Annotated in this window: 55 protein-coding genes and 1 pseudogene (2 of these 56 cut by a window edge); 20 read left to right on the top strand and 36 right to left on the bottom strand. The window is 70.5% G+C overall.

Annotated elements, in window-relative coordinates; translation table 11 throughout:
- Together ACQ0O7_RS05900 and ACQ0O7_RS05895 are read right to left on the bottom strand one after the other, a co-directional pair.
- Positions 1-48, bottom strand: partial view of a hypothetical protein gene (locus ACQ0O7_RS05900; protein WP_430780722.1) — the 5' portion only. It extends 570 nt beyond the left edge of the window; the window shows 48 of its 618 coding nt (coding positions 1-48); its start codon is at positions 46-48; its stop codon lies beyond the left edge, outside the window.
- A gap of 71 nt (positions 49-119) precedes the next feature.
- Positions 120-1,007 (bottom strand): DMT family transporter, encoded by an 888-nt coding sequence (locus ACQ0O7_RS05895; RefSeq protein ID WP_430780721.1) that lies wholly within the window; start codon positions 1,005-1,007, stop codon positions 120-122.
- A gap of 140 nt (positions 1,008-1,147) precedes the next feature.
- Here ACQ0O7_RS05895 and ACQ0O7_RS05890 point away from each other — a divergent pair, with 140 nt between their 5' ends.
- Together ACQ0O7_RS05890 and ACQ0O7_RS05885 are read left to right on the top strand one after the other, a co-directional pair.
- On the top strand, positions 1,148-1,846 hold the full coding sequence (locus ACQ0O7_RS05890; RefSeq protein ID WP_430780720.1) for an HAD family hydrolase: 699 nt from the start codon (positions 1,148-1,150) through the stop codon (positions 1,844-1,846).
- 431 nt (positions 1,847-2,277) lie between these two features.
- Entirely contained in the window at positions 2,278-2,775 is a 498-nt protein-coding gene (locus ACQ0O7_RS05885) for a hypothetical protein (RefSeq protein WP_430780719.1), read from the top strand.
- 147 nt (positions 2,776-2,922) lie between these two features.
- Here the strand turns inward: ACQ0O7_RS05885 and ACQ0O7_RS05880 are convergent, their stop codons facing one another.
- Positions 2,923-3,915: a PhzF family phenazine biosynthesis protein gene (locus ACQ0O7_RS05880; protein WP_430780718.1), complete on the bottom strand. Its 993-nt coding sequence runs from the start codon at positions 3,913-3,915 to the stop codon at positions 2,923-2,925.
- A 27-nt stretch (positions 3,916-3,942) separates the two neighbouring features.
- Here ACQ0O7_RS05880 and ACQ0O7_RS05875 point away from each other — a divergent pair, with 27 nt between their 5' ends.
- Genes ACQ0O7_RS05875 through ACQ0O7_RS05865 form a run of 3 tightly spaced genes read left to right on the top strand, consistent with a single transcriptional unit; the run spans position 3,943 to position 6,905 of the window.
- Positions 3,943-5,211, top strand: a complete 1,269-nt coding sequence (locus ACQ0O7_RS05875; RefSeq protein ID WP_430780717.1) for a magnesium transporter MgtE N-terminal domain-containing protein — start codon at positions 3,943-3,945, stop codon at positions 5,209-5,211.
- The gene (locus ACQ0O7_RS05870; RefSeq protein WP_430780716.1) at positions 5,208-5,732 is read left to right on the top strand and encodes a DUF1003 domain-containing protein; all 525 of its coding nucleotides are present in this window, start codon (positions 5,208-5,210) and stop codon (positions 5,730-5,732) included. Before ACQ0O7_RS05875 ends, ACQ0O7_RS05870 begins: the two co-directional genes overlap by 4 nt.
- 21 nt (positions 5,733-5,753) lie before the next feature.
- Positions 5,754-6,905 (top strand): Mrp/NBP35 family ATP-binding protein, encoded by a 1,152-nt coding sequence (locus tag ACQ0O7_RS05865; RefSeq protein ID WP_430780715.1) that lies wholly within the window; start codon positions 5,754-5,756, stop codon positions 6,903-6,905.
- A gap of 45 nt (positions 6,906-6,950) precedes the next feature.
- On the opposite strand, the gene ACQ0O7_RS05860 is transcribed toward ACQ0O7_RS05865, so the two are convergent.
- A complete protein-coding gene (locus tag ACQ0O7_RS05860) occupies positions 6,951-7,370 on the bottom strand; it encodes a preprotein translocase subunit TatB (protein WP_430780714.1) in 420 nt (139 codons plus the stop codon).
- Between the two features lie 69 nt (positions 7,371-7,439).
- Positions 7,440-8,696: a S1C family serine protease gene (locus ACQ0O7_RS05855; protein ID WP_430780713.1), complete on the bottom strand. Its 1,257-nt coding sequence runs from the start codon at positions 8,694-8,696 to the stop codon at positions 7,440-7,442.
- A gap of 157 nt (positions 8,697-8,853) precedes the next feature.
- Between ACQ0O7_RS05855 and ACQ0O7_RS05850 the strand changes: the two genes are divergently transcribed.
- On the top strand, positions 8,854-9,558 hold the full coding sequence (locus tag ACQ0O7_RS05850) for an O-methyltransferase (RefSeq protein ID WP_430780712.1): 705 nt from the start codon (positions 8,854-8,856) through the stop codon (positions 9,556-9,558).
- Here ACQ0O7_RS05850 and ACQ0O7_RS05845 read toward each other — a convergent pair.
- Together ACQ0O7_RS05845 and ACQ0O7_RS05840 are read right to left on the bottom strand one after the other, a co-directional pair.
- The gene (locus tag ACQ0O7_RS05845; RefSeq protein WP_430780711.1) at positions 9,523-10,932 is read right to left on the bottom strand and encodes a leucyl aminopeptidase family protein; all 1,410 of its coding nucleotides are present in this window, start codon (positions 10,930-10,932) and stop codon (positions 9,523-9,525) included. The two genes, ACQ0O7_RS05850 and ACQ0O7_RS05845, sit on opposite strands and share 36 nt — an antisense overlap.
- 77 nt (positions 10,933-11,009) lie before the next feature.
- Entirely contained in the window at positions 11,010-11,177 is a 168-nt protein-coding gene (locus ACQ0O7_RS05840) for a DUF3117 domain-containing protein (RefSeq protein ID WP_014447667.1), read from the bottom strand.
- 274 nt (positions 11,178-11,451) lie between these two features.
- Here ACQ0O7_RS05840 and ACQ0O7_RS05835 point away from each other — a divergent pair, with 274 nt between their 5' ends.
- Together ACQ0O7_RS05835 and ACQ0O7_RS05830 are read left to right on the top strand one after the other, a co-directional pair.
- Positions 11,452-12,252 (top strand): PaaX family transcriptional regulator, encoded by an 801-nt coding sequence (locus tag ACQ0O7_RS05835; RefSeq protein WP_430780710.1) that lies wholly within the window; start codon positions 11,452-11,454, stop codon positions 12,250-12,252.
- Complete coding sequence (locus ACQ0O7_RS05830) at positions 12,249-13,082, top strand: enoyl-CoA hydratase-related protein (RefSeq protein WP_430780709.1); 834 nt, start codon at positions 12,249-12,251, stop codon at positions 13,080-13,082. Before ACQ0O7_RS05835 ends, ACQ0O7_RS05830 begins: the two co-directional genes overlap by 4 nt.
- 3 nt (positions 13,083-13,085) lie before the next feature.
- Here the strand turns inward: ACQ0O7_RS05830 and ACQ0O7_RS05825 are convergent, their stop codons facing one another.
- Genes ACQ0O7_RS05825 through ndhC form a run of 5 tightly spaced genes read right to left on the bottom strand, consistent with a single transcriptional unit; the run spans position 13,086 to position 15,585 of the window.
- Positions 13,086-13,604 (bottom strand): hypothetical protein, encoded by a 519-nt coding sequence (locus ACQ0O7_RS05825; RefSeq protein ID WP_430780708.1) that lies wholly within the window; start codon positions 13,602-13,604, stop codon positions 13,086-13,088.
- A 4-nt stretch (positions 13,605-13,608) separates the two neighbouring features.
- A complete protein-coding gene (locus ACQ0O7_RS05820) occupies positions 13,609-14,175 on the bottom strand; it encodes a DNA-3-methyladenine glycosylase I (RefSeq protein ID WP_430780707.1) in 567 nt (188 codons plus the stop codon).
- A gap of 21 nt (positions 14,176-14,196) precedes the next feature.
- Positions 14,197-14,700 (bottom strand): SRPBCC family protein, encoded by a 504-nt coding sequence (locus ACQ0O7_RS05815; protein WP_430780706.1) that lies wholly within the window; start codon positions 14,698-14,700, stop codon positions 14,197-14,199.
- Positions 14,697-15,155: a DivIVA domain-containing protein gene (locus ACQ0O7_RS05810; RefSeq protein ID WP_430780705.1), complete on the bottom strand. Its 459-nt coding sequence runs from the start codon at positions 15,153-15,155 to the stop codon at positions 14,697-14,699. Before ACQ0O7_RS05810 ends, ACQ0O7_RS05815 begins: the two co-directional genes overlap by 4 nt.
- 52 nt (positions 15,156-15,207) lie before the next feature.
- The gene (gene ndhC / locus ACQ0O7_RS05805; RefSeq protein WP_430780704.1) at positions 15,208-15,585 is read right to left on the bottom strand and encodes an NADH-quinone oxidoreductase subunit A; all 378 of its coding nucleotides are present in this window, start codon (positions 15,583-15,585) and stop codon (positions 15,208-15,210) included.
- Positions 15,586-15,747: 162 nt separating this feature from the next.
- Between ndhC and ACQ0O7_RS05800 the strand changes: the two genes are divergently transcribed.
- Positions 15,748-17,601, top strand: a complete 1,854-nt coding sequence (locus ACQ0O7_RS05800; RefSeq protein WP_430780703.1) for a 2-oxoacid:acceptor oxidoreductase subunit alpha — start codon at positions 15,748-15,750, stop codon at positions 17,599-17,601.
- On the top strand, positions 17,594-18,604 hold the full coding sequence (locus ACQ0O7_RS05795) for a 2-oxoacid:ferredoxin oxidoreductase subunit beta (protein WP_430780702.1): 1,011 nt from the start codon (positions 17,594-17,596) through the stop codon (positions 18,602-18,604). The genes ACQ0O7_RS05800 and ACQ0O7_RS05795 overlap by 8 nt, the downstream gene beginning before the upstream one ends.
- A gap of 390 nt (positions 18,605-18,994) precedes the next feature.
- Here the strand turns inward: ACQ0O7_RS05795 and ACQ0O7_RS05790 are convergent, their stop codons facing one another.
- The gene (locus tag ACQ0O7_RS05790) at positions 18,995-19,495 is read right to left on the bottom strand and encodes a phospholipase A2 (protein WP_430780701.1); all 501 of its coding nucleotides are present in this window, start codon (positions 19,493-19,495) and stop codon (positions 18,995-18,997) included.
- A gap of 95 nt (positions 19,496-19,590) precedes the next feature.
- Between ACQ0O7_RS05790 and ACQ0O7_RS05785 the strand changes: the two genes are divergently transcribed.
- Positions 19,591-20,607, top strand: coding sequence for a potassium channel family protein (locus ACQ0O7_RS05785; protein ID WP_430780700.1), 1,017 nt, complete (start codon positions 19,591-19,593; stop codon positions 20,605-20,607).
- Positions 20,608-21,232: 625 nt separating this feature from the next.
- Here ACQ0O7_RS05785 and ACQ0O7_RS05780 read toward each other — a convergent pair.
- The 3 genes from ACQ0O7_RS05780 to ACQ0O7_RS05770 all read right to left on the bottom strand — a co-directional run bounded on the left by ACQ0O7_RS05780 (position 21,233) and on the right by ACQ0O7_RS05770 (position 25,759).
- Complete coding sequence (locus ACQ0O7_RS05780) at positions 21,233-23,893, bottom strand: ATP-binding protein (RefSeq protein ID WP_430780699.1); 2,661 nt, start codon at positions 23,891-23,893, stop codon at positions 21,233-21,235.
- A gap of 785 nt (positions 23,894-24,678) precedes the next feature.
- Positions 24,679-24,909, bottom strand: coding sequence for an FmdB family zinc ribbon protein (locus ACQ0O7_RS05775; protein ID WP_430780698.1), 231 nt, complete (start codon positions 24,907-24,909; stop codon positions 24,679-24,681).
- A gap of 163 nt (positions 24,910-25,072) precedes the next feature.
- Complete coding sequence (locus ACQ0O7_RS05770; protein ID WP_430780697.1) at positions 25,073-25,759, bottom strand: hypothetical protein; 687 nt, start codon at positions 25,757-25,759, stop codon at positions 25,073-25,075.
- Between the two features lie 514 nt (positions 25,760-26,273).
- On the opposite strand from ACQ0O7_RS05770, the pseudogene ACQ0O7_RS05765 reads away from it, so the two are divergent.
- Together ACQ0O7_RS05765 and ACQ0O7_RS05760 are read left to right on the top strand one after the other, a co-directional pair.
- Positions 26,274-27,236: pseudogene (locus ACQ0O7_RS05765) on the top strand (lytic transglycosylase domain-containing protein); the annotation flags it as partial.
- 119 nt (positions 27,237-27,355) lie between these two features.
- The gene (locus ACQ0O7_RS05760; protein ID WP_430780696.1) at positions 27,356-28,372 is read left to right on the top strand and encodes a GNAT family N-acetyltransferase; all 1,017 of its coding nucleotides are present in this window, start codon (positions 27,356-27,358) and stop codon (positions 28,370-28,372) included.
- Positions 28,373-28,565: 193 nt separating this feature from the next.
- Here the strand turns inward: ACQ0O7_RS05760 and hemB are convergent, their stop codons facing one another.
- From hemB to ACQ0O7_RS05720, 8 genes are all read right to left on the bottom strand, one after another.
- Positions 28,566-29,552, bottom strand: coding sequence for a porphobilinogen synthase (gene hemB / locus ACQ0O7_RS05755; RefSeq protein ID WP_430780695.1), 987 nt, complete (start codon positions 29,550-29,552; stop codon positions 28,566-28,568).
- Positions 29,553-29,602: 50 nt separating this feature from the next.
- Positions 29,603-31,189 (bottom strand): uroporphyrinogen-III synthase, encoded by a 1,587-nt coding sequence (locus ACQ0O7_RS05750; protein WP_430780694.1) that lies wholly within the window; start codon positions 31,187-31,189, stop codon positions 29,603-29,605.
- Positions 31,186-32,115 carry a hydroxymethylbilane synthase gene (gene hemC / locus ACQ0O7_RS05745; protein ID WP_430780693.1) on the bottom strand — a complete coding sequence of 310 codons (930 nt, stop codon included), beginning with the start codon at positions 32,113-32,115 and terminating at the stop codon, positions 31,186-31,188. Before hemC ends, ACQ0O7_RS05750 begins: the two co-directional genes overlap by 4 nt.
- Positions 32,112-33,407: a glutamyl-tRNA reductase gene (locus ACQ0O7_RS05740; RefSeq protein WP_430780692.1), complete on the bottom strand. Its 1,296-nt coding sequence runs from the start codon at positions 33,405-33,407 to the stop codon at positions 32,112-32,114. The genes hemC and ACQ0O7_RS05740 overlap by 4 nt, the downstream gene beginning before the upstream one ends.
- Positions 33,404-34,135, bottom strand: a complete 732-nt coding sequence (locus ACQ0O7_RS05735) for a redox-sensing transcriptional repressor Rex (RefSeq protein ID WP_430780691.1) — start codon at positions 34,133-34,135, stop codon at positions 33,404-33,406. Before ACQ0O7_RS05735 ends, ACQ0O7_RS05740 begins: the two co-directional genes overlap by 4 nt.
- Positions 34,136-34,367: 232 nt before the next feature.
- The gene (locus ACQ0O7_RS05730; protein WP_430780690.1) at positions 34,368-35,009 is read right to left on the bottom strand and encodes an HAD family hydrolase; all 642 of its coding nucleotides are present in this window, start codon (positions 35,007-35,009) and stop codon (positions 34,368-34,370) included.
- Positions 35,010-35,018: 9 nt separating this feature from the next.
- Entirely contained in the window at positions 35,019-35,264 is a 246-nt protein-coding gene (locus tag ACQ0O7_RS05725) for a glutaredoxin family protein (protein ID WP_430780689.1), read from the bottom strand.
- On the bottom strand, positions 35,261-36,697 hold the full coding sequence (locus ACQ0O7_RS05720) for an AMP-binding protein (protein ID WP_430780688.1): 1,437 nt from the start codon (positions 36,695-36,697) through the stop codon (positions 35,261-35,263). Before ACQ0O7_RS05720 ends, ACQ0O7_RS05725 begins: the two co-directional genes overlap by 4 nt.
- A 395-nt stretch (positions 36,698-37,092) precedes the next feature.
- Between ACQ0O7_RS05720 and ACQ0O7_RS05715 the strand changes: the two genes are divergently transcribed.
- On the top strand, positions 37,093-38,046 hold the full coding sequence (locus ACQ0O7_RS05715; protein ID WP_430780687.1) for an ECF subfamily RNA polymerase sigma factor, BldN family: 954 nt from the start codon (positions 37,093-37,095) through the stop codon (positions 38,044-38,046).
- Positions 38,047-38,221: 175 nt separating this feature from the next.
- Positions 38,222-39,388: a DUF5667 domain-containing protein gene (locus tag ACQ0O7_RS05710; protein ID WP_430780686.1), complete on the top strand. Its 1,167-nt coding sequence runs from the start codon at positions 38,222-38,224 to the stop codon at positions 39,386-39,388.
- Between the two features lie 120 nt (positions 39,389-39,508).
- On the opposite strand, the gene ACQ0O7_RS05705 is transcribed toward ACQ0O7_RS05710, so the two are convergent.
- The 5 genes from ACQ0O7_RS05705 to ACQ0O7_RS05685 all read right to left on the bottom strand — a co-directional run bounded on the left by ACQ0O7_RS05705 (position 39,509) and on the right by ACQ0O7_RS05685 (position 43,174).
- The gene (locus tag ACQ0O7_RS05705) at positions 39,509-40,501 is read right to left on the bottom strand and encodes a lysophospholipid acyltransferase family protein (RefSeq protein WP_430780685.1); all 993 of its coding nucleotides are present in this window, start codon (positions 40,499-40,501) and stop codon (positions 39,509-39,511) included.
- Complete coding sequence (locus ACQ0O7_RS05700; RefSeq protein ID WP_430780684.1) at positions 40,498-41,544, bottom strand: NAD-dependent epimerase/dehydratase family protein; 1,047 nt, start codon at positions 41,542-41,544, stop codon at positions 40,498-40,500. The genes ACQ0O7_RS05705 and ACQ0O7_RS05700 overlap by 4 nt, the downstream gene beginning before the upstream one ends.
- A gap of 38 nt (positions 41,545-41,582) precedes the next feature.
- Complete coding sequence (locus tag ACQ0O7_RS05695) at positions 41,583-41,684, bottom strand: 30S ribosomal protein bS22 (RefSeq protein WP_007465623.1); 102 nt, start codon at positions 41,682-41,684, stop codon at positions 41,583-41,585.
- A gap of 174 nt (positions 41,685-41,858) precedes the next feature.
- Positions 41,859-42,071 (bottom strand): helix-turn-helix domain-containing protein, encoded by a 213-nt coding sequence (locus ACQ0O7_RS05690; protein ID WP_092552121.1) that lies wholly within the window; start codon positions 42,069-42,071, stop codon positions 41,859-41,861.
- Between the two features lie 182 nt (positions 42,072-42,253).
- Complete coding sequence (locus tag ACQ0O7_RS05685; RefSeq protein WP_430780683.1) at positions 42,254-43,174, bottom strand: proline dehydrogenase family protein; 921 nt, start codon at positions 43,172-43,174, stop codon at positions 42,254-42,256.
- Positions 43,175-43,258: 84 nt separating this feature from the next.
- Between ACQ0O7_RS05685 and ACQ0O7_RS05680 the strand changes: the two genes are divergently transcribed.
- Positions 43,259-43,798, top strand: a complete 540-nt coding sequence (locus ACQ0O7_RS05680) for a CGNR zinc finger domain-containing protein (RefSeq protein ID WP_430780682.1) — start codon at positions 43,259-43,261, stop codon at positions 43,796-43,798.
- Here the strand turns inward: ACQ0O7_RS05680 and ACQ0O7_RS05675 are convergent.
- Entirely contained in the window at positions 43,785-44,594 is an 810-nt protein-coding gene (locus ACQ0O7_RS05675) for a sugar phosphate isomerase/epimerase family protein (RefSeq protein WP_430780681.1), read from the bottom strand. The genes ACQ0O7_RS05680 and ACQ0O7_RS05675 overlap by 14 nt on opposite strands.
- An 85-nt stretch (positions 44,595-44,679) precedes the next feature.
- On the opposite strand from ACQ0O7_RS05675, the gene ACQ0O7_RS05670 reads away from it, so the two are divergent.
- On the top strand, positions 44,680-45,489 hold the full coding sequence (locus tag ACQ0O7_RS05670; RefSeq protein ID WP_430780680.1) for a hypothetical protein: 810 nt from the start codon (positions 44,680-44,682) through the stop codon (positions 45,487-45,489).
- A 1,546-nt stretch (positions 45,490-47,035) separates the two neighbouring features.
- On the opposite strand, the gene ACQ0O7_RS05665 is transcribed toward ACQ0O7_RS05670, so the two are convergent.
- Positions 47,036-48,286 (bottom strand): alpha-amylase family glycosyl hydrolase, encoded by a 1,251-nt coding sequence (locus tag ACQ0O7_RS05665; RefSeq protein ID WP_430780679.1) that lies wholly within the window; start codon positions 48,284-48,286, stop codon positions 47,036-47,038.
- A gap of 76 nt (positions 48,287-48,362) precedes the next feature.
- On the opposite strand from ACQ0O7_RS05665, the gene ACQ0O7_RS05660 reads away from it, so the two are divergent.
- On the top strand, positions 48,363-48,983 hold the full coding sequence (locus ACQ0O7_RS05660) for a TetR/AcrR family transcriptional regulator (protein WP_430780678.1): 621 nt from the start codon (positions 48,363-48,365) through the stop codon (positions 48,981-48,983).
- Between the two features lie 96 nt (positions 48,984-49,079).
- Here ACQ0O7_RS05660 and ACQ0O7_RS05655 read toward each other — a convergent pair whose 3' ends face one another.
- Together ACQ0O7_RS05655 and ACQ0O7_RS05650 are read right to left on the bottom strand one after the other, a co-directional pair.
- Positions 49,080-49,763: a response regulator transcription factor gene (locus tag ACQ0O7_RS05655; RefSeq protein WP_045740134.1), complete on the bottom strand. Its 684-nt coding sequence runs from the start codon at positions 49,761-49,763 to the stop codon at positions 49,080-49,082.
- Positions 49,764-49,792: 29 nt separating this feature from the next.
- Positions 49,793-51,073: a sensor histidine kinase gene (locus ACQ0O7_RS05650; protein ID WP_430780677.1), complete on the bottom strand. Its 1,281-nt coding sequence runs from the start codon at positions 51,071-51,073 to the stop codon at positions 49,793-49,795.
- 181 nt (positions 51,074-51,254) lie between these two features.
- Between ACQ0O7_RS05650 and phoU the strand changes: the two genes are divergently transcribed.
- Positions 51,255-51,917, top strand: coding sequence for a phosphate signaling complex protein PhoU (phoU, locus tag ACQ0O7_RS05645; protein WP_430780676.1), 663 nt, complete (start codon positions 51,255-51,257; stop codon positions 51,915-51,917).
- 131 nt (positions 51,918-52,048) lie between these two features.
- Here phoU and ACQ0O7_RS05640 read toward each other — a convergent pair whose 3' ends face one another.
- Entirely contained in the window at positions 52,049-52,807 is a 759-nt protein-coding gene (locus tag ACQ0O7_RS05640; RefSeq protein WP_430780675.1) for a phosphoglyceromutase, read from the bottom strand.
- Between the two features lie 129 nt (positions 52,808-52,936).
- Here ACQ0O7_RS05640 and ACQ0O7_RS05635 point away from each other — a divergent pair, with 129 nt between their 5' ends.
- Positions 52,937-54,172, top strand: a complete 1,236-nt coding sequence (locus tag ACQ0O7_RS05635; RefSeq protein WP_430780674.1) for an MDR family MFS transporter — start codon at positions 52,937-52,939, stop codon at positions 54,170-54,172.
- A 554-nt stretch (positions 54,173-54,726) separates the two neighbouring features.
- On the opposite strand, the gene ACQ0O7_RS05630 is transcribed toward ACQ0O7_RS05635, so the two are convergent.
- Complete coding sequence (locus ACQ0O7_RS05630) at positions 54,727-55,209, bottom strand: YbjN domain-containing protein (protein WP_430780988.1); 483 nt, start codon at positions 55,207-55,209, stop codon at positions 54,727-54,729.
- Positions 55,203-55,497, bottom strand: the 3' end of a protein-coding gene (mshA, locus tag ACQ0O7_RS05625; protein ID WP_430780673.1) for a D-inositol-3-phosphate glycosyltransferase. 1,004 nt of this gene lie beyond the right edge of the window; the window shows 295 of its 1,299 coding nt (coding positions 1,005-1,299); its start codon lies beyond the right edge, outside the window — the gene reads right to left on this strand; its stop codon occupies positions 55,203-55,205. The genes ACQ0O7_RS05630 and mshA overlap by 7 nt, the downstream gene beginning before the upstream one ends.

Here is a 55,497-nt window from a genome sequence, read left to right as displayed (position 1 = left end):
CACGAGCGCTCCGGCGAGCAGCAGGCGGAGCATTCGATCGCGATACATGGCATCCCCCTTCAATACCCCGGTACGGCCGCCAGTCCAAACAACGCCATCACCGGGTGCTCCGGGGCGGATCAGCGCCGATTTACCTGGAAAGAGGCCCGGTGCAGGATCACCACGGCGACTCCGGCGACCAGCAGAAGCAGGCCGGGCAGCGTGCTCGCCCGCGGCACCTGATCCAGCCACCACCAGGCGAGCAGGGCGGCGCCCGGCACCTCCAGCAGGATCAGCACGCTGACCGTGGTCGCCGAGGTGTGCTGCAGCGCGTAGTTGAACATCGAGTGCCCGAGCAGTTGGGCGCCGGCCACGATCGCCAGGATCGCCGCCCAGGTCCGTCCGTCGTACCCACTCAGATCCACACCGAAGATCAGGCAGACGGCGAGCAGGACCACCGCGCAGGTGCCGTAGCAGATCCAGGTGTACGTGGTGGTGCTCAACTCGGTCCGGGCCCGCTCGCCGAGCGCGGTGTAGACGGCCGCGAAGACCGCCCCGAGCAGTGCCAGCACATCGGCGAGGACGGCCTGGGCCGAGACGCCGAGATCCGCACCGGTGGCCCAGGCCGCGCCGGCCACCGCCAGCCCGATGCCGATCCACCCGGCGGTCGACGGCCGCCGGCCCTGCGCCGCCGCGATCAGGCCCTGCCACACCGGCTGGGTGGCGACCAGCGCGGCGGCGGTGGCCACCGAACCGAGTTGCACGCTCGGCATCCAGGTGGCGAAATGTGCGGCCAGCGCCAATCCGGCCAGCACCGAGAAGACTCCGGCCATCCCGCGAGCGGCGTGGCGCACCTCGGCCCGCCGGGGCCCGACGGCAAACGGGGTGAGGGCGGTCGCGGCGATCGCATTACGCCAGAACGCGATGGCCAGAGCCGGTGCGGCCGCGAAGGCGATCAACGGGCCGGACGAGCTGACGGCGAGGACCGCGACGGCCAGCGCGACGACGGTAGGTGCTGGTGAGCGCATATTCATCCCCGGCCGTCGCTTCTTGCGTAGTCGTGCGCCACAGTTTGCGACCCTCTATTGGCGGACAGTGATGGAATCGCTACAGTCACCGACGGCTCACTGTCCGTTTCCATCCCTCGATGCCTCGGAAGCCGAATCACATGTCTTCGTACCGTGCGGTCGTGTTTGACTTTTTTGGCACTTTGACCCGGTCTGTCCAGCGCGGCCCACAGCACGCGGACATCGCCAGGGCCCTCGGCGCCGATCCGGACGCCGTCACCGGCGTCCTCAACCGCACCTTCCGGGCCCGCGCCCGCGGCAGCTACGGCTCGGCCGAGGCCACCCTCCGCTGGGTCATCGAACAGGCCGGCGGCCGCCCCCACCCCGGCGCCATCCGCGCAGCCATGCCGGCCCGCGTCGACGCCCTCCGCGCCGACACCAGGCTGCGACCGGAAGCAATCAGCGCCCTCACCGCCATCCGAAGCCGGGGCGTGCGCACCGCCGTGATCAGCGACTGCACCCACGAACTCCCCGCCTTCCTGCCCAGCCTCCCGGTGGCACCCCTGCTGGACGCCCAGATCTTCTCGGTCGAGCTGGGCATCTGCAAACCCGACCCGGAGATCTACCTGGCCGCCTGCGACCGGCTCGGAGTGGCCCCCGCCGACTGCCTGTACGTCGGCGACGGCGGCAGCCACGAACTCACCGGAGCCGCGGCCGTCGGCATGACCCCCGTGCGGCTGACCGCTCCTGATCTCGCCAATCACCTGGTCTTCGACGCCGACACCAACTTCGCCGGCCGCACCGTCCGATCCCTGACCGAGGTGCTGACCCTCCTCGACCCGATTCCCGCCATGGTCTGACCGCGGTCCGGTCACGGTTTACTGCCCTTTTTTCGGTACGCCGCAAGGGCCGGACAAGAGCAACCAGTGGCCCCCGGACCGCCACGCGAGGCAGGCGCCGGCCCCGGACCGCAACGCGACCGCCGGGCGGATGCGCCACTCACCGGCTACTCCTGTCGCCGCTGATCGTGCTCCCGTCGGCGCCCGCGTTGCCGATTCGCCCGCGATGTCGATTCGCCTGCTTTGTCGGTTTCGATCAGCACCCGCCTCGCCGCCCTCCGGCCAGGTGCCCACGTCGCTTTCCGGCGGCGCCCACCTCAGTGCCATCCGGTCGGCGGCCGGGTCGTTGCTTTCATCAGCGCCCGGGTCGTTGTCCACAGGTGTTCGCGGGGTTGTCCACAGGGCGTACGACGTCGTCCGCTGGGGCACTCGGGGCGTGGAAGGATGGACCGGTGAGCAACGGAGTGCTGGAAGAGGCGATCAAAAAGGCGGCCATCGCCTGGATCTCGGTGGCCGACGGCCCGGCCTACGCGCTCTGGTGCATGCCGGCCGATTCCTCGCTGGTGGTCGTCAGCGGCCCGGGCGAGCAGTTCGCTCCCGGCCTGGCCGAGGCGGACCGGGCTACGGTCCGGCTGCGCGGTGATCACGGCGGCTTGATCGTGCTGGCCGAGGCCACCGTCACCCGCTTGACCCCAGGCAGCGACGAGTGGAACGAGATCGCCCCACAACTCGCCGGCAAACGACTCAACGCCACCGGCAGTGCCACCGATGTGGTCGCCAGATGGTCGGCCGACGGCTGCGCGGTGGTCCGCCTCACCCCAGCCGCCGAGTCCGCCATCGGCGCCGCCGACATCCCCGCCGAGTCCCACGCCGAACCACCGCGCGACTCCCCAGCCCGGGCCGAGACCCCACGCCCGTTCCGCCTCCACCACGTCCGCAAGCCAGGCTGACACCCACACGCGCACGGCCAGGCGCGCACGGCAAGCAGGCACGCGTTGGGCCGGGGTCGGGCGGCGCGGGCGGACCTGGACGAGGGAGGCCGCTCGGGCTGCGGAGGTCTCCTGGGCCGGGTTCGCGGGCGGGCTGGGTCGGGGCGGTCAGCCGATGAAGGGCGGGACCGCTATGCGGCCCTCGGCTACCGGCCAGACGTGGCCGGTGACCGTGGCGGACTGGGCGATGCCCGCGGAAGCTGTGACTGTGCAGTGGAGGCGGGACGGGCGCTTCATCTCGATGCCCTGGTGGATGCGGTAGGAGAACGTTCCGTCTGCCGGGAGCCAACCGGCCGATATCAGCCACACGCCTAAGCCCAGAGCCGCCGAGCCGGTGGCCGGATCCTCCGGAACGGAGCTTCCGGCCACGAAGACGCGCGCGTGGGCCTCGCCGGACGTTCCGGGATCGGTTGACGAGATGGGAGACACAGGCGAGGACGAGGACGGCGGCACAACCGAGGACGGCGGCACAACCGAGGACGGGGTCAGGGTCGGGGTCACGGGCAGGGACGGGGTCCAGGCGAAGACGGCCAGGTCGGTCAGGTTCAGGGACAGGAGGGCCTGGTGGTTCAGGTGGATTCTGGGGAGGGCGGTACGCCGTACCGGAAGATAGGTCCAATCCAGGCCGCAACCCGCCGGGCGGGGGACCGCCTCGCCGTCGCCCGCGTAGTCCTCGGCCGTCAGGCCGGTTGCGGCGAGCAGGGGCTCCGGGGGGACCGGAGCGCCCAGGCTGGGCGCCGCGCCGGTCAATGTGGCCGCGCCCGACTCGGTGACGGTCAGCGGCAGCAAACCCGCGCCGCACTCCTGGATCACCTGGCCGGCCGGGATGATGCCGCGGCGCATGGCGGTCACCGCCGCGCCGACGCTGGGGTGGCCGGCGAACGGGAGTTCCGTCTCGGGGGTGAAGATCCGGATGTGGTGGGTGGCGTCCGGTGTGGTGGGCGGGAGCAGGAAAACCGTCTCGGACAGGTTGAACTCGCGGGCCAGCGCCTGCATCTGGGCGGTGGCCAGGGCCTCGGCGCCGAACACGACCGCCAGAGGATTGCCGGCGAACGGCCGATCCGTGAACACGTCGACGATCTCGTACGCCAAGGTGGACATGCCCGGACCCTAACCTAGTCTGAGGTCGTGACCATGGGGACGAGGGTTTATCTGGCTCGCCTCGCGGGTCTTCCGGTGTTCGACCCGATCGGCGACCGCGTCGGGCGGGTGCGTGACGCGGTGATCCGGCTGCGCACCACGAACCGGCCGCCGCAGATCGTCGGGCTGGTCGGTGAGATGGCCCTGCGGCGCCGGATCTTCCTGCCGATCGGGCGGGTCACCAGCATGGACGCCGAGTCCGTGATGCTCGGGACGGGGTCGCTGAACCTGCGGCGGTTCGAGAAACGCCCGAACGAGCTGCTGGTGCTGGAGGATCTGCTGGACCGCCGGGTGACGGTGGTGCCGGAGCAGGACGACGGGCCGGATCATGCCGGCACGGTGGTGGACATCGGCATGGAGCTGAACCGCAACACCGAGTGGATCATCACGCGGGTGGCGGTCCGGGAGCACACCGGCCGGCTGGCCCGCCGGGGACATGTCTTTCAGGCGGAGTACGACCGGGTTCGTGGGCTGGTCGGGCCGACCGACGCGCAGGGCACCGCGAACACGATCGCGCTGCTGGACCAGATGCGCCCGGCCGACGTGGCCAACTCGCTGCAGGACATGCCGGACGCCCGCCGCAACGAGGTGGCCGCGGCGATGGACAACCGGCGGCTGGCCGACGTGCTGGAGGAGCTGCCCGAACACGACCAGGTGGACATCCTGGTCGCGCTGGACCGGGAACGCGCCGCCGACGTGCTGGAACGGATGGATCCGGACGACGCCGCCGACCTGCTCGCCGAACTGCCGCAGACCGAACAGGCGGTGCTGCTGGACCTGATGGAACCGGAGGAGGCGGCGCCGGTGCGGCAGCTGATGAGCTACCGGCCGGGCACCGCGGGCAGTGTGATGACCTCGGAACCGGTGATCCTCACCCCGGACGCCACGGTGGCGGAGGCGCTGGCCCGGATCCGGAACCCGGAACTGTCGTCGGTGATCGCCGCCCAGGTCTTCGTGGCACGTGCGCCGAGTGCCACACCGACGGGTAGATACCTGGGCATGGTGCATTTTCAGCGGCTGCTGCGGGAGCCGCCGGCCTCGATCGTGGGTGGCCTGGTGGACAGCGGCATCGACCCGTTGCGGACCGAGACCGGACTGTTGGAGATCACCCGGCGGATGGCGACGTACGACCTGGTGGCGATGCCCGTGGTGGACTCGACGAACCGGCTGCTGGGCGCGGTGACCGTGGACGACGTGCTGGACCACTCGCTGCCGCGGGACTGGCGTGACCGGGACACCCACGAGGAAGCCTCATGAGCGAGAATCGACGCGACCGGCTGGACCAGCCGATCCAGCCGGGCCGGGTGAAGCTGCCCAAGTTCGATCCGGAGGCGTTCGGCCGCTGGTCGGAGGGGATCGCCCGGTACATGGGCACGGCGAAGTTCATCGTCTACATGACGGTGGTGATCACCGGCTGGTTCCTGTGGAACAGCCTGGCGCCGGAGCGGATCCAGTTCGACCCGTACCCGTTCATGTTCCTCACCCTGGCCCTCTCCCTGCAGGCGTCGTACGCCGCGCCGCTGATCCTGCTGGCCCAGAACCGGCAGGCCGACCGGGACCGCCTGATCATGGAGGAGGACCGGCGGCGGGCGGCGATGCAGAAGGCCGACACCGAGTTCCTGGCCCGGGAGATCGCCTCCCTGCGGATCTCCCTGGGTGAGGTCGCGACCAGGGATTTCCTCCGTTCGGAGCTGACCCGGCTGGCCGACGAACTGGACGAGGCGGCCCACCGGCGGGAGAAGCGCCTGCGGATGGAGCGCGACGAGGAGCACACCTGACCGCGACGTAGAGTGGGCTGCATGTCCGCTCCTGCCTCCACGCTCGAGGACGCCATCCAGGCCGCTCTGGCGACCGTGGACGACCCCGAGATCCGCCGCCCGATCACCGACCTCGGCATGGTCTCGGGCTTCACCGTGAGCGACGACCTGGTCAAGGTCGATCTGCTGCTCACCGTCGCCGGCTGCCCGCTGCGGGACAAGCTGAACAGCGACATCACCGACGCCCTGACGAAGATCCCCGGCATCGACCGGGTGGAGATCAACTTCGGGGTGATGAACGAGGAACAGCGCAAGGCCCTGCAGACCACCCTGCGCGGCGGCGGCGAGTCCGCCGAGCCGGTCATCCCGTTCGCCCAGCCCGGCTCCCGGACCAGGGTGTACGCGGTGGCCAGCGGCAAGGGAGGCGTCGGCAAGTCCAGTGTCACGGTCAACCTGGCCGCGGCGCTGGCCAAGCGGGGCCTGTCGGTCGGTGTGATCGACGCGGACATCTACGGCCACTCGGTGCCGCGGATGCTCGGTGTCGAGTCCCGGCCCACCCGCGTCGAGGAAATGATCATGCCGCCGCAGTCGCACGGCGTGAAGGTGATCTCGATCGGCATGTTCACCGCCGGGAACGCCGCGGTGGTCTGGCGCGGCCCGATGCTGCACCGGGCGCTCCAGCAGTTCCTGGCCGACGTCTACTGGGGTGACCTGGACGTGCTGCTGCTCGATCTGCCGCCGGGCACCGGTGACGTGGCCATCTCGCTGGCCCAGCTGCTGCCGAACGCGGAGATCCTGGTCGTCACCACCCCGCAGATGGCCGCCGCCGAGGTGGCCGAGCGGGCCGGCGCGATCGCGCTGCAGACCCACCAGCGCCTGGTCGGTGTGGTGGAGAACATGTCCTGGCTGGAGCTGCCGGACGGCTCCCGGATGGAGGTCTTCGGCGCCGGCGGCGGCGAGACGGTCGCCGACTCGCTCTCCACCACCATCGGTGCGCGGGTGCCGCTGCTGGGTCAGATCCCGCTGGACACCCGGGTGCGGGAGGCCGGTGACGGGGGCACCCCGATCGTGCTGGCCGAGCCGGACGCCCCGGCCGCGAAGGCGCTGGACGGTGTCGCCGACAAGCTGGCGATCCGCCGCGAGTCCCTGGTCGGCAAGCCGCTCGGCCTGATGGTCAACGCCAAACGGGGCTGAACCAGGCGACCGACGCGATTCGCCGCCGGGCGAAGCGGAGCAGTCCTACGTCGCGTCCAGGTCGTAACGCTGCGCCGGTCGGGTGGCCTCCACGGGGGCCGTCTCGACCGGCGTCGCGCCTTTGCGGATGTCGACGGCGGAGGCCACGTCGTTCAGCTCGGTCTTGACCCCGTTGAGGTCCTGCTTCACGTCGTCGAAGAGGGTCTGGATCGGCTTCCGGATGGCCTGCTCGTCCTCTTCGCTGAGCAGGTGCTTGCGAATGAACGCCTTCGGGTGCAGGTCTTCGAGCTGGATGTCGGTGCCGAGCTCACGGCTCAGGTCGGCGGTCGCGCCCTGGGCCATGTTGCGCAGGCCACGCAGCATGCGCAGGCCGTCACCGATCACCTTGGGCAGCCGCTCCCCGAAGATCAGCAGCGCGAGCATGAGCAGCGCGCCGATCTCCCACCAGTTCAGATTCTCGAACACGTCCGGCCTCCCAGCCTGTCCCGCGCCCAGACTACGCACGCATGCTGTGCGCGGACACCCCGGCAGCTGTCAGTTGTTGTCCGCGGCGAGCGTCACCGAGGCCGAGGCGGTCTTGGTGCCGCGACGGTACTCGACGGCCACCGTCGAACCCGGCGCGTACTTGCGGACCAGGGCGATCAGGTCGGTCCCGTCCTCCAGCGGACGACCGTCGATCTTGGTGAGCACATCACCGGCGCGGAGACCGGCGGTGGCCGCGGGGCCGGCCGGCTCGACCTTGCGCAGCCGGGCGCCGGAGGCGGTGCCGCCGGTGGTCACCTCGGCGCCGATCACCGTCCGGCGGGCCTTGCCGGTGTCGATGATGTCCTCGGCCACCCGCTTGGCCTGGTTGATCGGGATGGCGAAGGCGAGGCCGATGTTGCCGGCCTCGGTGTCGCTGTTGCCGACCGAGCGGATCACCGAGTTGACCCCGATGACCTGGCCACTCGCGCTGACCAGCGGCCCGCCGGAGTTGCCCTGGTTGACCGCGGCGTCGGTCTGGATGGCCGCGTAGTAGCGGGTGGTGCTGCCGGACTCGCCGGCCTGGATGGTCCGGTCCACGGCGCTGACGATGCCGTAGGTGACGGTGTTGACCAGGGCGAGGGGTGAACCGAAGGCGAGCACCGGGTCACCGACGGCGATCTCGTCGGAGTTGCCCAGCGCGACCGGGGTCAGGCCGTCCTTTGCGACTTTGATCACTGCCACGTCGGACTCCGGGTCGCGGCCGACGAGTTTCGCGGAGGCGGTGGAACCGTCCGAGAACGAGACCGACAGGGTGTCGTCGGCGCTCTCCACCACGTGGTCGTTGGTGATCACGTAGCCGTCCGTGGAGACCACGAAACCGGAGCCGATCGCGCCGCTGACGCGCACCGTGACGACGCTCGGCAGCACCCGCTCGGCCACCCCGGCCAAGGAGTCGGGGTCACGCTGCGTGCTCTCCGGGACGTTCTGCCCGGACGCGCCGAGCTGGGTGCCGCCGCCCTCGACATAACCGCCGCGGACCGCGAAGACGAAGCCGAGAGTGCCGCCGACGGAGCCCGCGAGCAGGGCCGTGACCAGCGCGATCGCCAGGATCGAGAACTGGCCGCGACGGGGCTGGTCGGGGTCCGGCGCGGGGTCCAGCGGGACGCCGCCGGTGGACGGAGGGGGCGGGAGCACCACGGCTGACGCAGCGTAGGGATCACGCCACGGGTCGGACTGCGCTTCCGACCACCAGTGCGACTCCGGCTGATACGGCTCGCCGGGGGCATGGGTGCTCGGTGGCCGGCGCCAATTCCAGCCGTCGGTCACGTCGGTGCCTCCTCCACTCGCCCGGCTCCGCGCATCCAGGATGACACGGATTCACCGGTTCACACCTTGCCACGGGTCCGCTCCCGCGCCGAACGGACTGTTTATCCATCGACGGCACGGTGCATCACCGGAGAACATCGCTCTACTCTCTTATCCGATGTGCGCGTTTTCCGGCGCGCGCCATCGTCACTGCTGTACGGAGGTCGTCATCATCGGTCCCGCTCGTTCATTCGGTCAGCCGGCGGCTCAGTCAATACCGTTCGCCGAGACCTATGCCACCGAGGACCCGGTTCTGCAGACCGCGCGTGCCCTGGCGCACGAGCTCGGCCTGCCCAGCGTCTCCCCCGGGGCCGGCTCCGTGCTGCGCCTGCTGGCCGCCGCGGGCAGCGCCAAGGCCGTGGTCGAGATCGGCACCGGCACCGGCGTGAGTGGCATCTGGCTGCTCGGCGGGATGCGCCCGGACGGGGTCCTCACCACCATCGACGTCGAGCGCGAGCACCAGCGGATCGCGCGGCGGATCTTCCAGGAGGCCGGGTACGCCCCCGGCCGCACCCGGATCATCAGCGGCCGGGCGCTGGACGTGCTCCCCCGGCTGTCCGACGGCGCGTACGACCTGATCTTCGTGGACGCCGACACCGCCGAGTTCGCCGCCTGCACCGAGGCCGCCCTGCGCCTGCTCCGGCCGGGCGGGGTGCTGATCGTGAACGGGGCGCACGCGGGCGGCCGGATCAACGACCCGTCCGCCCGTGACGTGGACACCCTGACCGTCCGGGAGACGGTGAAGGCGATCCGGGAGTCCGAGGAGTGGATCCCCGCGGTGATCCCCTCAGGCGCCGGCCTGCTGACCGCCGTCAAGCGCTGACAGCCAGCGCAGCAGCGTCCGGGCGCCCCAGCCGGTGGCGCCCTTGGTCAGCTCCGCGTCGTCCGCCTCGGCCCAGCTCGGGGCGGACATGTCGAAGTGCGCCCACCGGGTGTCGCCGAAGAAGTCGCGCAGGAACAGCGCGGCCATCACCACCCCCGGGCCGGGTGACGCGTTGACCCGGTCGGCGATGTCGCTGCGCATCAGCTCGGTGTAGTCGTCGGACAGCGGCAGCCGCCAGATCTGCTCGCCGGCCGCCGTGCCGGCCGCGGTCAGCGCGGTGGCCAGGTCGTCGTCCGGGGTGAGCAGTGCGGCGGTGCGCTTGCCGAGGGCCACCGCGTTGGCTCCGGTCAGGGTGGCCACGGTGACCGTCAGATCGGGGCGGACGTGCTCCGCCGAATACCCCAGAGCGTCCGCCAGGACCAGCCGGCCCTCCGCGTCGGAGTTGGTGTTCTCGCTGGTCGAGCCGTCGTAGTGGGTGATCACGTCACCGGGCCGGAAGGCGGCGGCCCCGACCGCGTTCTCGGCGAGCGGCAGGAGGGCCGTCACGCGTACCGGCAGGTTCAGATCGGCGGCGGCCAGGGTCGCGGCGGCGACCGCCGCCGCCCCACCCATGTCCTTCTTCATCAGTTTCATGCTGTCCCGCGGCTTGATCGAGATGCCGCCGGTGTCGAAGGTGATGCCCTTGCCGACCAGTGCCACGTGGGTGGTCGCGCCGTCCGGCCGCCAGGAGACCTCGACGAAACGCGGCGGGGTCACCGAGCCACCGCCGACGGCCCGCAGGCCACCGAAGCGCTCCAACTCGTCACCCGCGCGCACGGTCACGGTCAGGCCGGGCCGGCTCGCCGCCTCCGCGACGACCTGGGCGGCGAACCACTCCGGGTTCTTCACCGAGGACGGCGTGTTGGTCAGGTCCCGGGCCAGCCACACGGCACGGGCGGTGATCTCGGCGCGGGTGAGGCTGTCGGCGTACCGCGAAAGGTCGTCGGCCCGCAGACGGACCTCGCCGGAGCGGACCGGTTTCGCCGCGTCCCGGTATCGGTAACCGCCCAGCCAGAGGCCCTCGGCCAGGCCACGCAGCGCGGCCGGGTCCAGCCCCGCCGGGATCAGGACATGCAGGGTCTCGTCGTCGGCCACCTCGCGGATCGCGGCGGCGCCCGCCGCCCGCCAGTCCGCCTCGGCGCCGTCGCCGACACCGGCCAGCAGGACCCGGGACGGCTGCCGCAGCGGCCGGGGCAGCACGGTGACCCGGCCGGCACCGGTGTCCGGCGCCAGGGCCTCGACCTCGGCGCCGACCTCGCCCGGCACCGGCGAACCGGCCGGGACGAGCCAGGTGGACGTCTCGTCGGGGACGTCCGTCAATCGGATGGTGAACACGGGAGGATGACCTTTCCGTAAGACGTGGAAAGCCCGCCGGTACGGGCGGTACCGTACCGGCGGGCTCGCGTGAAACGTCAGCCGGCGATCGACTTCAACGCGTCACCCAGCGCGTTGGCCTCGTCCGGAGTCATCTCAACGACGAGACGGCCACCACCCTCCAGCGGGACGCGCATGACGATGCCACGACCCTCCTTGGTGACCTCCAGCGGACCATCGCCCGTCCGCGGCTTCATCGCCGCCATCTTGTCTCCCCTCAGACCTACGTCAGGGTCGGTGGGTTGCCCCACAGCCACTTGCTCCTGGAATGCCAGCAGCCACGTCACGTGCTCAGCCCCACGCGACGCGGTGCTCGTTTCCGACCGGCGGCCCGCTCAGGCCGTTTCACGCTTCCGCGCGCCGCGACCCACCGTGCCGATCAAACATTTTCCCTGATGAACACCGGCGAACCCAAACCCAGCCCGGGCGGATGTGACAGCGTCTAGCATATCGCCTTTCCTGCTGTCACAATGTGCGGTCATGCAGGCGCGGTCCGCACTCTTCGACCTGTACGGTGACTATCTGCGCGCCCGTGGTTCCCGCGCCCCCGTCTCCGCCCTGGTCAGACTGCTTGCTCCGCTCGACATCGCGGCGCCGGCGGTCCGCACCGCAGTGTCGCGAATGGTGCGACAGGGATGGCTGCATCCGCTACGTCTCGCCACCGGACCGGGCTACGTTCTCACCCCGAAAGCCGCGCGACGACTCGACGAAGCGGCCGCCAGGGTGTACCGGACCGGTCGCGGCGGATGGGACGGCCGCTTCGACATGATCCTCCTGCACCAGCCGGTCGCACGGCCGGACGCGGCCCGCCTCACCTATCTGGGCTACGGATCGCTGAGCGAACAGGTGTGGGTGGCGCCCCGGGCGTCCGACGAGACGGAGGCCGCGCTGACCGAGGCGGGCGTGGGGTACGAGCGGTTCAGCGCCGCGCACACGGCCGGTTCGGTGGGGGCGAACGGGATAGTGGCCCGCGCCTGGGATCTGGGGCGAATCGGACGGTCGTACGAGGAGTTCGTCGAATCACTACAACCCGTCGTCAAGGCGGTCACTCCACGTAGTACCGATGAGGAGGCGTACGCGGCGAGGTTCCGTCTGGTCCATGCGTGGCGCTCGATCGTCTTTCCCGACCCGCAACTGCCGTCCGCGCTGCTGCCCCCGGGCTGGCCCGGGGTGAAGGCCGCCGCCTTCTTCGACAAGCACGCGGCCCGGCTGCGGACACCGGCCGACCGGCATGTGGACAGGACACTTCGTGGAGCACGTGTGGGACCCTCGGAGACATGACCGCCATCCGACCGCCCCACCCTCCGCCCAAAAACGGACTGAAGGCTGACTCGCTGCTCGTCGACCGTACTGACGCGGTCGTCACCCTGACCCTGAACCGGCCCGAGGCGATGAACAGTTTCACCGTCGACCTCAAGGAGGCGCTGCGGGACACCCTCGCCTCGCTGGAGAGCGACCGGTCCTGCCGGGCCATCGTGCTGACCGGCGCGGGCGGCGCCTTCTCCGGCGGTCAGGACCTGCGCGAGCACGCCACCCTGCTCCAGGCCGGGGGCACCGATCTCAACACCGTGCAGGTGCACTACAACCCGATCGCGCAGCGGCTGGCGAACATGCCGAAGCCGGTGATCGCGGCGGTGCGCGGGATGGCCGCCGGGGCGGGCGCCTCACTGGCCCTGCTCGCCGACTTCCGGATCGGTGGCCCGAAGACCAGCTTCCTGATGGCGTTCGCCAACGTGGGCCTGGCCGGGGACAGCGGCATCTCCTGGTCGCTGCCGCGGATCGTCGGCCACGCCAAGGCGGTCGAGCTGCTGCTGCTCGCCAAGCCGGTGAAAGCCGACGAGGCGAGCCGGATCGGCATGCTCACCGAGCTGCTGGAGGACGACGAGCAGGTGCTGCCGCGAGCCCAGGAGCTGGCCGCGCGGCTGGCCGCCGGGCCGACCGTGGCCTACGGCGCGATCAAGCGGGAGCTGTCCATCGCCACCGCCGGCACCCTCTCCGACGCCCTGGCGGCCGAGGCGCAGGCCCAGTCGATCTGCGGCGCGACCGCGGACCATCAGGCCGCGGTCACCGCCTTCGTGAACAAGCAGAAGCCCGAATACCAGGGCCGCTGAGGACTACTCGTCCTCGTCCTCCTCCTCGGGGTCCTGGTTCTTCTCGACCCCGAGGACGAAGGCCTGCATGGCCAGCTCGTCACCGGACGGCCAGACATACGTCGGCAGCTCGGCCGGGCCCAGCTCCAGCACGTGCGACCAGAACTGGCGCACCGCCTCCGCCGGATTCACCGCCTCGATCGGCATCGCCACACTGACCAGCCACGCCTTCTTGTCGGCCGCGCCGCCCAGGGCGGTGGCGAACCGCTGGAACGTCGCCTCGTCGGCCGGCCCGGCACTCAGGCCGGCCGCCGCGACCGGCTCGTCGAAGGCCCGCCGCAGGTACCACAGAGCCAGCTCGCCGCCGTCTGCCTTCTCCACCCGGGCCAGGGCCACCACGTGCTCGTCGGCGACCAGCAGGACCTCGTCACCGACCGCCGCGGCCGCTGCTGAGGGGGCGGCGGGCACCGTCACCGCGTCGTGCTGGAACAACCGCTCGGTCGCCCACTGCCCTTCCGGAATGATCACCACGAACTGAGCCATGGTGTCATCTCATCACGGGCACCCAGCAGTCCGTGAGGTGGTCGTCCACCATGCCGGTGGCCTGCATCAACGCGTACGCGGTGGTCGGGCCGACGAACTTCAGGCCACGCTTCTTCAGCGCCTTGGCCATGGCCGTGGACTCCGGGGTGACCGCCGGGACGTCGGCGAGAGCGCGCGGCCGGTCCCGGCGCGGCGGCGCGAACGACCAGAGCAGCCCGGTCAGATCCAGCCCGGCCGCCACCCGGGCGTTGTGCAGAGCCGCGTCGATCTTCATCCGGTTCCGGACGATCCCCGGATCGGCCATCAGCCGGGTCGCGTCGGCCTCGGTGAACGCGGCGACCCGCGCGATCGAGAACCCGGCGAACGCCGCCCGGAACGCCTGCCGCTTACGCAGGATTGTGATCCACGACAGCCCGGACTGGAAGGCCTCCAGGGTGAGCCGCTCGAACAGCGCGTCGTCGCCGCGGACCGTCCGGCCCCACTCCTCGTCGTGGTAGGCCACGTAGTCCGGCGTGCTGCCGCCCCACGGACAGCGGGCCCGGCCGTCAGCACCGACCACGGCGTCACTCACGGCAGCCGGCCTGCTCGGTGCTCACGGCAGCCGGCCCTGCTCGACCAGGCGGGCGAAACGCTTCAGGGCACCGGTGAAGCCCAGCTTCGAACCCGGCCAGAGCACCGGCCAGGCCACCTTGCCGACCGCGCCGGCCGGCAGGTGGAACCACTCGTGCAACACCACCTGGGTGCGATCGCCGGACATCGCGGTGCACCGCATCGCGCCCGGTCCCCGCAGCACCTTGCCGCAGTGCACGACCCGGACCTCGTACGGCGCGTTGACCTTGACCACCTGCAACTCGTCGCGCAGCACCGCCGGGCCGAGCGCGGTGACCGCCTCGACCAGGCTGCCCTCGCCGCCGTCGCCGTCGACCACCCGGACCCGGGTGAACGGAATCCAGTCGGACTGCCGCTCCCAGTTCATGAACGCCGCGAAGACCTGGGGTGCCGGCGCGTTGACGATCACCGTGGCGGTGAACTCGCCGGAGCCGGGACTGGCCGGGTCGCCCAGTCCCGCTGGGCCGGCCTCCGAATCGTTGCTCATCGCTTCTCCACCGGTTCCGGACCGGCCTCCATCGGGATCACCGGCGCGTCCGGGCCCGGCGGGACCGGCGGCTCCGCCGGCGGTGCCACGGCCGGGGCGAGCGCCGCCTCGCGCGCCTTGCGCAGCGCGTCGGCGTCCTCCTGACGGCCCTCACGCAGGGCGGCGACCTCGGCCTCCAGCACGCCGATCAGCTCACCCTTGTAGCCGATGTCGTACGCGGCACGCTGCAGCGCCTGGTCCACCTGCGCCATCCGGTAGCCCCGGACGACGGTGTCGAACCTGGTCCGGGAGATGTCGTCCTCGCCGAGCGGACGGTCGCCGGGCAGCGGGACCGCACGGCCATCGGGCTCGACCGGGGTCAGTCCGGGGTCGCTCCCACTCAGCAGAACGGTGACGCCGAAGACGATCGTCGCGACGACGAGAGCCACGACGATGAAGAGCAGAAGCTGACCCATGCGCACGATGTTGGCATGTCCGCTTTCCGGTGGCGAGCCCGCCACCCATGTGTCAGGTCCAGGTGAGGATCTTCTTGCGCCAGGCGTAGAGGATGCCCAGCGCCAGGACCGCCACGAAGATGCCCATCTCGGCGATCGCGAGGCCACCGAAACCGGGACGATCGAAGATCAGCGCCCAGGGAAAGAGAAATACCGCTTCCACTGCGAAAAGCACATAGAGGTACGCGTAAACGTAATACCGGATCTGCGCCTGCGCCCAGTCGCCACCGACCGGATCGATGCCGCTCTCATAGGAGATCAGCTTGCCCGCGGGCTCCGCCGGGCGCGACGGCCGGAGCAGCCGGTTCGCCCCGAACGCGGCCACGAACAGCAGCGCGCCGGCGGCCAGGAGCAGACCGAGCAGGGCGTACGACCCTAGATATCCCGCCACGATAGTGCAGCCTACTAAAGAGCACTGGATGTCCCCGCCACCACATGGCTACTGTGGGCAACGGTCCGGGACCACTTCGTAAGGGGCGGCGACGTAGTGTGGAACTGACGATTTGCGGACCGGGTCATCGACGAACGTCCGCGCCTTCTGGAGGTTGAGATCGTGGCCGCTCCCGCGAAGCGAGTCGAGCAACTGGACCGTGTGGTCATCCGGTTCGCCGGTGACTCCGGCGACGGCATGCAGCTCACCGGCGACCGATTCACCTCGGAGACCGCGCAGCTCGGCAACGACATCTCGACACTGCCGAACTTCCCGGCGGAGATCCGCGCACCGGCCGGCACCCTGCCCGGGGTCTCCAGCTTCCAGGTGCACTTCGCCGACTACGACATCCTGACCCCCGGCGACGCCCCCGACGTCCTGGTGGCGATGAACCCGGCCGCCCTCAAGGCCAACCTGGCCGAACTGCCGGCCGGCGCCGACATCATCGTCAACACCGACGAGTTCACCCGCCGCAACCTGGCCAAGGTCGGCTACGCCGTGAGCCCCCTGGAGGACGGCTCGCTCGCCGAGTTCGCCGTGCACCCGGTGGCCCTCACCTCGCTCACCCTGGGCGCCCTCAGCGAGCTGGGCGTCGCCAAGAAGGACGGCGAGCGCGCCAAGAACATGTTCGCGCTCGGCCTGCTCTCCTGGATGTATTCGCGGCCGTTCGAGTCGACGCTGCGGTTCCTGGAGCGCAAGTTCGCCAAACGGCCCGACCTGGTGGCCGCGAACAAGGCGGCGTTCCAGGCCGGGTGGAACTACGGCGAGACCACCGAGGCGTTCTCGGTGCGCTACGAGATCAAACCGGCGAAGATGCGGCCCGGCAACTATCGCAACATCACCGGCAACCAGGCGCTGTCCCTCGGGCTGGTGGCCGCCGCGGTGCGCTCCGGGCTGCCGGTCTTCCTCGGCGCCTACCCGATCACCCCGGCCTCGGACATCCTGCACGAACTCTCCAAGCACAAGCGGTTCGGCATCACCACGATGCAGGCCGAGGACGAGATCGCGGCGATCGGGGCGGCGCTGGGTGCGGCGTACGGCGGCGCTCTGGGTGTCACCACCACCTCCGGGCCGGGCGTGGCGCTCAAGGGCGAGACCATCTCCCTAGCCATCGCCCTGGAGCTGCCGCTGGTGATCGTCGACGTGCAGCGGGCCGGCCCGTCCACCGGCATGCCGACCAAGACCGAACAGGCCGACCTCAACATGGCGCTGTTCGGCCGGCACGGTGAGGCCCCGCTCGCGGTGGTCGCCCCGAAATCACCGTCCGACTGCTTCCACGCGGCCCTGGAGGCGGCCCGGATCGCCCTCACCTACCGCACCCCGGTGATCCTGCTGTCCGACAACTACGTGGCCAACGGCTCCGAACCGTGGCTGCTGCCGTCCGTCGACGAACTGCCCGATCTGCGGGTCACGTTCGCCACCGAGCCCAACGGGCCGGACGGGCGCTTCCTGCCGTACCTCCGCGATCCCGCGACCATGGCCCGCCCGTGGGCGGTGCCCGGCACACCCGGCCTGGAGCACCGCATCGGCGGTCTGGAGAAGGCCGACAAGACCGGCGACATCTCGTACGATCCGGCCAACCACGAGTTCATGGTCCGCACCCGGCAGGCCCGCATCGAGGCGATCAGCGTGCCCGAGGTGGACGTGGAGGACCCGTCCGAGGACGCCTCGGTGCTCGTGCTGGGCTGGGGCTCCACCTACGGCCCGATCGGCGCCGCCTGCCGGGCACTGCGCCAGCGCGGGCTCTCCGTCGCCCAGGCGCACCTGCGGCACCTGTCGCCACTGCCGGCCAACCTCGGGGAGGTCCTCGCCGGGTACGACAAGGTCGTCGTCCCGGAGATGAACCTCGGTCAGCTGGCCGCGGTGATCCGATCCCGATATCTCGTCGACGTGGTTCCGTTCAACCAGGTCAGCGGCCTGCCGTTCACCGCCGCGACGCTGGAGAGCATGCTCGAGGACGTGGTCAAGAATGGCTGAGACGGTCGCGCTGAAACTGACCGCCAAGGACTTCAAGTCCGACCAGGAGGTGCGCTGGTGCCCCGGCTGCGGGGACTACGCGATCCTGGCCGCGGTGCAGCAGTTCATGCCGGAGCTGGGCATCCCCCGGGAGAACATCGTGTTCGTCTCCGGGATCGGGTGCTCATCCCGTTTCCCGTACTACATGAACACCTACGGGATGCACTCGATCCATGGGCGCGCCCCGGCCATCGCGACCGGGCTGTCCACCTCCCGGCCCGACCTGAGCGTCTGGGTGGTCACCGGCGACGGCGACGCGCTGTCGATCGGCGGCAACCACCTGATCCACGCGCTGCGCCGCAACGTGAACCTGAAGATCCTGCTCTTCAACAACCGGATCTACGGGCTCACCAAAGGGCAGTACTCCCCCACCTCGGAACTCGGCAAGATCACCAAGTCGACGCCGGCCGGCTCCGCGGACTCACCGTTCAACCCGCTGTCACTGGCTCTCGGCGCCGAGGCGACCTTCGTGGCCCGGACCATCGACTCCGACCGCAAACACCTCCAGTCGGTGCTGCGGGCCGCCGCCGACCACGAGGGTTCGGCGTTCGTCGAGATCTACCAGAACTGCAACATCTTCAACGACGGCGCCTTCGACCTGATCAAAGACCCGTCGTCCCGTGACGAACACCTGATCCGCCTGGAACAGGGCCAGCCGATCACCGTCGGCGATCTGAACGTCGTCCACCCGGAGGGCAGCTTCGGCCTGAAGGTCCAGGAGGGCGGCACCCCGATCGTCCACGACGCCACCGTCGACGACCCGGCCTACGCCTTCGCGCTGAGCCGGCTCTCCGGCTCCGACCTGGGCACCACCCCGATCGGCGTGTTCCGCGACGTGCGGCGCCCGTCCTACGACGAGATCGTCCGCAAACAGGTCCTGGACGCCCGGGCCCAGGCCGACGGCACCGCCGAGGAGATGCTCGACAACCTGCTGAACAGCGGCGACACCTGGACGATCCTTTAGGACCCTTTTCGGTACGCCATTCGGCCCCACAACCGCAAGAAGCAGGCCCTGCCTGGTCCGCGCGAGGTGACCCGGTGATCCGGGCCGACAGCGCGGCCGCCGGGCGAATGCGACGGCCAAACCCGCGTGCCGACTTCCGGCGCGACCCGCACCCGAAGTCACCACGCAAGCCCGCCGCCCAGACCACGTGCCAACTTCCGGCGCGACCCGCACCCGAAGTCACCACGCAAGCCCTCGTCTCGGGGGGCGTGGAGAAATTCGGGCCGAGTCGCGCCGGAAATCGGCACGCGGTTTGGGGCCTGCGGCAGGACTGAGGGTGGACACAGCGACTGCGGCACGGTGACCACCGCATTCGGCCCGGCGGTCGCGCTGTCGGCCCGGACCACCGGCTCACCTCGCGCGGACGTGGCGAGACATACTGCTTGCGGTTGTGGGAGGTGCCGGGCGTACCAGATCGGGGTCTCTGGGAAGTAACCGCACTGCCTCGAAGTAGGCGAAGGCGGTCACGTTGCAGAGGGGCTGGGCGGACAGACGCCGGGCGTCGCAGATGCGGCGCAGGTCGGCCCGGAAACTCTCGTCGACACGCTTCTTGTGGCGGGCGAAATCGGTCCGGTAGTTGCGGTAGCCGAAATCGTGCCGCCGGCAGGCGTTGGTGAAGTCGAAACCGAACGGGTTCTCCGGGGCACGGGTGCACAGGTCGGTCGACCAGTCGAAACGGTAGGCGGCCCAGCGTTTCCGGTCCAGGCGGGCGGCGTTCCAGGCGGCGGCGCTCGCCGCGGTCGGGCGGGTCCAGCCGGCGAGAACCTTGTCCCGATCAGTGGTACGCGCGGCAGCCGGCCCGGCCGGGATGATCGCCGTCAGCAGGGCCGCGACGGTCACGAGCCGGATCATGTGGGACCTCCAGCGCGCGCCCGGTGAGCTGATGTGATGTCCTACCGATGAGATCTCAAGCTTGACGGTTAAGGTGATCGCGTGCAGGCGGTTCCATGATTCATCTACCTATGGTCCGTCAGGGACCGTTACGGGCCCTCGCGGTCCGCCTGACGATGGCGTGTTCCCTGATCCTGGTCGCGGTCGCGGTGATCTATTCCGACCGGGACGGGTACCGGGACGTCAACGAGGACGGCCTGACCCTGCTCGACTGCTTCTACTACGCGGTCGTCTCTCTCTCCACCACCGGCTACGGCGACATCACCCCGGTGACCCAGGGCGCCCGCCTGGTGAACGTCCTGTTCATCACGCCCGCCCGGGTCCTCTTCCTGATCATCCTGGTCGGCACCACACTGGAGGTGCTGACCGACCAGTACCGCAAGGGCCTGCGCGTCAGCCGGTGGAGGAGCAAGTTGAAGGACCACGTGATCATCTGCGGGTACGGCACGAAGGGCCGGGCCGCCGTCGCCGCGCTGCTGGAAACCGGATACGACAAGAGCAGCATCGTCATCGTGGAGAACCGTGAAGCAGGCGTCCGGCAGGCGCAGGCCAGCGGCTTCGTGGTGATCGAAGGCGACGCCACCCGGTCGTCGGTGCTGAACGAGGCGGACGTGAAGAACGCCAAATCGGTCATCATCGCCACCGACCGGGACGAAGCCTCGGTGCTGATCACGTTGACCGTGCGCCAGCTGACCGCCGGCCAGGTCCGGATCATCGCCGCGGTCCGCGAACAGGAGAACGCGGCACTGCTCAAACAGAGCGGCGCCCACCACGTGATCGTGTCGTCGTCGACGGCCGGCCGCCTGCTCGGTCTGACCACCACCGCGCCGCCGCTGATCGACGTGGTCGAGGACCTGCTCACGCCCGGTCAGGGCATGGCGCTGGCGATGCGCTCCGCCGAACGGGCCGAGGTCGGCCGCAACCCGCGCGAACTGGCGACGCTGGTGGTGGCCCTGATCCGCCGGGGCAAGGTGCTGCCGTTGGGCGGCGAGCAGGCGGTCACCATCGAAACCGGCGACCTGCTGGTCTACATCCGCGACGACGAATCGGTCTCCAGCGGGGTCGCGGTCTAAGGACAACCCTTCTGCCGGTACGCCCCACACCTCCACAACCGCAGGCGGCACGCCCTGTGTCGTCCGCGCGAGGCGCGCGGTGGTCCCGGCCACCGACGCGACCGCCGGGCGAATGCGCCGCTCACCGCCACCCCGCAAACCCGCGTGCCGCACAACGGCGCAAATCGCACCGCAAGTGACCACGCAAACCGCAACCGCCACCCACGTGCCGCACAACGGCGCGAAACGCACCGCAAGTGACCACGCAAACCGCAACCGCCACCCGCGTGCCGCACAACGGCGCGAAACGCACCGCAAGTGACCACGCAGCCACCCGCGTGCCGCACAGCGGCGCGAAACGCACCGCAAGTGACCACGCAAACCGCAACCGCCACCCGCGTGCCGCGCTGCGGTGCGAAACGCACCGCAAGTGGCCACGCGCGCTTCGCGCGCGACCTGCGTGCCGCGCTGCGACCCGCGTGCCGCGCTGCGGCGCGGGCCGCGCCGGGAAGTGGCTCGCGGGTTTCGGTGAGGGGCGCATTCGCCCGGCGGGCGCCGGACGGTCTGGAGTGGCGCCCGCGTCGCGTGGACGAGGCGGGGGCCGCTGCTTGCGGTTGTGGAGGTGTGGGGCGTACCAGAAAAGGGTTTATCGAACTATCTGGGCGAAACGCACAGCGCCGTTCTCCAGGTCGGGGTGTTCGACGGCCAGGGCCATCGCGACGATCCGGTCGAAGCCCAGGCCCGCGCCGTCCGCATAGGCCTCGTCGAACGTCGCGTCGCCCAGCGCCTCCCGCAACGACATCTGGCGGGCCGACCAGAAGGCGCCGAACGACTCGGTCCGGCGGGCGCCCCGAGCCGCCTCCGCGCCGCCGAACAGCACCGTCGCGGTCGCCGGATCACCGCCGGACGCGCAGCGCACCGCGATCGCCGCCACCGCGTCCGCCGCCGCACCCCGGAACCCGTGCCGCAAGCGCGACCGCAACGCCACCACCAGATGATCGTGCGCGGCCACCAGGTCACCACGCCGGAGCGCGACCATGCCGAGCAGCCAGTCCACCGCACGCCGGCCACGATCCTCGGGACGTGCCGCCTCCCACTGCCGGGCCGCACCCAGCAGATCCGCGGCCTCGGTCAGCGCCTCCCGCCGCCACAACAGTTCGGCCAGGGCCAGTACCGCGGGGAAAGCCGCGTTCGGCACCCCGGAACGCTCGGCCTCGGCGATCACCTCACGACAGTCGCCCTCCGCACCGGCCGGATCGTCGCCGGGCGTCGTCAGGCGCACCGCCCGCACCCGGATCCGCAGCGCCGCGTCACCGGAACGCCCCGCCTCCTCCTCGGCCCGGCCCAGGAACCGCTCCCGCTCGGCCCGCTCATCCGACAGCCCGGCGTGCACCAGGTAGGCCCGCGCCAGATCGGCGGCGGCGATCCCGTCGCCCACCCCGTCCCCCGTCCCGTCCTCAGCGGACGGCAGGTGACGGTAGAGGGCGGCCAGCAGTTCCCGGCCCTCCCGGCGGGCGTCGCCGTGCTCACGCCACCACGGTTCCAGGGCGGTGGCCAGGCGCAACCCGGCCGGCACGTCCCCGGTGGCGGCGGCCCAGCGCAGCGCCGCCTGCCACTCCGGGACCAGTGGGCCCAGCTCGGTCAGCGACACCGTCCGAACCTGGTCGTCGGTGTCCAGCGCGGCCCGCTCCAGCGCGTGCAACGACCAGTTCAGATGACCGTCGCGGACGCTGGTCTCCTCCCCGGTGGCGGTGAGCTGGCGCAGCGCGTACGCCCGGACCTGATCGGACAACCGGTAACTCGGACCCGGCGTCACCTCGACCAGCGACTTGTCGGCGAGTTCGGACAGTGCGCCGAGCGCACTCGGGTCACCCCACTCGACGGTCGACAGGTCCACCGGTCCGGCGTAGACCGACAGCCGTCGCAGCAGGCTCGCCGCCCGGCTGCCCAGTGTGCGATAGGACCAGGCCAGATTGTTGGCCAGACTGGCATGCCGGCCGTCCCCGGCGGCCTCGCTGTCCAGCGCGCCCAGCGGGTCGTCCAGCCGCCGGGTCAGCTGCTCGGCCGGGAGCAGCCGCAGCCGGTTCGCGGCCAGCTCGATCGCCAGCGGCGAACCCTCCAGCCGGGCCGCCAGCCCGGCCAACTGCGGATCCCCGTCCCCCGGACGACCGCCCTGAGCCGCCGCCGCACGATCCCGGAGCAGCGCGAACGCGTCCGCCGGGGCCAGCGGCGGAATCCGCCACACGGTCTCCCCCGGCAGTGCCAGCGGGGCCCGGCCGGTGGCCACCACATCCAGCCGGCGGCAGCGACTGAGCAGCCGGTGCGCCAACGTCGCGGTCAACGCCGGCGCCGCGTCGGCGGTCTGCACGATCACCAGCATCCGGCGCTCGGCACACTGCTCCACCACCGTGTCGATCATCGGCCGGCCCGGTTCCGGGCGCACCCCCAGAGCCGCGGCGAGAGCGACCGGCAGGCCCTGCGCGGCAGTCGCGGCATCGATCGTCCACACCCCGCCCGGGTACGCCGGAAGAAGCCGCTCGGCCACCGCACACGTCAGCCGGGTCTTCCCCGAACCACCCGGCCCGACCACCGTGACCAGGCGGTTCCGTCCGATCAGCGCGGACAGCTCGGCCACCTCCGCCCGGCGGCCCACGAACGGGCTGTGCTCGGCCGGCAGATTGTGCCGCGGCGCCACATCGGTCCGCGGCCGGGGGAACTCCCGCTCCAGCCCCGGCGCCAGCACCTGGAACAGCCGCTCGTCGTCGTCGAACCCGCGCAACCGGAACGACCCCAGCGCCAGCAGATCCACGGTGGCCAGAGTGGCCGCCGCGGCGGTTCCGGTGGAGCCGCCGGACAGCGCGGCGTGCGTCGCCGTCACCGCGAGAGTGGTCGCCTCCGAACACAGCACCTGGCCCCCGTGCGCGGCCGCGGACACCCGGGCGGCACGGTGGACCTCCTCACTCGCGTACTCCTGACCGACCGGGACGGCCCGGCCGGTGTGCAGTCCCATCCGGACCCGCGGCACCGCGTCCAGGCGCGGCCAGTCGTGAGCGGACAGCCGGCGCTGCGCCTCGACACAGGCCGCGACCGCCGCGTCAGCATTCGAGAAGGCGACGAAAAAGGAGTCACCCTCGGTTAGGAGCTCGACACCGTTGAAATCTTTGAATACAGCGCGTAGCACTTCTCGATGCGCTCCGAGAACGCTGCGGTAGGCCTCGCCGAGCATCCGGGCAAGCCGCGTCGAGCCCTCGATGTCGGTGAACATAAAGGTCACCAGGCCACTGGGTAGCTCGATCCGTCCCGACACGGTGGAACCTCCGCCCCCTTCTGGGAAGTCGCGACTCATGCTGCCGTACCTCTGCGTCACCGCCCATCGTAGAAACGGACGGTAATCGCTTGCCCGCCACGGCCGACCCCTTATGGAGGACGGCCGAATCGTGTATCGACCGGCGGCATACGGGACTACGCGTCTCGTAACGAAAGAGATCGACCGCGGAAACGCCGTGCACGGCCAAAACCGGCAGGCCGTTCGGGTGTACCCGTAAGAGGCAACATGTTCGCCACCCGCAGCGAGGAGAAGGTCACCGGCCGAAGTCGACAGTGATCACCATGGTCGCGGGTGGGCGCGTTGTTCGCAGGCGATTCTCAGGTTCTGGCCACCACGATCATCTTTCCGGTGTGGAGCCGGGATGATCTCCGGGCCGGGCGCCGGGCGCCGGGCGCCGGGTGTCGGGTGTCGGGTGTCGGCGTCGGATGTCGGCGTCGGATGTCGGCGTCGGATGTCGGGCGTCGGATGTCGGATGCCGAGGGGTGGGACGAGGTCCGGAGGTTCCGTGCCGGGCTTCGGGCGATTCCGCACCGGACGATTCGCTCCGGGCCGAGCGGGTGATCCGCATCGGGCGGCTCGAGCCGGGGACCGGCCAGGTGATTCGCGGCAGGCGGCTCGAGCCGGGACCGGCCGGGTGATTCACACCGGACGTCGGACGCCAAGCGGTTCGCGCCAAGCGGTTCGCACCAAGCGGCGGATGCTGGGCGGTGTGGGCCGGGGCCGTTCGGCGATCAGGGATCGGCCTCGCGCCCCTGGGACGGCCGTCAGCAGCAGCCGCCGCCACCGCAACAACCGCCGCCACCGCCACCGCTGCTCATCGGAGCCGGGGCGGAACCGGAACCGCCCCCACGGCCGGTCACCGCGACTGTGGACAACAGCTTGACGGTGTCGTCGTGACCCCGCGGGCAGGCGGCGGGCTCTCCCGCCTCGCTCATCGGGCGGCTGACCTCGAAGTTGGCGCCACAGGCGCGACAGCGGAACTCGTAACGCGGCATTCAACCAGCGTAGGACCCCTGCCGCGGAGGGTTGTCCACAGGGCGTTCCGGGAGTTGTCCACAGGGCGTTCGCGAGGTCCCCGGGAGTGGTTTCCGGCGGGTAGGGTCTACGCGTGGCGGAGGCACCCAAGGACCCAGCAGAGCAGCCGGCCCCGGCCCCACATCAGGGCGGGCCGCTGGCGAGTTCCGGCGCGGCCTCAGCCGATCCGGGCAATCCCCCGGCCACCACGCCCGCCTCGGCATCGGACGAGCCGGACAAACCCGTTGCCGCGTCAGGCGTGGACAAGCCCGCGGCCACCACGTCCACCTCTGGGTCGGACGAGCGTCCGGCCGCCGTCGTCGGCTCAGCCTCCTCCTCCTCCTCCTCCGCCTCGGGCGATTCGGATAAGCTTCCGGCATCCGCCTCTTCCTCGGGCGGACAATCCGCGGGGCTGTTTCCGCCGCTCGTGCCACTTCCGCCGGTGACGCCGTTCCCGATCGGCAGCCCGTTCTCTTTGGCCAGGAGCGAATCTACCGCCGGTCCCGCCGACGAGACCGGGACCGACGCAGGCAAGACCGACGCAGGCAAGACCGACGCGGGCAAGACCGACGCGGGTGAGACCGACGCGGGTGAGGCCGGCTCGCATCCGGAGGCGAGTGGTTCGACGGAGTCTGGCAAGGATGCCGGGGCCAGTGCCACGGCCGAGTCAGCGAAGGCTGGCACAGCCGGCTTGCTCAGGTCCGCGGTGCCTGGTCCGGCTGCGGCGGGCATCTCAACGACGAAGACCTCGGCGGCCGGCATTCCCGGTTCCACCACTCCGGGTTCCGGCACTTCGGGCTCCGGCACTTCGGGTGGGACCGCGGGCGTCACCGGAGAAGGGCAGGCGCCCGGGGACAGCGGGCCAGCCGGAGACAGCAGGACAAGCGGAGACGGCAAGAAGAGCGGAGATGTCTCGGCGAGTAGCGCCGGCAAAGCAAGCAGCGCCGGCTCGGCAACTGGCCGATCCGAGACAAGCGGGGACCGTCCGGCAAGCGGAGACGGCAGGGCTGTCGAAAGTTCGGCGAAGGGCTCGCCTGAGTCGGTCGACGGCAAGTCGCCTGACGGGGCCTCGCCAGGAACGAACGCCGGAGCGCCGGGTGTTGGGGCAGGCAGCGGGACGGTTGCCGGGGCTGCGGCGGCCAGTGGCACACCTGCCGGAGCTGGGGCGGCCAACGGCACAACTGCCGAAGCTGGGACAACCAGCGGCACGTCCGCCGAAGCTACGGCAGCCAGCGGCACACCTGCCGGAGCTGCGGCGGCCAGCGGGACGGTTGGCGGAGCGGCGGCTGCGGCGGGCGTGGCCGGTGTTGTTGCGGGCGGTGGTGCTGCGGGGAAGCGGGGGCGGCGGTTTCGGCCGTTGCGGCTGAGTGGGCGGGCCGCTCGTGGGGTGGTTTCGTGGGCTCGGGGGCCCAGTGGGCGGGTGGTGATTCCCGGGTTCCTGGTGTCCGCGCTGGTGGTGGGAGCGGTGGCCTCGGGGGCCTATCTCGTGCCGAAAGCGCTGGAGGCGGCTCCCGCGCCCAGCACTACGCCGCAGTTCGGGGCTGGGGTGGACGGGTCGGTTCCGCCTCCGGTGTGGGGGTCGCAAGGGGTTCTGCCGCCCAGCTATCCGGTTCCGGGGATCACCACGGGGCTGCCGGGGCTGGGACCGTCCGGGCTGCCGGGGCTGGGGGCGTCGGGCATTCCGGGGCTGGGGGCTTCGGGGCTGCCGGGGCTCACCCAGCCCACGGTGGCCAACGTCCGGCCGGCTGACGCGCTGGCGGGATGGGCCGGGCAGGTGGGTACCAAGGTGGGGATTCCGGTGGTGGCGGTGCAGGCCTACGGCTATGCCGAGCTGGTCACCGCGCAGACCACGCCATCCTGCCGGCTCAGTTGGACCACGCTCGCCGCGATCGGGAAGGTCGAGTCGGCGCACGGCAGTTTCAACGGAGCCGTGTTGCGGGCGGACGGGGTGGCCGAGCCGAGCATCTACGGGCTACCGCTGGACGGGCAGGGTGGGCGGATGCTGGTGGCGGACACCGACCAGGGCGCGCTGGACGGGGACACCACCTATGACCGGGCGATCGGGCCGATGCAGTTCCTGCCGGCCACCTGGAAGGCGAACGCGGTGGACGCCGACCGGGACGGGGTGGCGAACCCGAACGACATCGACGACGCCGCCCTGACCGCCGCCGCGTACCTCTGCAAGGGCGGCCGAGATCTGTCGCGTGCGGACTCCTGGTGGGAGGCGATTCTGTCGTACAACGCGGTCCGGCCGCAGGCGCAGAAGGTCTTCGCCGCCGCCGACGACTACGGGAAACGGAGCCGCTGACCGGCACTGATCACGATGCGGTAGATAGATCGGCGATCTTCGCGACGCTGAGTGATCGTCGCCGTACTTTTGCGTGGTCAGCACTTCCCTCCAGGTCGTACAAACGGCACGATGTACGGGTGAGGGTGCGTGAATGGGATCCCCGCTCCGCGTCCGCGACCGAGGTCGACTCGCTCGTGGAGACGGTGAACGCGGTCCTGGCCGCCGACCTTCCGGACGATCCACCCTGGCGGGACGTACAGGTCAGGGAGTATCTGGCCGAGACCATGCCGGGCGAACGCCGGATCACATGGGTGGCCGAGGACGACCGGCTCCCGGAAGGCACCGGCAAGATCTTCGCGCACGTCAACATTCTGCTGCTCGGTGACATCGGCGTGCTCGAAGTCGTGGTGCGCCCCGAGTTGCGGCGCCGCGGCCTGGGCCGGCAACTGGTGGCGATGGCCGCCCGGCGCGCCTATCTGGAGGGATTCTCCTCGATCGGCGTGGAGGCGATCGGCGGCACGTCGGCGATCCCGTTCTACGAGTCGCTGGGTTTCGAGAAGGAGTATGTGGAGACCCGCAGCGTGCTCAATCTGGACTCGGTGGACTGGGTGGCCCTGGGTGGCATGGCCAGTGGGATCAGTTCCGGGTACCGCATCGAATACCACCCGGGCGGGCCGCCCGATCACCTGCTGGAGGCGTACGCGCAGGCGAAGGCCGAAGCCCAGCGGGATGACGACGACCTGGACCTGGCGCCCCGCTCCTCGGATCCGGCCCGGCTGCGGGAGTCGTTGGAGACGCTGCACCGGCGGGGGTTGAAGCCGTACATCGTGCTGGCCATTCATGAGGCGAGCGGGGCGGTGGCCGGGCTGACCGAGGTGGTGGTGCCGGCGCAGCATCCGGAGCGGGCCGACCAGTACGACACGATCGTGGTGCGGGAGCACCGGGGTTACGGCATCGACCGGGCGATCAAGGCGCGGATGCTGTTCGAGTTGCGGGCCGCCGAGCCGGCACTGCGGCAGGTGCAGACGTGGAACGCACAGCACAACGAGTCGATGCTGAAGGTGAACGCGGAGCTGGGCTACGAGTCGGATCGTGACTGGTTCGAGTACATCGCCGACGTGACCCAGCTGGTGCAGCGCTTCGAACCGACCTGAGCGTGCCGCGTTCCGGCACGGATCGCGCCGAAAGTCGGCACACGGTTTGAGCGGGACCACCGCGGAACCCGGCTGGCAGTCGGCGCGCGGTTTGAGCGGGACCGCCGCATTCGGCCCGGCGGTCGCGGGTCGGTGGTGACCCACGGCCCGCCTCGCGCGGACGAGGCGGGACCGTTTGGTGGACCGTACGAAATCAGCGGTTTTGAAGTAGGTTTGCGGCCTCGGTCGCCCAGTAGGTCAGGGTGATCTCGGCGCCGGCCCGCTTGAGCGACGTCAGCGACTCCAGGATGACCCGCTCGCGGTCCAGCCAGCCGTTGGCGGCGGCGGCTTCGACCATCGCGTACTCGCCGGAGACCTGGTAGGCGGCGACCGGCACGCTGACCCGGTCGCGGAGGGCGGCGATGATGTCCAGGTAGGGCAGGCCGGGCTTGACCATCACGATGTCGGCGCCCTCGGCGATGTCCAGTTCGACCTCGCGCAGCGCCTCGCGGGCGTTCGGCGGGTCCATCTGGTACTGCCGGCGGTCGCCCTGCAACGACGAGTCGACAGCCTCGCGGAACGGGCCGTAGAAGGCGCCGGCGTATTTCACCGAGTAGGCGAGGATCGTGACGTCCTGGTGTCCGGCCGCGTCGAGGGCCCGGCGGACCACGCCGACCTGGCCGTCCATCATCCCGGACGGGCCGACCATGTGCGCGCCGGCCTCGGCCTGCGCGACCGCCATCTCGCCGTAGATCGCGAGGGTGGCGTCGTTGTCGACCGAACCGTCGGCGGCCAGCACACCGCAGTGCCCGTGCGAGGTGAACTCGTCCAGGCAGAGGTCGCCCATGATGACCGTGCTGTCGCCCAGCTCGGCCCGCAGGTCACGCAGGCCGACGTTGAGGATGCCGTCCGGGTCGAGACCGGCCGAACCGGTGGCGTCCTTGTTGGCGCTGTCCGGCACACCGAACAGCATCAGACCGCCGACACCCGCCTCGACCGCCTCGGTGGCGGCCTTGCGCAGCGATTCGCGGCTGTGCTGCACCACCCCGGGCAGGGAGCTGATCGGCTTCGGCTCGGTCAGCCCCTCCTTCAGGAACAGGGGCAGGACCAGGTCGGACGGAGCGACGTGGGTCTCCTGGACCAGCCGGCGGATGGCCGGGGTGCGCCGCAGACGGCGCGGGCGGATGTCGGGGAAGGACATCGGGGCTCCTCTGGGTGGTGGGCCGGGAGATTCCGGCCCACCACTGACGATCAGCGGAAACGGAGAGCCGTCGGGCCCTGCACCTTGGAGCCGCGGCGCTGCTTGGCCGGCATCGCGGCCAGCTTCTCGCGGAGTTCCAGGGCGTACTCGGCGAGGGCTTCGACCAGGTCCGGCACCAAGGCGTTCTGCGGCTGGGTGTCCACCCGCAGACCGAACTCGACGGCGGTCTCCGCGGTCTTCGGGCCGATCACCGCGACGACCGTGCGGGCGTGCGGCTTGCCGGCGATGCCGACCAGGTTGCGGACCGTCGAGGACGAGGTGAACAGCACCGCGTCGAACCCGCCCGACTTGATCGCGTCGCGGATCTCGGCGGGCGGCGGGGCGGCCCGGACCGTGCGGTACGCGGTGACGTCGTCGACCTCCCAGCCACGCTCGATCAGCCCGGCCGCGAGAGTCTCGGTCGCGATGTCGGCGCGCGGCAGCAGCACCCGGCCGACCGGGTCGAGGATCTCGTCGTGCGGCGAGAACTCGGCCAGCAGACCGTCGGAGGACTGCTCGCCGGAGGGGATCAGCTCGGGCTGGATGCCGAACGCGCGGACCGCGTCGGCGGTGGCCTCACCGATACAGGCGATCTTCACGCCGCCGAAGTGCCGGGCGTCCAGGCCGTGCTCGCCGAACTTCTCCCAGACCGCGCGGACCGCGTTGACCGAGGTGAAGATGACCCACGCGTAGCGGCCGTCGACCAGGCCCTTGACCGCGCGCTCCATCTGGGCCGGGGTGCGCGGCGGCTCGACCGCGATGGTCGGCACCTCGCACGGGATGGCGCCGTAGGCGCGCAGCCGGGCGCTCATCGCGCCGGCCTGCTCCTTGGTCCGCGGGACGAGGACCTTCCAGCCGTACAGCGGCCGGTTCTCCCACCAGCTCAGGTTGTCGCGCTCGGCGACCTCGGAGCCGACGGTGAGCACCACCCGGCCGGTGAAGCCGAGCGCCGCCGCGACGAAGCTGTCCACCGTCGAGGTGGTGGTGTACTGCGTCTCGCCGGTGCCGTCGCCGGTCACCGCGACCGGGACACCCGGCTCGACACCGGCGGCGAGCAGGCCGTCGCGGACCGCGGCGAGGTCGCCGGCGTCCACGGCCACCGCGAAGGAGCCCTTCTGGGCCGCCGCGGCGAGCGCGTCGAAGTCCAGGGTGGTGACGTCGTCGACGTCGGCGGAGACCCGCACTCCGGGCAGCGGCACACCGGCGTACGCCGCGACCCCCTCGGCCTGGCCGATCCCGGGGATCACCTCGAAGTGCACGGCCGTCCGGGAGACCGCCTGCACCTCCTTGACCACCGAGTCGTGCCCGAACGGGTCGCCGGCCACCAGGTGCACGGCGGACAGGCCGGACTTGGCGGCGGAGAGCAGCACCTTGGCGACGTCGCCGGGCGCGCCCTCGGCCGGGCTGAACTGGGTGTCCTCCTTGGCGTCCGCACGGATCGCGCTGAGGAGGGAGTCGGGCACGCCGCGGTCGTAGACCACCTGGTCGGCATCGATCAGCGCCGCGTACGCGCGGCGGGTCAGCAGCTCCGGGTCGCCGGGTCCGGCGCCGATGAACGCGATGCGTCCGGCTGGCTTACGGGCGGTGCGGGTGGTCATTCTGTGCTCCCCATCAGGGTATCGGCTCCGGCGTCGAGGAGATCGATGGCGAGCGCCTTGCCGATCTCCGCCGCGCCGGCGGGCGTTCCGGTGCGCGACAGTCGGACGGCTCGGACGCCATCCGGGCTGATCACCGCACCGCGCAGGTAAATCTCGTCGCCGTCGTCGCCTTCAGCGATCTCGGCGTGTGCCGCGACCGGGGCGGAGCACCCGGCCTCGAGCGTGGCGAGCATCGACCGCTCCGCCGTGACGGCAGAGCGGGTCGGTGCGTGATCGAGAACGGACAGCACCTCGATCAGGTCGGTGTCGTCGGCCCGGCACTCCACCGCCAGCGCGCCCTGAGCCGGGGCGGGCAGCATGAGCATCGGGTCGAGCGTCTCGGTGATCTCCGCCGACCGCCCGAGACGTGCCACACCGGCTCGGGCGAGAACGACGGCGTCGAGGTCCGCGTCGGGTCCGAGGACCCGGGCGATACGCGAGTCGACGTTCCCCCGAATCGGCGTGACCTGCAACTCTAGGCCCAAAGCCCGCAGTTGCGCGATTCGGCGCACCGCACCGGTGCCGATCCGCGAGCCGGGCGGCAGCTCCGCCAGGGTCAAACCGTCCCGGGCGATCAGGGCGTCCCGGGGGTCCTCCCGGAGCGGCACCGCGGCGATGTGCAGGCGTGGGTGGTCACCGGTGGGCAGGTCCTTGTACGAGTGCACGGCGAAGTCGATCTCACCGGCGATCAGGGCGTCACGCAGCGCGGAGACGAAGACACCGACACCCAGCTCGGCGACCGGGGCGGCGGACCGGTCACCCGGGGTGACGATCCGGATCAGCTCGACCGGGCGGCCGGTGGCGGCGGTCAGCGCGTCGGCGACCATCTGTGACTGGGTGAGCGCCAGGGTGCTCCCCCGGGTGCCGAGACGCAGCGGGCTGGTCACGGTTTCCCTCCGATCTCCGGTACGGCGTTCGCCTGCGTGGCCAGCGGGACGTCCAGGTCGAACAGCTGGCGGAGCAGGGCGGCGTACTGATCACCACCGGGCTCGGCGGCGAGCTGGCGGACCCGCACGGTAGGCGAGTGGAGCAACTGCTGGACGACCCGGTGCAGGGTACGGGAAACGTCGCCCCGCTGCTCCTCGGTGAACTCCGGGCGGCGCGACATCAGCTTGCGCATCTCCGAGGAGACCACCTCGTCGGCCCGGGTGCGCAGCGCCGCCACGGTGGGCGCGATCTCGGCGCCGCGCAGCCAGCCGAGGAAGGTGTCCACCTCGCCGGTGACGATCTGCTCGACGGCCGCGGTCTCGGCCGCCGCCGGGCCGGTGCGCCGGCTGTTGGCCAGGCTGTCGATGTCGACGATGGTCAGGCCGGGCAGCCCGGCGGCGTCCGGCGCCACGTCCCGGGGGACGGCCAGATCGAGGACGACCAGGTCCTTTCCGACCAGCTCCAGGCGGTCCCGGGTCAGCACCGGCTCGGTGGACGCGGTGGCGCAGACCACGATGTCGACCTCGCGCAGCACGCTGTCCAGGTCGCCGAACGGGACCGAGGTGGCGCCGTACAGCTCGGCCAGGCGGTCGGCCCGCTGCTGGCCGCGGTTGGTGATCCGGAGCGACCCGATGCCGTTGCGGGTGAGCGTGGCCACCGACAGCGAACCCATCGCGCCGGCCCCGATGATCAGGGCGGACTTGCCGGTCAGGTCGCCACCGAGGTGCTCGGCGGCGACGTCCAGGGCGGCCGTGACGACACTCTGGCCGGCCCGGTCGATGCCGGTCTCGGCGTGGGCCCGCTTGCCGACCCGCAGCGTCTGCTGCATCAGCTCGTGCAGCAGACGGCCGGCCGAGTCGACCTCGGTCGCCGCGTGGTAGGCGTCCCGCAGCTGGCCGAGGATCTGCGCCTCGCCGACCACCATCGAGTCGAGGCCGGACGAGACCCGGAACGAGTGGCGGACGGCGGCCTCGCCGTAGTGCACGTAGAGGTGGCCGGCCAGCTCGGTGGCCGGGATGCCGGAGTGCTCGGACAGCACGTTGCAGATGTCGCCGAGGCCGCCGTGGAAGCCGCTGACCGCCGCGTACACCTCGACCCGGTTGCAGGTGGAGACGACGACCGCCTCACCCACATACGGCTGGGCGACCAGACGCTGGAGCAGCTCCGGGACGGACGGTTCGGGAATGGCGAGGCGCTCCAGGACCGCGACGTCGGCGGTGCGGTAGGAGGCGCCGATGCTGAGCAGGTTCACGACCCGACCGCCTCCTGACCGTCGTTGCGGCCTCCCGGCAATGCGGTCAGAGACGCCTTGCGGTGCTCGTGGAACGAAAGGATCTGCAGCTCGATAGCAAGATCCACTTTGCGGACGTCGACGTTGGCCGGCACCGAAAGAACCCCCGGGGCGAAATTGAGAATGCTCGTCACACCCGCCGCGACGAGCGCGTCGGCGACCGGCTGCGCGGTGCCCGGCGGGGTGGCGATGACACCGATCGCGATGGACTCCTCCGCGGCGATCCGCTGGAGGTCGTCGATGTGCCGCACCACAAGACCGTTGATCACCTCACCGACCTTGTCCACGTCGGCGTCGAAGAGCGCCACCACCCGGAAGCCGCGGCTGGCGAAGCCCGCGTAACCGGCCAGGGCGTGCCCCAGGTTGCCGACGCCGACCAGGCAGACCGCGCGGTTCTTGTCGAGGCCCAGGATGTACTCGATCTGGTCGACGAGCAGGGCCACGTCGTAACCGACACCGCGGGTGCCGTACGAGCCGAGGTGGGAGAGGTCCTTGCGGAGTTTGGCCGAGTTGACCCCGGCGGCCGCGGCCAGGCCCTCGCTGGACACCGTCTCCGCGCCGGTCTCGGCGAGGTGGTGCAGGGCACGCAGATACTCCGGCAGTCGCGCGATGGTCGCCTCCGGGAGATCCGGGAAGGCCGGGACGCCATCGGCTTCGCCGGGCGTGCTTCCGTGACGCTGCTGGCTCATCTGACTCCGTGCCGACGAGGCGGACCTGCGGTGAGCCCTGTCTGTGCGGTACCGGTGGAACCCTCGTGGGGTAGCTGTGGTAGCGGGGCTCGTCGGAGTCACAGAGTAGGCGCTTGTGAAGGCGTGCACAAATCGCGATCTTGTCGGGACAATTGGACAAGATCGACCCGCTGTGTTAGTCGGGCCGACCTCATCGAGTATTACCGCTCGGAGGGCACAAGGGCCACCCGACTCAGAGTGACATGGCCATCTTCACCGCATCCACCAGCGTGTCGGCCACCGGACGGCCGGACGCGCGCAGCCGGTCCGGGTCGGTGAAACCGCCGGTGTAGAGCACCGCGCGGGCCCCGACCGACTCGGCCGCCTCAGCGTCGTCCAGCGAGTCGCCGATCAGCACGGCGTCGGCGCCGGACACCCCCAGGTGCTCCAGGTGGGCGGCCAGATGAGCGGCCTTGAAACCGCCGCCGAGCTCGGCCCGCAGCCCGTCCACCCGGGTGAACAGGCCGGTCAGGCCGTGCCCCTCGACCGCCGGGACCAGCTCGTGGTGGAACCACATGGACAGCAGCGACTGGCTGCCGGTCCAGCTGGTGATGGCGGCCCGCGCGTCGGCGGCCAGCGAGACGTCGGTCAGGCCGACCCGGTACGCCTCGTGGAAGATGCGGTCCAGCTCCCCGAACTCCTCCGCGCCGACGGCCCGGCCGAGCATCTCGGCGTAGAAGTCGGCGACCGGCCGGCGGAACGTCCGCCGGTGCTCGTCGGGGCCCACGTCACGGCCGCCGACCGAGGCGAAGGCGACGTTGGTGGACGACACCACCAGGTGAAGATCGTCGAGAAGGGTTCCGTTCCAGTCCCAGACCAGGTGCTTAGCTGTCACCCGAAGAAACTACAGGCGGGGCTCACCCGGTTGTCGAGCCAAATCCCGGAGCAGGCGCTCCTCCTCGATGCGCCAGTACCCGTGCTCCGCGCCGTCCAGCAGCAGCACCGGCACCCGGTCGCCGTACTCCCGCTCCAGCTCGATCGACGAGTCCACGTCGACCTTCGACCACTGGCCGGGGGCGATCCGGTCCAGCGTCTGTTCGGCCACCTCGCACAGGTGGCATCCGGTCCGGCTGATCAGAGTCAGTCTCACAGGTCCCTCTTACGGATCTTTCCGATCGGCGTACGCGGCAACTCTGCCACGATCTCGACGCCGGGCAGTTTGAACCGAGCCAGCCGTGCCGAGCAGTGCACCTGGAGCTCGGTCGGGCTGGGTGCCGGATCGTCGAGCACCGTCACGTAGGCGTGCGGGCGCTGCCCGGTCACCCGGTCCGGCACCCCGACCACGGCCACCCCGGTCACCCGGGGATGCGCGATCAGCACCCGCTCGATCTCGGCCGGGTAGACGTTGAAGCCGTTCACCAGGATCAGCTCGCCGATCCGGTCGACCAGGACCAGGTCACCGTCGCCGTCGGCGTAGGCGATGTCACCGGTGGGCCACCAGCCGCCGGCGTCCGGGCCGTCCCGGCCGTCCGGCCAGTACCCGCCGAAGACGTTCGGGCCGCGGACCACGATCTCGCCGGGATCGGTGCCGGCCGACTCGGCGACCTCCAGGTCCTCGTCCACCGACGCGGTGCCGTCACGCCACAGCACGGCGCCGGACGGGGTACGCAGCAGCAGCTCCACGCCGGGCAGCGGGCGGCCGATCGAACCGCGCTTGTCCCGGTCGCTGACCGCGGTGGTGGTCAGCACCGGGGCGGTCTCGGTCAGCCCGTACCCGATCAGGATCGGACGGCCGGTCAGCGACCGGAAGCGTGCCGCGACCCGCTCCTCCAGGGGCGCCGCGCCGCACACCGCGGTCCGCACCCCGGACAGCGCCGCCGCCGCGCCCGCCTGACCGAGCCAGGCCTGGTACATCCCGGGCACCCCGACCGTCACGGTCACCGCGTGCCGGGTGATCAGCTCCAGCGATCCGGCCGGGTCGAAGCGCTCGGCCAGCACCCCGGTGGCCGCGTGGTGCGCGACGCTGCCCAGGCCGGTGTTCAGCCCGTAGGCGTGGAAGAACGGCACCGCCAGCAGCACCACGTCGTCCGGGCCGACCACCGCCGGCTCGATGCGGTCGAGCTGCTCGTGGTTGGCGGCGAGGGCCGCGTGGGTGAGCATCGCGCCCTTCGGCCGCCCGCTGGTGCCGGAGGTGTAGAGCAGAACCGCAAGATCATTCTTATTGGGTACGGGCGGAAGAGGGCCCGCGGCCGGGACGTCGGTGGACCCGTCCACGACCAGGATCGCGCCGGAGTCGGTGAGCACGTGATCCCGCTCGTCCTCGGGAGCGCCCGGGTTGACCGGCACCGCCACCCGCCCGGCCCGCAGCACGCCGAACCAGAACACCGCGAAGTCGACAGTGGTGCCCAGCATCAGGGCGACACGATCACCGGGCCGGGTGCGCGACGCGATCCAGGCGGCCGCCGCGGACACCCGGGTGTCCAATTCCGACCAGGTGACGACGGTGTCCCCGGCGATCAGCGCGGGCCGGCCGGGGCGGCGTCCGGCGGCCTCGGCGACCGGGTCACGGGCGGGTTCCTCCACGAGGCCCGAGTCTGGCACAAACGGGCCGTGACCGGGACGGCGGACAACCGGTCCGTCCCTTTCGCACCTTGTTCCGTCAAGGTGACCTTGACGAGGGTTGCCGTTTTGGGCGGGATTCACGGCTTTGCGCTCAGCGCACACGGTGTGCGACTCCGTGTGTCCGAAGTCGGCAATACTTCCGCTCTGTGTAACGGATTACACACCAACGGGTGAGGCCGACCGGCTGTTTCGTGGTCGTCCCACCCATTTTGTTGTGATTGAAGGCTTTTGCTTGTGAGTGACCACCCTCATCCCGAGGAGGCCGCTGTGCCCTACAAAGCACGGAATCGAAGTGAATCCACGTCTGGCGGGACGGATTCGCTGTCGTCACAGGCCCGCCGGGTTGGGGAGGCGAAGTGACTCATGTGTACGCCGAGGACCCGTACCACCGCGACGTCCTCGATGCCCGGCACGCACTCACCGAGGGGTTGAACGCACTGCGCGAGTCCGTTGACGGCATGATCGTGAACACGATCCGGGGCGACAGCCCCAAACAGACCAACAGCCGTCGTACGCCGAACAGCCCGCCCGCCGTCGCCTCGCCGCACAACGGCAACGGCAGGTTCGGGGGCCCCCGACCCTCCTCGCCGCGCCCCCCGTCCCAGCCGACCGCGGGCCAGCGCTCCAACCTCGGCGAGGGCGAGACGGTCGCCGACCACACCGTGGTCCTGCCCACCCAGAGCAAGACCGGGCCGCCCACGGAGACCGAGCCGCCCAAGCATCCGGCCCGCCCCGACCGCGGTGACCCCGCCGCCGAGGTGTGGGCCCTGGTCGAACGGGCCCAGGCCGGCGAGTCCGAGGCCTTCGGCCTGATCTACGACCGGTACGTGGACACCGTCTTCCGCTTCGTCTACTTCCGGGTCGGCAACCGGCAGCTCGCCGAGGACCTCACCTCGGACACCTTCCTGCGTGCCCTCAAGCGCATCGGCAGCTTCACCTGGCAGGGCCGCGACCTGGGCGCCTGGCTGGTCACCATCGCCCGCAACCTGGTCGCCGACCACTTCAAGTCCGGCCGGTACCGCCTGGAGGTGACCACCGGCGACGTGCTCGACGCCGACCGCGAGGACCGTGGTCCGGAGGGCAGCCCGGAGTCCGCCGTGGTCGATCACATCACCAACGTCGCTCTGCTCACCGCGGTCAAGCAGCTCAACCCGGAACAGCAGGAATGCATCGTGCTCCGGTTCCTGCAGGGCTTCTCGGTGGCCGAGACCGCCCAGACCATGGGCAAGAACGAGGGCGCCATCAAAGCACTGCAATACCGCGCGGTCAGAGCACTGAATCGGCTCCTGCCGGACGGGTTCCAATCTTGATCGAACGGTTGAAGATGTCGATCACCGATACCCGATGGACCCGTTCGTCACCCGTAACCGGGTCCGCGTGTCGCGCGTTTGTCCGGATGCGACCCGGGACCGTGTCTCACGGTCCGGGCGCCGACGCCGTCCGCCAGGCCGGCGAGACAGTCACGAGCGAGGGGAGGTGCCCACGGTGAAGTTCGCGTTGCCGAACTCCCGGAGTGCCGAGCGCTTCGCGGAATCGATCGACGACTCCGGTGGCACGCGCCGGCACCACAGCCGTGGGCCGGGTGACGAAGAGCTGAACCGGCTGGTCGCCATCGGTAACCGGCTCGCCACGGCGAAGATCGCCGCACCGGTCGACTCCGAGTTCCGCGTCGGCCTGCGCGCCATGCTGGTCGCCACCGCCGAACGGGACGGCATCGGGCGGACCGCCGCCGAGACCGATCCCGACCCGGTCGCCGAACCCGAGATCCGCCGGCCGCGCTTCGGGGCCCGGATCCGGGCCCGCGGGGCGATCATCATCGGTGTCGCAGCCGGCGCGATGGCCGTCTCCGGGATCTCCGCCGCCAGCGAGAGCGCCTCACCCGGCGACGCGCTCTACAGCGTCAAGCGCCAGACCGAACGAGCCCAGCTGGCGATCGCCGGCTCGGACGTCACCCGGGGACAACTGGCGCTGGACTTCGCCCGGACCAGGCTCTCCGAGGCGATCGCCATGCCCGGTGACGCCCGCGAGTTCGCGCTGGTCCTCGACGACATGGACGCCGACACCCGCAAGGGCGCCCGGCTGCTCACCACCTCGGCCGTCGCCCAGCCGAACACCACCCCGCTGAACACGCTGGACGGGTTCGCGACCGACCAGCGCCGGGCGTTCACCCCGGCGATGGAGAAACTCTCCGGCGCCAACCGGGAACGGGCCGCGGTCTCCCTCGGCCTGCTGCAGGACGTGGTCAAGCGCACCGAGGCACTGCGCGCCGGACTGTCCTGCGACCAGGTCACCCCGGCCGGCTCGGACGCACTCGGGCCGAAGCTGCGGGACTGCGCGCCCACCGCGGACGACACCACCGAACGGCCGGAGACACCGCTGCGGCAGCACGGCGGCGACAGTGCGAAGACCGGCACCCGGCAGGGCGGGCAGACCAGCACGCCGAAGCCGGTCCGGACGACCGCCGAACCCGACCCGACCGGATCCACCAAGGCTCCGGGACGCAAGCGGTCGGCCGGTCCGGCCGATGTCACGCCGACCACCACCGGGACCTCTCCGGCTCCGGCCGACACCTTCGGAACCACCGACGTCACCGGCGAGGACGAGGAGAAGGAGAAGGGCGTGCTGGGCGGCCTGCTCGGCGATCTCTTCTGACAGTACGCATGGCGAGGGGCGGTGCCGGAGCTCATCACTCCGGGGCCGCCCCTCAACCGTCACTATAGGACGGACGGCCCGGCCGGCTCCAGGAAATTGGCACTACCCGTGCTGATACTCCTAGGGCCCGAACGGGTCGGGGCGCTTCTCCAGCAACTCGTGCAACGTCGCCTGGATGGTCTCCCGGACCTGGTCGGCGAGGTTGTAGACCACCAGCGGATCATCCGCGAACTCGGTGAGATGCGCGGTCGGGATCGGCGGGCAGAACTCGATCAGCCACTTGCTCGGCAGCGGGACCATGCCCAGCGGGCCCAGCAGCGGGAAGGTCGGCGTGACCGGGAAGTACGGGATGCCGAGCAGCCGGGCCAGCGGCTTCAGGTCGGCCAGGATCGGGTAGATCTCCTCGGCGCCGACGATCGCCACCGGCACGATCGGCGTACCGGTGCGCAGGGCGGCCGAGACGAAACCACCGCGACCGAACCGCTGCAGTTTGTAGCGGTCGGAGAACCGCTTCCCGATGCCTTTGAAGCCCTCCGGGAAGACCCCCACCAGCTGGCCCGAGGTCATCAGGCGCTCGGCGTCCGGGGTGCAGGCCACGGTGGCGCCGGCCGCGCGGGCCAGCTCGCTCATCACCGGCATCCGGAAGACCAGGTCGGCGCCGAGCAGGCGCAGGTGCCGCTCGCGCGGGTGCTTGTCGTGCAGTGCGACGGTGAGCATCAGGGCGTCCAGCGCGATCGTGCCGGAGTGGTTGCCGACCACCAGGCCGCCACCCTCCATCGGCACGTTCTCGATCCCGAACACCTCGGTGCGGAACCAGTCCCGGTAGAGCACCTTCAGCAGCGGGTGGAACAACGCCTCGGACAGCTCCGGGTCGAACCCGAACTCGTCCACCTGGTAACCGCCGGCCAGCCGGCGCCGCAGGAAGGCCAGGCTGTCGGCGACCCGCCGGTCCCAGACGTCGACCTTCTCGTCGACCTTCTCATCGACGGGATCGTCAGCCGGTTTCTCCGGGATCGGGCGCCGCCCGTTCACCCGTTTCACCGGCGGCGGCTCGGGCAGCTCGAAGTCGATGTGGCCGGGCAGCATGTCGCCGCGGTACTCGTCCTGGCTCATGCCGTCGCCTCACGGGCCTTGCGGATCCGGTCCAGGATCACGGCCTCCGCCGCGGCCAGCCGGTCCGCGGTGAGCGTCGCCCCGTCGGCGTGCGCCTGGATGAACTCCTCGAACGCCTCCGCGGTGGTCCGCGGGGTGAAACCGAACTCGTTGATCAGGCGGGTGGTGTCCACCACCCGACCGTGCACGAAGAGGTCGATCTGGTCCAGCCCGATCTGCTCGACACCGAACTGGCGGAGCAGGGCGGCACCACTGGACAGTGCCGTCTCGGGCACCGGCAGCGAGATCCGGCCGGCCCGGCGCACCGCCTGGGAGAGCATCAGGACACCGGAACCGGCGACGTTGAAGGTGCCCGGATGGTCCTCGGTCACCGAACGGTGCAGGATCTCCAGCGCGTCCTCGGCGTGGACGAACTGGAGCCGGGCGTCACGGCCGATCACCGTGGGAATCACCGGCTGGGAGAAGTAGCGGGTCAGCGACGTCTCGGCGGACGAGCTGATCATCGGAGCGAAGCGGAGAACCGTCGCCGCGACCTCGGGACGGCGGCGGCGGAACCCGCGGACGTACCCCTCGATGTCGAGGATGTCCCGGGCGAACGCGCCACGCGGCACGGCACGGGGCTCGGTGTCCTCGGTGAACACCGCGGGATCACGGAACGACGCGCCGTAGGCGGCGGTGGACGAACGCACCACCAGCTTGCGCAACCCGCGCGCACCCTGAGCAGCGGCCAGCACCTGCATGGTGCCGATGACGTTCTGCTCCTTCATCGCCGAACGGCCGTGCTTGGCGTCGGGCACGCTCGTGATGGCGAGGTGCACGACAGCCTCGGCGCCGAGATCAGCGATGGCTTCGGTGGCCGCCCGCGCGTCGGCCCGGATCCGCTCCACACCCTCCAACAGGCCGAGAAGGCCCGCCGGCGGGTCGTGCGGATCCAGACCGACCACACGATCGATCCGGGGATCTGCGGCAAGACGTGCAGCGACCCGGGCGCCGAGATAACGGCTCACCCCGGTGACCACGACAACGCTAGGCGGTGCTGTCACGTGAGATCCTCAAGCCGGGCCAACAGCCCGGCCTGCAATCACTTGCCGAGACGGCGACGCTGGACGCGGGTCTTGCGCAGCAGCTTGCGGTGCTTCTTCTTCGCCATACGCTTGCGGCGCTTCTTGACCACGGAGCCCATACGAACTGCCTCTCGAACCATGTGGATGGATCCGGCTCATACCCCGGGGGGTCAGCCGGAAACCTGACTGAAGGGTGCCCGGGGTCTGAAAAGTGCCTAGGGCAGCGACGGACCCGGGAACCGACCGGTCCAGCGTACCGGCATGCTCCAGCCGGGCCAACACGGCCCCGCCCGTCAGGCGCTTTGCGAGAAAGCTCCGCGCAGGTACTCGTGCACCGCGTGCTCCGGCACGCGGAACGAGCGGCCGACCCGGACCGCGGTGAGGTCACCGCCGTGCACGAGCCGGTAGACGGTCATCTTGGAGACCCGCATCAGCGAGGCCACCTCCGCCACGGTCAGGAACCGAACCTCCGAGAGCCGTTCCTCGGTCTGGGCTGGACCCGTCATCGCGTCGCACCGATCCTTTCGCTGGCACGATCCGCCGCGGCCGGAGGGTCCCGGACGCCGCGGGGACGACGTGCGTGTCATCCGAACGGTATCGATACTGCTGTGACCAACGCGATACGTTCCGTGAAATGCCCACAAAAAGTCAAGGACGACACGCCGGATCTGTGGCGTTTTGGCCGCTTTTACTTCTTGGAGGTGACGGCGCGGGCCAGAACACCCACGTTCGCCGGGCGCTCGGCCAGACGGCGCATCAGGTAGCCGTACCACTGCTCGCCGTACGGCAGATACACCCGCACCGTGTGCCCACTCGCCGCCAGCCGGGCCTGCTCCTCCGGGCGCACCCCGTACAGCAGCTGGAACTCGTACTCCCCGGAGGAACGGTCGAACCAGCGCGCCCGGTCCTCCGCGATCGCGATCAGCCGGGGATCGTGGGTGGCCACCATCGGATAGCCCTCCCCCGACATCAGGATGTTCAGACAGCGGACGAACGACTTGTCCACATCCAGCGCCGACGGGAAGGCCACCGACTCGGGCTCGGAGTACGCCCCCTTGCAGAGCCGCACCCGCGAACCGGCCGTCGCCAGCTCCCGGCAGTCCCCCTCGGTCCGCCGCAGATGCGCCTGCAGGGCCGCCCCGGTGGACGGGAAGTCCTTGCGCAACCCGGCCAGCGTCTCCAGAGTCGCGTCCGTGGTGCTGTGATCCTCGGCGTCCAGCGTGACCGTGGTCCCCGCCTCGGCCGCCGCCGCACAGACCGCGCGGGCGTGCTCGTACGCCAATTTCTCGTCGATCGACTGGCCCAGGGCCGAGAGTTTGACGCTCACCTCGACCGCCGGAGTCAGGGCTAGGTCGCGGAGGCGGCCGAGCACCGCGAGATACTCGTCCCGGGTGGCCACCGCCTGTTCGACCGTCCGGGTGTCACCCCCCAGATGGTCCAGGCTGACGGTCATCCCGTCGTCGGCGAGATCGCGGCTGACCCGCAGCACCTCGTCGGCACTGCGGCCGGCGACGAACCGCTGCACGATCCCCCGGCTGACAGGGGCGGACTCGACCAGTCGCTCGAGCCGGGCGGACCCGGCCGCGGCGAGAAACAGGGAACGGAGCATGCGCCGAGCGTAACCTCCGGGCCCGGCACGGATCCCCGGGAGCGGTACGTGCCCCATCGGGCCAGGTGCGGCTACCGTTGTCGGGTGAACTTCGATGCGTACGCCCGGACGGCGATAGACCTCGTCAACGCCGGACTGGACGATCTCGCCGGGTTGCGGGCCCTGTTCGGCGGCGATCAGGCCTGGATGCGTGATCAGGTCGCCGAGAAGGATCTGGCCGTCTTCCGCCGTGCGCAGCGCCGGCTGCGCGAGGTCTTCGAGCACGGGACGTCCGGACAGGACGCCGACGCCGTGCGGGAACTCAACGCCCTGCTCGAAGCCTATCCGGTGCAGCCACGCATCTCCGGCCACGACGCCAGCGACTGGCACATGCACGTGACCAGCCGGGGCTCGTCGGTCAGCGCGGAATACCTGGCCGGCGCCGCCTGGGGCCTGTCCGTCTGGCTCTGCGAGTACGGCAGCGCACGCTTCGGCATCTGCGCCGACGAGCGGTGCGGCAACGTCTACCTGGACACGTCGTCCAACAACTGCCGGCGGTTCTGCTCCGAGCGGTGCGCGACCCGCTCACACGTCGCCGCGCACCGGGCCCGCAAACGAGCCGCCGGGTCCCTCACCCCTGCTTGATCGCGGGTGTCGGCTCCAGGTGCTTACGGGCGAACTCCAGCGCCTCCCGCAGATCCGCCTCACGGGCCGGCCGGCTCGCCGCCTTGCGGGTGTTGATCTCCAGGGCCACCGACCCGGTGAATCCGCGCCCGGCCAGCGACCGCAGCAGCTCGGCACACGGCTGATTGCCCCGGCCCGGCACCAGATGCTCGTCCCGGCCCTCGCCGGTGCCGTCACCGAGATGCACGTGCTTCAAACCCGCGCCCATCCGGTCCGCCATCTCCAGGGCGTCGATCCGGGACGCGGCACAATGCGAGAGATCCAGCGTGTACGCGTCGAAGCCGGTCTCGGTCGGATCCCAGCCCGGGTTGTACGGCACCACCCAGCGGCCGGCCATCTTCACCGGGAACATGTTCTCCACCGCGAAGGTCAGGTCCGGATGCCGGCCCCGCACCTTGGCCAGCCCCTCCGCGAAGTTGCGTGCGTAGTCGCCCTGCCATCGGAACGGCGGATGCACCACCACGGTCGGGGCGCCGAGCGACTCGGCGAGCTGGGCGGCACGGGTCAGGCGCTCCCAGGGATCGGCGCTCCACACCCGCTGGGTGACCAGCAGGCAGGGGGCGTGCACCGACAGGACCGGCACGCCGTAGTGGTCGGCGAGTCCCTTGAGGGCGCCGGCGTCCTGGCTGACGGCGTCGGTCCACACCATGACCTCGAGGCCGTCGTAGCCGACCGTGGCCGCCATCTCGAACGCCGCCGCCGTCGGCTCCGGGAAGACCGAGGAGCTGGAGAGAAGCACGGGTACGCGGGAAGTCACGCCCTCCAGCGTAGCCGCGCGCAACAGGGCGGGATATATCAGCTCTAAACGGTCATGATCCACTGGTGGGCGTACGCTGACCCGGATGAGCCGCAAGACGCCACCACGGGAAGTAGCGCTCGACTTCCCTCGCGAATGGATCGAATTCCTCGATCCCGCCGATGAGCAGCACGTGGTCCGGGCCGACCTGACCTGGCTGCTGTCCCGGTGGACGTGCGTCTTCGGATCCGCCTGCCGAGGCATCCTCCCCGGCCGGGCCGACGACGGCTGCTGCTCACACGGGGCGTTCTTCACCGACGCCGACGACGAGAACCGGGTCAAAGCCGCGGTCCTCAAACTGACCCCGCTCACCTGGCAGCATCATCGTCGCGGTTTCAAGAACTGGACCGAGGTGGACACCGTCGACGGCACCAAACCGGCACGGCGGACCGCCACCCGCTCCGCCGACGGGCCGTGCGTCTTCCACAACGAAGCCGATTTCGCCGGCGGCGGCGGATGCGCGCTGCACGCCCAGGCACTCCGGGACGGCAAACATCCGCTCGCCTACAAGCCGGACGTGTGCTGGCAGCTGCCGGTCCGCCGCGAACAGGACTGGATCACCCGCCCCGACGGCACCAAGCTCCTCCAGTCCACATTGTCGGAGTTCGACAGGCGCGGCTGGGGCCCCGGCGGCCACGACCTGTCCTGGTGGTGCACGTCGTCGCCGGACGCCCACGTCGGCACCGAGGCGATGTATGTCACCTACGCCCCGGAACTGACCGAGTTGATCGGCGAGCCGGCCTACGCCCGCTTGGCCGAACTGTGCGCGGCCCGCCTGAAGTCCGGCCTGATCGCCGTCCATCCGGCGACCACCACGGCCAACGCCGCCGCCAAACCCGCCACCCGCCGCCGCTGACCCTCCCGCACCTCGGCACCAGGCCGACCTGGCAAGACCTCTCCACAGACCGGCTCCGTCACGCCGGCTCCAGCCCCAGCGCCAGACACAGCCGGCAAAGACCCCAACGCACACGATCACAGCAACAGCCCCGACGCACACCACGCCACAGCCAACAGCCCCAACGGACGCACACCCCGACCGCCGACAGCCCCAACGGACGCACACCCCGACCGCCGACAGCCCCAACGGACGCACACCCTGACCGCCGGCAACCCAACGGACGCACACCCCGACCGCCGGCAACCCAACGGACGCACACCTTGACGGCCGACATCCCCGGCGGGCGCACATGGTCACAGTTGGTAACCGGCGGGCGCACATGGTCACGGATTGTGGTCGGGTGTCGGGTTGCGCGACCCGACGAGGTCGCACGCTCGCGGCATCGTGATCATCTGCCGGGCCTGGGACACCGTCGGACGCACTCGACACCTCATCGAGCGCGGCCGGCGGGGATGACCACGGCTGGCCACGGCATGGTCCATCCGGGCCGAAAAAATCACGGCTGGTCACGGAATGGTCCATCCGGGCTGAAAGAATCACGGCTGCTCACCGAATGGTCCATCCGGGCTGAATCGCCCCGGCTGCCGTTCGATGATCGAGAGAAGTCGCTGCGGCACTGGCTCCACCGTTCAAGATTCAGCCGAGGAGCACCGGCCGAGCGGACCGCATCACCCCGCGCGATCTGGATGATTCTCCGCCTATTCGGGTCTTCTTCTCGACTGCCTGATCACTCGCGGTCAATACCTCGCGTGGGCGACTCGCTCAGCAGAGATCTTGTTGGATTTACCACCGGAAACGGTGGTAAATCCACCAAGGTCGGCCAGGGAGAAGCTGGAAGGCGGACACTCGCGCGAGGAATTGACCGCGAGCGGGCCAGCAGCTGAGAAAGTAGGCTCATTCGAGTCTTCTCTGCGGCCGCCTGATCACTCACGGTTAACCTGTGCGGCAGATCTTGCGGGCTACGGATTGCCCAGGTGGCTCCCGGACCTCGCCTCGCTCCCGCGAGGTCTGTTCCACAGGACCCAACGCAGCCCGGTGGACACCGCCATCGAGCCCTCTACCTCCTCGGCGTCACCGTGGATCACGGAACCTCTGATGGGCGACCGGAAGTGGACCGACGACCAGGACAACAATCGGAACCGGAACGATGCCAAGCGAAACGTAAACGGCCAGGCCGAGGACAGCGAGCAGGGCGGAAGACAGCGAGCAGGGCGGAAGACAGCGAGCAGGGCGAGATGCCTTCGCCAGCGAAGCCGTGAAAGCGCAGGCCACCGTGGGCTGAACGGCATCAGGGCGCGGGTCGCCGGGAAGTGGCCAGCGTGGGTGTTGACCGGGCGGTGCGGGGCCGGGACCCCGGCGCCCCCAGGCCCGGCTACCCGGCTGCCCGGCGCCCGGCTGACCGGCGCCCCCACGCCCGGCTGACCGGTGCCCCACGCCCGGCTGCTCGGCGTCAAGCTGATCGTGGCCGGCGGCTGGTAAGGATCGGGGAGACCGCGGGCATGGGTCAGCCCAGGATTGACCAACCGTGTGGTGGGACGGTCAGCGGCGGGCGGGAGTCTCCTGGGGTGTCGGACTCCAGCAAGGAGAGGCCCGCCTGGTCGAGCGGGAACGTGAATGGCGTGTCGCCGAGGTTGAGCAACGTGATGATGCGACCGGACGGGTTGTCGGGGGCTGTGGCGACCAAGGCGGCCGCCTCGTTGGTCAAGTGGGCAGGGCTGGTGCGGGCGTGTGCGAGCCACGAGTGGCGCCGCCGGACACCGATCAAGCGCTGGTGCAGGCGGAACGTCGGCCAGCCGAAAGCGGCCAGCTCGCTCGGGCTTGCCGGGAACGGTGGGCGGATCTCGTCGTCGCCGCCGGCCCTCTCCTCCTTGACGCCTCGGAATGCCTGCTCGTCGCCGTAGTAGACGCTAGGCACCCCGCCGACGGTGAACAGCACGGCCAGCGCGTGCCCGAGATGCCGCTCGTCGGTGAGCCGGGTGGCCAGCCTGGTCACGTCGTGATTGCCGGTGAAGGTGAGCGGCAGGCCGGCGTCCAGCACCGTGCCGTGCCGGTCGAGCGCCCAGGCCAGCTCGAAGAGGTTGCGGTCGTTGAGACTGCTCCAGATCGCCTTCCACAACTCGTACTGACTGATCGAGTCGAGGGTGCTCTCCCGCAGATAGGCCGGATAGTCGCCGTGGATGACCTCGCCGGTGAACCACGCGCCGGGATGCCGGGGCCGCACCCGGGCGAGGGCCTCGGCCCAGAACCGGGGTGGCACGGCATAGGCCGCGTCGAGCCGCCAACCGGACGCGCCCCGGCTCAGCCAGTGATCCATCACCCGCACCACGTGGTCGAGGACCTCGGGCTGGTCGTGGTCGAGGGCGACCAGCGCGCCGTGCCCCTCGAAGACCGCGAGATCACCGGAGCCGGTGCGCCGGAACCAGTGCTCGGGCGCGGAGAAACCCCGCCCCACGTGGTTGAACACCCCGTCGAGCAGCAGGTGCAGGCCGCGCTCGCGGGCCGCGACGGCGAGCTTGTCGAAATCGGCATCGTCGCCGAGCCGCGGATCGATGCGGAAGTGGTCGACGGTGTCGTAGCCGTGGCTCTCCGAGGCGAAGATCGGCCCGAGCTGGAGGCCGTTGGCGCCGAGCTCCACCGCGTAGTCCAGCCAGTCGGCCAGGTGATCCAGCCGGTGACCGGGCCCGGAGTGGAGTGCACCGGTGAAGCCGAGTGGGTAGACATGCCACCAGACAGCGTGATCGATCCAGCCGGTCATCAGCAGCCTCCGAGTTAGTGAGCCGGACTCAGTAACGTACTGAGCCTAGCTCACTAAAAAAGGTAAAGTCGACCCCATGCCACGCACGGATCGCCGCCCCCGCCAGCGGCTGGACGCTGAGACCCGTCGCGCCGAGATCCTCCGGGCAGCCGGTGAGGCGTTCAGCACGCAGCCCTACGCCCAGGTGTCGGTGGCGCGGGTGGCCGAGACGGCGGGGGCTTCCGAGGCGCTGGTGCACCGCTATTTCGCGGGCAAGGGCGGGCTCTACACGGCGGTCGTCGAGGCCGGGGTCCGCCGGTTGATCGACAGTCAGCGGGCCGCGGTCCGGGCCGACCCGGGCACGGCACGCGATCATGTGGCCGCCACGGTGCGGATCTATCTGGATCTGGTCGCCGAGTGGTCGCCCGGATGGCTCCATCTGCTGCGGTCGCCGGGCGGTGAGCCGGTCGCCGCGACGGCGTTGCGGCGGGAGACCCGGGACACCTACGCCACCCTGCTGCGCGAGTTGTTACTTCTGCCGGACGATCCCCGGCTCGACTACGCGATCTACGGCTATCTGAGCTTCCTGGACGCCGCGTGCGAGTGCTGGGCGGAGCGCAATCATCCGGCCGAGGACCGGGAGCCGATCACCGAGCAGGCCCTCGCCACCCTGAGCGCCGCCCTGACGGCAGCGGGGCACCCCGGCGTCTTGCGGTGAGACGCCGGGGCGGGAGCACCGGGATGACCCGATCACGGGCGGGTCATCCCGGCTCCCCCATAGTCTCATGCAGGGTAGTCTCGTATCAAGTAAAGATCACGGCTCGAACTTGTAGCCGAGACCCCGGACGGTGACGATGTAGCGCGGCGCCGACGGCTCCGGCTCCACCTTGGAGCGCAGCCGCTTCACGTGCACGTCGAGCGTCTTGGTGTCACCGACGTAGTCGGCGCCCCAGACCCGGTCGATGAGCTGACCGCGGGTGAGCACCCGGCCGGCGTTGCGCAGCAGGAGTTCGAGCAGCTCGAACTCCTTGAGCGGCAGCTGGACCCCGGAGCCGTCGACGGTCACCACGTGGCGTTCCACGTCCATCCGGACCGGGCCGGCGGCCAGGGTCGGCGTGGTGACCTCGGCCGCCTCGGTGCCCTGCCGGCGCAGTACGGCGCGGATCCGGGCGACGAGTTCCCGGGGTGAGTACGGCTTGGTGACGTAGTCGTCCGCTCCGATCTCCAGGCCGACCACCTTGTCGATCTCGCTGTCCCGGGCGGTGACCATGATGATCGGGACGGCCGAACGCTGCCGCAACTGGCGGCAGACCTCGGTGCCAGACATCTCCGGCAGCATCAGGTCGAGCAGCACGATGTCGGCACCGGTCCGGTCGAACTGCGTCAGGGCGGAGGTCCCGGTCGCGGCGACCGAGACTTCGAAACCTTCTTTACGCAGCATGTACGACAGGGCGTCGGAGAACGACTCCTCGTCCTCGACCACGAGCACGCGGGCCAATGCAGTTCCTTCCGTCGTCGGCGGTCGGGCTAGCGCCCGGCCACACCGGACTCGATCTCAATCGCCGTCGGTGACGACGAGGGGGACTCGGGGGGTCGCGCCGGTAGGCGCAGGGTGAACGTAGAACCGTCGCCGAGTGAACTGGTCACGTCGACGCGGCCACCGTGATTGGTGGCGATGTGCTTGACGATGGCCAGGCCGAGGCCGGTGCCGCCGGTGGAACGGGAGCGGGCCTGATCGGCACGGTAGAACCGTTCGAAGACCCGTTCCACGTCCTGTGGGGCGATACCGATGCCCTGGTCGGCGACGTCGATCTCGATCCAGTCGTCGGTGTGCCGCATGGTGAGCGAGACCTTGGTGTCCTCGCCCGAGTACGCGATCGCGTTCTCCACCAGGTTGGTGACCGCGGTGGCGATCTGACTGTCGCTGCCGTACACCATGGAGCCTTTGGGCCCCTCGTACGCGATCTCGATGTTCTTGGCCGACGAGGTGGTGCGGGTGCGGTCGACCACCTCGGCGATCACCCAGTCCAGCGAGACCGGCTCGGGGTTGGGCAGCGGCTCGGCACCCTGTAGCCGGGTGAGTTCGAGCAGCTCGTTGACGAGCCGGCCCATCCGGGCGGACTCATGGTGGATCCGCTCGGCGAACCGGCGCGCGGCCAGCAGGTCCTCGGACTGGGCCTCGGGGGCCGCCTCGGGCAGCTGGGTCGCGTCGAGCAGCGCCTCGGCCAGCAGCTGGAGGGCGCCGATCGGGGTCTTCAGCTCGTGGCTGACGTTGGCCACGAAGTCCCGCCGGACCCGGGCCAGCCGGTGCGACTCGGTCACGTCGGCGGCCTCGACCGCGACGTGGGTGGCGTTCAGTGCGACCGCCCGCAGGTGCAGTCCGAGCGGGGCGTGCCCGCCTCCGGCCCGTCCCCGCGGAAGATCCAGTTCCACTTCCCTGCGTACGCCGGTCCGCCGCACCTGGCCGGCCAGCGTCCGCAGGATCGGATGAGCCGCGATGGTGCCGGGCGCCCCGCCGGAGCGGAGCAGTCCCATCGCCCGCGCGGCCGGGTTGACCAATACCGGATGGTCGTCGGCGTCGAGGACGACGACTCCCACCCGTAACGAATCGAGGCTCTTCCGTCCGAGCCCCTTGAGGCCGTGTTTGCCTCCCGGGCGATCGTCGTCCGGTTCGATGGCGGCGCTCCCCTCCGGTCCCCCGGTCCGAGCCGGTCCGCCCGGTCGGCGAATCCGGGCAAGGGCGAGTCCCGCTCCCACGCCGACGGCAAGCGCGGCAGCAACCATGCCGATGGCGTAATCCCACTCCACGCTGCGATCGTAGGGTCATTGTTTACCTGGACCCCAGGGCCATTACGGCAAATCGGTCGCGCGTCGGGCAATGTTCACCGCCAGGCCCGGCGTCGTTCACCGCTGTTCACGTTCAGGCCGCTCCACGCCCATACCGTGAGCTGCGAACACCCGGCCGACGCCAATGAAAGAGGACGTGGAAATGCGCGAGGAGTACCAGGCCGATCTGGTCGAGGTGAGCCGTCTGCTGGTGACCATGGCGGAGTCGGTCCGCGCGGCACTGCGCAAGGCGACCTCGGCTCTGCTGACCGCCGACCTGAAGGCCGCCCAGGCCGTGATCGAGCGCGACTCCGAGGTCGACGCGATCTACGAGCAGGTCGAGATCAAGGTCGCCGACACCATCGCCCGCCAGGCCCCGGTCGCCTCCGACCTGCGGCGGGTCATCACCGCTCTGCACATCGCCGCCGACCTGGAGCGGATGGGTGACCTGGCCGAGCACGTGGCGAAGACGGCGGCCCGCCGGCACCCGTCCCCGGCGGTTCCGGCCGAGCTGCGCCCGGCTTTCAAGGGCATGGCCGAGGTGGCCGACCAGATGGCCGAGAAGATCGCCGGCCTGCTCGCCAAGCCGAACGTGGAGCTGGCGGCCCAGCTGGAGAAGGACGACGACGCGATCGACGACCTCGAGCGCGAGCTGTTCAAGATCATGCTGGCCGACGACTGGCCCTACGGCGCCGAGACGGCGATCGACGGCGCCCTGCTGGGCCGGTTCTACGAGCGGTACGCCGACCACGCGGTGAACATCGGCGAGCACCTGATCTACCTGATCACCGGCCAGACGGTGTCCGCCGCCGAGGACAACGCCTGATTCCGTGTGGTGCGGTGCGGCTCGTATCGAGCCGNGCCCCCCCCCCCCCCCCCCCCCCCCCCCCCCCACCACACGAGAAGACGAACTGAGGCCGGGACCACCACGGGGTGTCCCGGCCTCATCCGTGAACGCTACTTCTTGCCCTGGTTGGCGACCGCCTCGGCGGCCTCCTTCGCGGCGACCGGGTCGAGGTAGGTGCCGCCCTTGGTGATCGGGCGCAGGTTCTCGTCCAGGTCGTAGCGCAGCGGGATGCCGGTCGGGATGTTCAGCCCGGCGATCGCCTCGTCGGAGATGTCGTCGAGGTGCTTGACGATCGCGCGCAGCGAGTTGCCGTGCGCCGCCACCAGCACCGTCTTGCCGGCCCGCAGGTCCGGGACGATCGCGTCGTACCAGTAGGGCAGGGCCCGGACCAGCACGTCCTTCAGGCACTCGGCCTTGGGCAGGATCTCCGGGGCGAGATCGGCGTACCGGGCGTCGCCGTCCTGGCCGAACTCGGAGCCGGCCTCGATCGGGGGCGGGGGGACGTCGTACGAGCGACGCCACAGCATGAACTGCTCCTCGCCGTACGTCTCCAGGGTCTGCTTCTTGTCCTTGCCCTGCAGGGCGCCGTAGTGACGCTCGTTGAGCCGCCAGTGACGCTTCACCGGGATCCAGTGCCGGTCGGTGATGTGCAGTGCGATCTCGCTGGTGCGGATCGCGCGGCGGAGGAGGCTGGTGTGCACCACGTCGGGCAGCACCCCCTGCTCCTTGAGAAGCTCGCCACCGCGCCGGGCCTCGGTCTCACCCTTGGCGTCCAGGTCGACGTCGACCCAGCCGGTGAAGAGGTTCTTGGCGTTCCACTCGCTGTTGCCGTGCCGCAGCAGCACCAGGGTTCCAGTCATGACCCCCATCTTCCCCCGTCCGGAGGTACGACATACGGGCCACCCGTCACGTGTCCGTCGCCACACCGAAACTCGCTTGCACGCCGAACCTCTCATGTAAGGGAATGAAGCCTGATCAACACTTACTAGGAGGCATCGGTGCGAGGCTGGCTGCGACAGACCGCGGGTGGACTGCCGCGGCAGTTCTGGGTCCTCTGGGCCGGGACGCTGATCAACCGCCTCGGCTCCTTCGTCGTCCTGTTCCTGAGCATCTACCTGACCAGCGACCGGGGTTTCTCGCAGAGCCAGGCCGGCCTGGTCCTCGGCGTCTACGGGGTGGGCGGCGCGATCGGCACGATGGGTGGCGGGGTGCTGTCCGACCGCTGGGGCCGCCGGCCGACCCTGCTGATCGCCCAGTTCGGGGCGGCGGCGCTGATGCTCGGGCTGGGCCTGGCACAGACGTACCCGCAGATCCTGGTCGCGGCCTTCGCGCTGGGCCTGTTCGCCGAGGCCGCGCGGCCGGCGTTCGGCGCCATGATGATCGACGTGGTGCCGGAGCACGACCGGGTCCGGGCGTTCTCGCTGAACTACTGGGCGATCAACCTGGGCTTCGCGCTGGCCGCGGTGTGCGCCGGCCTGGCCGCGCAGGTGGACTACCTGATCCTCTTCGTGGTCGACTCGGCCAGCACCCTGGTCACCGCGGTGATCAGCCTGATCTTCCTGGCCGAGACCCGGCCGGCCCGCCCGTCCGGGGCGATCGCCGCGGTGGCGCCCACCGGCGGCGGGCTCGGCGCGGCGCTGCGGGACCGGGTGTTCCTGACCTTCGTCGGGCTCAACTTCCTGACCGTGCTGGTGATCTTCCAGCACCAGGCGACGCTGTCCATCTCGATGATCGCGGACGGCTACTCGGCCGTCGACTACGGCACGATCATCGCGGTGAACGGGGTGCTGATCGTGCTCGGCCAGCTCTTCGTGCCGCGGCTGATCCAGGGCCGGGACAGCGCCCGGGTGCTCGCGGTCGGCGCGCTGCTGGTCGGCGCCGGGTTCGGTCTGGTGGGGGTCGCCTGGTCGGCTCTGACGCTGGCCTTCACCGTGGTGATCTGGACGCTGGGCGAGATGCTCCAGTCGCCGAGCAACGCGGCCACCATCGCGGCGCTCGCCCCGGGGTCGCTGCGCGGGAGGTACCAGGGGCTGAACTCGCTCTCCTGGCAGGCCGGGTCGGCGCTGGCACCGATCCTGGGCGGTCTGGCGCTGCAGACGGCGGGTGACACGGTGCTGTGGGCGTCCTGTTTCGGGATCTGTGTGCTGGTGGCGATCGGCCAGGTGCTGGCCGGACCGGCTCGCACGAGGCGCGCGGCTCAACTGCGTCAGCAGGAGCTCGCGGAGGTGAAATAGCGCCGGCGGCGGCGGACGACACCCATCCCCATAGGCGCCGTCCGCACTAACCGCCGGTCTCGGGTCGCGCCGTCCCCCAACGGCTCATGCCACCCGTCCCCAAACGCCGAACCGCGGCGATCATTGCTGATCGACCCGTTCCCCGAACTGACGGCTCGGCGTCCATCGACCACGCTAGTTGGGGCAGTCAAGCCTCACAACCCGATTTCGTGTCGACATCTGTCTCAACCGTCACATTGCCAAACAACCAACCGATCGGATGATCCGCCAATCACTCGTCCGGGTTTGTCGGGAGGGAAGAAATCACGACGCTTACCGTTCGGTAACTACGCCCACGATAATGGCGGCACAGGGTAGACGACCGTCGAACCAGTCGCCAACGGCTCAGCGAATCCCCAGGTGTTCACCAGCTGCCTGCCGGTACCCAGGATCGCAACAACCCATACATCGATAGGCAACAAACTCATGTCCGGCTCGAATCGGTCCCGATTCGGTGCACCGGAGTCGACATTGGACACCCTGCCGTGGATAGACCGATCTTGATGATCGAACTGTTACTCGGGCCGCTCGATCAGGTGCTGGAAGGCACGCAGGTTGGCCGTCGATTCGCCACGTTTGACGCGCCAGTCCCACTCCCGCCGGATCGACGTGCCGAACCCGATCTCCAGCATCGTGTCGAAGGACTCGTCGGCATAGGTCAGCACCGAACCCAGGATCCGGTCCAGCTCGTCCTCGTCCAACCCGGACAGTGCCACCCGGCCGGTCAGGTAGACGTCACCGGCCGCGTCGATGGAGAAGGCCACGCCGTACATCCGGGCGTTGCGCCGCAACAGCCAGGCCCACAGATCCTCGTGTCGCTCGTCCGGCCGGCGCATCACGAACGCCTCGATCCGCAGCGCGTGCTCACCGACGATCAGGTTGCAGGCGGTCTTCAGCTTGTGCGTGCCGGGCAGGGTGACCACATAGGACCGCTCCCCGGTGGACTCCCAGTCCAGCTCCCGATCGGTCAGCACCCGCTCGATCAGCTCGGTCACCATCCGCACGCCACCCCCTCGACCCGCGCCGCGATCAGCGCACGATGCCCGCTCACCGCGTCACGGTAAACCCGGAGAAGCGTCTCGGCGGTGCGATCCCAGGAGAACTGCGAGGCGTGCGCGACCGCGCCGGCGGCCAGCCGACGCCGGCGGCCGGGCGAGTCCAGCAGCCGGTCCAGCACCTTCGCCCAGTCGCGCGGGTCGTGCCCGTCGACCAGGACACCGCTGACACCGTCCCGGACCGCGGTCACCAGGCCACCCACCGCGGCCGCCACCACCGGCGTGCCACAG

Origin of the sequence: Actinoplanes sp. G11-F43, assembly GCF_050589265.1 — a bacterium.
Lineage (GTDB): Bacteria > Actinomycetota > Actinomycetes > Mycobacteriales > Micromonosporaceae > Actinoplanes.
Note: the sequence above shows the minus strand (reverse complement) of the source record. Positions and strands in the feature narration are given on the sequence as shown.

What these genes read in the sequence shown, in the direction of transcription:
- ACQ0O7_RS05895 (WP_430780721.1), bottom strand. Translation starts at nt 1,007, where the DNA reads ATGCGCTCACCAGCACCTACCGTCGTCGCGCTGGCCGTCGCGGTCCTC.
- ACQ0O7_RS05890 (WP_430780720.1), top strand. Translation starts at nt 1,148, where the DNA reads ATGTCTTCGTACCGTGCGGTCGTGTTTGACTTTTTTGGCACTTTGACC.
- ACQ0O7_RS05880 (WP_430780718.1), bottom strand. Translation starts at nt 3,915, where the DNA reads ATGTCCACCTTGGCGTACGAGATCGTCGACGTGTTCACGGATCGGCCG.
- ACQ0O7_RS05870 (WP_430780716.1), top strand. Translation starts at nt 5,208, where the DNA reads ATGAGCGAGAATCGACGCGACCGGCTGGACCAGCCGATCCAGCCGGGC.
- ACQ0O7_RS05865 (WP_430780715.1), top strand. Translation starts at nt 5,754, where the DNA reads ATGTCCGCTCCTGCCTCCACGCTCGAGGACGCCATCCAGGCCGCTCTG.
- ACQ0O7_RS05850 (WP_430780712.1), top strand. Translation starts at nt 8,854, where the DNA reads ATGTGCGCGTTTTCCGGCGCGCGCCATCGTCACTGCTGTACGGAGGTC.
- ACQ0O7_RS05840 (WP_014447667.1), bottom strand. Translation starts at nt 11,177, where the DNA reads ATGGCGGCGATGAAGCCGCGGACGGGCGATGGTCCGCTGGAGGTCACC.
- ACQ0O7_RS05835 (WP_430780710.1), top strand. Translation starts at nt 11,452, where the DNA reads ATGCAGGCGCGGTCCGCACTCTTCGACCTGTACGGTGACTATCTGCGC.
- ACQ0O7_RS05830 (WP_430780709.1), top strand. Translation starts at nt 12,249, where the DNA reads ATGACCGCCATCCGACCGCCCCACCCTCCGCCCAAAAACGGACTGAAG.
- ACQ0O7_RS05825 (WP_430780708.1), bottom strand. Translation starts at nt 13,604, where the DNA reads ATGGCTCAGTTCGTGGTGATCATTCCGGAAGGGCAGTGGGCGACCGAG.
- ACQ0O7_RS05815 (WP_430780706.1), bottom strand. Translation starts at nt 14,700, where the DNA reads ATGAGCAACGATTCGGAGGCCGGCCCAGCGGGACTGGGCGACCCGGCC.
- ACQ0O7_RS05810 (WP_430780705.1), bottom strand. Translation starts at nt 15,155, where the DNA reads ATGGGTCAGCTTCTGCTCTTCATCGTCGTGGCTCTCGTCGTCGCGACG.
- ACQ0O7_RS05795 (WP_430780702.1), top strand. Translation starts at nt 17,594, where the DNA reads ATGGCTGAGACGGTCGCGCTGAAACTGACCGCCAAGGACTTCAAGTCC.
- ACQ0O7_RS05790 (WP_430780701.1), bottom strand. Translation starts at nt 19,495, where the DNA reads ATGATCCGGCTCGTGACCGTCGCGGCCCTGCTGACGGCGATCATCCCG.
- ACQ0O7_RS05785 (WP_430780700.1), top strand. Translation starts at nt 19,591, where the DNA reads ATGATTCATCTACCTATGGTCCGTCAGGGACCGTTACGGGCCCTCGCG.
- ACQ0O7_RS05775 (WP_430780698.1), bottom strand. Translation starts at nt 24,909, where the DNA reads ATGCCGCGTTACGAGTTCCGCTGTCGCGCCTGTGGCGCCAACTTCGAG.
- hemB (WP_430780695.1), bottom strand. Translation starts at nt 29,552, where the DNA reads ATGTCCTTCCCCGACATCCGCCCGCGCCGTCTGCGGCGCACCCCGGCC.
- ACQ0O7_RS05750 (WP_430780694.1), bottom strand. Translation starts at nt 31,189, where the DNA reads ATGACCACCCGCACCGCCCGTAAGCCAGCCGGACGCATCGCGTTCATC.
- ACQ0O7_RS05735 (WP_430780691.1), bottom strand. Translation starts at nt 34,135, where the DNA reads ATGAGCCAGCAGCGTCACGGAAGCACGCCCGGCGAAGCCGATGGCGTC.
- ACQ0O7_RS05705 (WP_430780685.1), bottom strand. Translation starts at nt 40,501, where the DNA reads ATGAGCCAGGACGAGTACCGCGGCGACATGCTGCCCGGCCACATCGAC.
- ACQ0O7_RS05695 (WP_007465623.1), bottom strand. Translation starts at nt 41,684, where the DNA reads ATGGGCTCCGTGGTCAAGAAGCGCCGCAAGCGTATGGCGAAGAAGAAG.
- ACQ0O7_RS05690 (WP_092552121.1), bottom strand. Translation starts at nt 42,071, where the DNA reads ATGACGGGTCCAGCCCAGACCGAGGAACGGCTCTCGGAGGTTCGGTTC.
- ACQ0O7_RS05685 (WP_430780683.1), bottom strand. Translation starts at nt 43,174, where the DNA reads ATGCTCCGTTCCCTGTTTCTCGCCGCGGCCGGGTCCGCCCGGCTCGAG.
- ACQ0O7_RS05670 (WP_430780680.1), top strand. Translation starts at nt 44,680, where the DNA reads ATGAGCCGCAAGACGCCACCACGGGAAGTAGCGCTCGACTTCCCTCGC.
- ACQ0O7_RS05665 (WP_430780679.1), bottom strand. Translation starts at nt 48,286, where the DNA reads ATGACCGGCTGGATCGATCACGCTGTCTGGTGGCATGTCTACCCACTC.
- ACQ0O7_RS05660 (WP_430780678.1), top strand. Translation starts at nt 48,363, where the DNA reads ATGCCACGCACGGATCGCCGCCCCCGCCAGCGGCTGGACGCTGAGACC.
- phoU (WP_430780676.1), top strand. Translation starts at nt 51,255, where the DNA reads ATGCGCGAGGAGTACCAGGCCGATCTGGTCGAGGTGAGCCGTCTGCTG.
- ACQ0O7_RS05640 (WP_430780675.1), bottom strand. Translation starts at nt 52,807, where the DNA reads ATGGGGGTCATGACTGGAACCCTGGTGCTGCTGCGGCACGGCAACAGC.
- ACQ0O7_RS05630 (WP_430780988.1), bottom strand. Translation starts at nt 55,209, where the DNA reads ATGGTGACCGAGCTGATCGAGCGGGTGCTGACCGATCGGGAGCTGGAC.